We start from the raw sequence: 40,696 nt of genomic DNA, 5'->3' as shown, positions 1-40,696 counted from the left end.
CAAGCTAACACACCAGCCATACCGCATGAAAATTCTTTGCCATGAAATTTAAAATGCTTTGTCTTTTTTTTCGCCAGAATATTAATTTGATTCAGTTCATTGTTTGAGGCGGAAAATTCGGTTTTTGGTGATGTGCTCTTAGTAGTACCTTGCTCAGCAGAGAAGCTTACAACCTTATTATTGCTCTTATCAACAACCGTTTGAGTTAATATTGTAGTATTTTTGTCATTATTTTTGTAAATATTATAAACAACATCCGTTGATATAGAAGGATCTACTGAGGATGTTGCACGATAATTATATGGTGTGACTGCGTCTTGGTCATTGGTATAACCACGTTTTTTTATATTATTTAAATAGTTATTTATTTTCTCACTTTTATTTAAATTTTTATATTATTTAAATAGTTATTTATTTTCTCACTTTTATTTAAATTAGAAACATCTTGCTGTGCATTGCTTGAGCTCAAAGACGAAACCTTTGCACTCAAGTTTGAATATTTAAGCTCTGTATTTAAATTATGGTAATAAGATCCAACTCTAGTTTTAGCCGAACCATTAATTGGGAATAAGAACGAGCCAAGTAATACAGTAACTGAGCACATTAGTAGTCCGATAAATATTTTTTTAAAATGTTTTGCCTTACTCATAATCAACAACTCCTCTAATTTTTAAGGAACCCTTATTGTAAGAACTTGTCTACTACTGAAATTTTGGATTCTCCAACTAAACGTGTAACCTCATGGGTGCCATTGTATTTTATTAAAGTTGGTATAGCATTTACATGCAGTCCCTTTAATTTTTTATAGCTAGAATTAGGTTCGTTAGCTAAATCGACTTTAAAGATTTCCTTGTTAGGATGCTTAGCAATAGCTTGTCGGTAAATCTTTTTCATTTTTTGACAATGAATGCAGTATCTAGAAGCATAGAGGACATACGTTATCTTTCTTTTCTTTTGTTTGAGCAATTTTAATGCGGTGGTTAATTTTACATTCACCACTTTTCCTTCTGACTTTGCGAGCACTGTACTTGGAAGTAAAAACATGAGGCTGATTCCTATTACGAACAAGCAAAAACTGCTTAAAACTGTTATTTTTCGTTTTTTCATAAAAAGCCTCCTCAACACATAAAATCGATGTTAAAACAATCAATATATGCTACATGCTCATAATATCATAATTAATTTTGTTTGTGGCAAATTCTATAATTAATCCGAACAAAAATAAAAAAAGGCCCAAAGCAATCTCTTACAATGGTAGTAGTTAATTCCAACCAGCTATAAGGAGTGATTACTTTGGGTACTTCTACTTTATCACGTTTTCAACGTGGTGCGCTAGCTCAACTGGTCAGTGAAGGCCATCATACTTACCAAGATATGGCTGACGCCTTAGGCGTTGCCAAATCAACTATTAGCTATGAATTAGATCGGGTCAAACCCTATGATCCCGAATTAGCGCAACAAGACGCAGATCATAAAAGGCGGGCTTGTGGTCGCCATTCAATTCTAACGCCATCATTGACAATTTTAATTACCAACCACCTACGTTTAACTTGGTCACCAGAAGCGATTGCGACAGCTTTTAACCTGAGCACCGCTTCAATTTATAACTGGCTTAAGCTTGGCTGGTTACCTTTCAACTTGGCTGATCTACCTAATCGAAATGTCCGACAGCGCCGAGCTAATGAGCATCGTGGCACATTTACAAGTGGGACTTCCATTGAACAACGACCAAAATCTGTCAATCAGCGATTAGCTTTTGGTCATTGGGAAGTCGATACGGTACTTTCTAGCCGAGGTCAGTCACAAGCATGTTTGGTCACTTTTGTAGAACGTAAAACCCGGCTTCTATGGGCTATCAAAGCCCCTAATCGCACCGCCAAGGCCTTAAATGATACCTTTGGAAAGTTTATGGGGACCTTCGGTTCCCAAGTGAAATCTATAACTGTTGATCATGGTAAGGAGTTTGCCGATTATCGATCCATAGAACAAGACTATCAGATTAAAGTTTATTTTTGTCACCCGTATTCACCATGAGAACGGGGATCCAATGAATATTTCAATCGACGGTTACGTTGGTTTTTCCCGAAAAAGACTAACTTTGACCAGATAACGACTGATGAAATCCTGGCAGCACTTGAGCTTATTAATCAACGACCATTAAAAATCCATCATCAACAGACTGCCATTGAAAGTTTCCGGGCTTGTTCGGATTAAACTTGTAATTTGCCTTATATTAGTTATATTGTTGATAAGAGCGAGACATATCGCAAGCAAGAACATCACGAAATGTATTCTTAAATTTGCGTTATGAGAACCATAATAAATTTATTGGAACAGCTCTCTCGAATTTAAGGGGTTGATTAATATTAGTTTCCTATTTTTTAGTTATTTATCTATTCCAGCTTTATTCTATCCCGGCTATATTAAATTATGAAGCCTAAACGTCAAGCGGTTCGCGTATAATAAAATAGTGAGTAATTTAAAAGTGGGGGAAGGACTGTCTTTATGTTGGAACTGTCGTTTGAAAAAGAAGTTGTTAAAACCTTAACGACCGGAAGTAACCAATGGGTGGAACGAAAAGACCTATATGGTGCGACACCGGATCAATTGTGGGCTAATTTTCGCGATAAATTAAACAACAATAACTATGCCAAATTGCAGGGACGCCCTTTAACGGATACTGAATTTAATCAAGTCAAACGGGCGATTGAAGTCCGAACACCTTACGAAGCGGCTAAATTATTAGCCGCCGAAAATGGCATTGGCAAAGTTGAAGTTGAACGTGATGATGCTAAGCTGGGCACGGTGACGCTGGAGTTGTTTTGGAAAGCGGACGTCGCTGGCGGTAAATCTAGTTATGAAGTGGTGCGGCAAGCGGTCCGGCCACGGTTAGCTGGTACTCAAGACGTCGATCCTGATCGCCGCTTTGACGTAACCCTATTGATTAATGGGTTACCCTTAATTCAATTGGAACTAAAAAAAGCCACGGTCGAACTTAACCAGGCGTTTAATCAAATTGAAAAATACGCGCAAGAAGGTAAATATACGGGGATTTACTCGCTGCTGCAAATGTTTGTGATTATGACACCAGATAGTACGGCCTATTTTGCGAATGCCGAACCGGATCACTTCAATAAAGCCTTTTTGTTTAATTGGCGAACGCGGGATAATCACCCCGTGGAAAACGGCTTAGCGTTCACGCGCCAAGTCCTTAATATTCCCATGGCCCACAAAATGGTCAGTGAATATACGGTCATCGACCAAGAGCGGCAAAGCCTAATTCTTTTACGGCCCTACCAAATTTATGCCATTGAGGCTGTCATGCACCGGATTCATGACCATCAAGATGGCTTTGTTTGGCATACCACGGGTTCTGGTAAAACACTCACCTCATATAAAACCGCTAAATTAGCTGCGCAAGATCCTGGTGTCGATAAGGTCATCTTTTTAGTTGACCGGCGGGATTTAGACGAACAGACGACTAGCAACTTTAGTGCCTATGCCGCTAATGACGATATTGCCATTAACGAAGCGCAAAGTACCGGTGATTTAATGCGTAAGTTGCAACAAAATGACGGTAAAGTCTTGGTCACCTCGATTCAAAAACTCCATCGGGCGGTCAAAAAAACGCAAGCTCAGCTGGCAACCGGTAAGCAATCCCGCTTTAGTAAGACTTTAAAGCAACGGGTGATCTTCTTTGTTGACGAAGCCCACCGGTCGCAGTTTGGTAAGATGCAAAAGGAAATTCGCGCAGCGTTTACTAATAGTAACTGGTACGGTTACACCGGCACCCCCATCTTTAACGAAAATAAGAAACAGCTCAAGGGTGATCTAGCAGTTACGACTGAGGAGCTATTTGGTAAAGTCTGTCACGTTTATAACTTGCGAGACGCCTTGGAGGACCAAGCGGTGTTACCGTTTAACGTGGAACACGTAACGACGATTGGCAAAGACACGTTAATAACCCGTGCCCTTGAAAAAGAAACTAATCGTGTTAAAGCTCGTCGTGATAAACAAGGACGGCTGCTGAGTACAGCTGATGAAACAAAAATTCAAGCCAAGATTCAAGCGATGTCAGTCAAGGACTTGGAAGAAACATATTTAACTCCGGCTGACTTTGAGACCGATGAACATATTAACCAAGTTGTTCAATATATTTTACAAAAAGGCCCACGTAAAACGAGTTTGGGTCATGGAAACTATAATGCTATTTTGACCACCAGTTCCATTGAAATGGCGCAACGCTATTATCAAGCCTTTAAAGCCGCTAAAAAGACTACTCACAATCAGCTAGATCCTGATTGGCCCCGCATTGCGATTACTTATTCATTAAGTGAAAACGAAGATCAGAGTGCGCAAAAACATGACCAAATGGCCACCATTTTAAAAGATTATAATCAGCAGTATCACACTAATTTTGATTTAGCCGATTTGAATCTCTATAACGAAGATGTCGCAAAACGGGCTGCCCGGCGTGAGGCGGTCTTTGCTCATTTGAAACCGGATCAGGAAATTAATTTAGTGATTGTGGTGCGGCGGTTATTAACAGGCTTTGATGCCCCTCGGCTAAACACGCTCTTTGTCGACCGCACCTTAGCCTATCAAGAACTTATTCAAGCCTATTCACGCACCAACCGGCTCCAAAACCGGGAATTAAAACAAGAAGGTCAAATTGTGACCTTTCGGGTGCCGGCAATCATGGAAGCTAATGAACGTGAAGCTTACAAGTTATATAGTGGTGAAGGCTCCTTTAATGTCATCATTCGTCCCACTTATCAGCAGGCCGTCTTAAAATTTCAAAAGGCTGTGGTGGATTTAAAAGCCATTGCCCCGACGCCGACGGCTGCCGATGACCTTAAAGGAACCACTGCCAAGGTGCAATTTGTGAAAGCCTTTCGCCAAGTGAATCAACAATTGAACTCGCTATCGATGTACAACGATTTCACTTGGAAAAATAGTGAAAAAACTTTTGGGATCGCTCAGCCCGAAGTAGAATCCTATACGGGTAAATATCTGCGAATTAAGGCGGCGGTTACTAACAAAGAGCCTGAGAAAGTCCCGGAAGAATTAGCCGCCTTAGATTTTTCCTTAGCCGTTGGCTCAGTCGTCTTGGTGGACTATGATTATTTGACGCAATTAATTCAAGACTGGATTGATGAACAGCAACAGTACTCGACACCCGATCAGGCCCAAGCGCATATGACGGATTACCTGCAAAATAGTGCCAAAGTACAGGCTAGTTTGAATAAATTGGCGGAAACGCAACCGCAACAGGCCCAGTTAATTCGCGAAGCCATGCCCTATATTGAGCAACAACTGCAACAGTCTCAGCAACAGAGTGGTCAAAATCAAGCTCCAATAGCGTTGAATGCTAGGGAGTTGGTGGCTGATTACGCCCGGAGACAATTGGTCCAAAAAACGACGGCCTTTGCCCACACGTGGGGCTTAGATCAAGCAGCCCTATTGCGGGTGGCGCGTGAACATACCGTGGGGACTGATGAATGGCATCATGAACAAGAATTAACGCAGTCAGCGAATTTAGCAGCGGCCTTACAAGCTCAAACTGCCACTGGACCGAAGATTCCAGCTATTTTGCCACTATACCGGATTAAATCCCAAGCCGCTTGGCGGCAGTTTATTGAACACGATTTAGCAATCTATTTACAAAAATAAGTGAGGTTAAACAATGTCAGAAAAAAACACTCAAGCTAGTCAGCTTGAAAGTTCCCTATGGAGTGCGGCCGATGTCTTGCGCGGAAAAATGGACGCTTCCGAATATAAAAATTATTTATTGGGGTTAATTTTTTATCGGTTTCTATCCGAGAAAACCTTAACTACCTTTAGTGGATGGGCGGGTGAAACCGAAAATGTCACCCAGAAATATGCTCAATATATGGATCCTCAATTTAAGTTGGAAGGCGTCTCGGTGCAGCCCAGTTTAGTTGAGTATTTGCAAAACACACTCGGCTATTTAATTCAACCCCAGGCCTTGTACGCCACCCTGATTGGCAAAATTCAAGCCCATACTTTTGCGTTAGATGATTTATCCCAAGCACTTCATGATCTGGAACAGTCGACCCAAAATCTATCGTCAGCACAAGACTTTTCGGGCTTGTTTGCCGATGTGGATTTAAGTAGTAGTAAATTGGGCAGTTCTTTACAACAACGGAACCAAACCATTAGTGATACCATGCTAGCTTTGAATGCGATTGATCTCGTTCATCATCAAGGCGACGTCTTAGGTGACGCCTATGAATACTTAATCGCGCAATTCGCCAGTGATTCTGGTAAAAAAGCGGGTGAATTTTATACCCCGCGGCAAGTGTCCGACATTATTGCCCAGATTGTGACTTATCAGCATAATGCAGGTGATAACCAAGTTCGGACTGTCTATGATCCAGCGGTTGGGTCCGGTTCACTGCTGTTAAATGTGGGACAACATGTGCAAGACCCCAGTTTAGTGAGTTATCACGGCCAAGAATTGAACACCACGACCTATAACTTGGCCCGTATGAACCTAATGTTACATGGCGTCTCGTACGACGATATGCACTTACGTAATGGTGACACGTTAAGTAAAGATTGGCCGGTTGACGAACCTTACTTATTTGATGCGGTCGTCATGAACCCGCCCTACTCGGCACACTGGGATAATAGTGACAAACGTTTGTCTGATCCCCGCTTCCGCGACTATGGCGTCTTACCGCCTAAATCTAAAGCCGATTTTGCCTTTTTGCTACACGGCTTTTATCATTTGCAGGAACATGGGACTATGGGTATCGTCTTACCCCATGGCGTGTTATTTCGGGGAGCTAAGGAAGGCAAGATTCGCCAGAAGCTCCTGTTAGATAACCGGATTGATGCCATTATTGGACTACCCGCCAATATTTTTCATTCCACTGGTATTCCGACATTGATCATGGTCTTAAAGAAACACAAGACCACTGACGACGTCTTGTTTATTGATGCGTCCCGGGAATTTGAAAAGGATAAGAATCAAAATAGGCTAACGGCAGCGAATATTCAAAAAATTGTGACCACTTATCAAAACCGTCAAAATGTCGATAAATATGCCCACGTGGCCTCACCAGCGGAAATCAAGGAGAATGACTACAACTTAAATATTCCGCGCTACGTTGATACGTTTGAACCGGAACCCGAGATCGATCTGGACCAAGTTAAAGCTGATCTGAAGCAATTGGACGAGGAAATCATTCAGAATGAACAAGCCTTTAATGAATTAGCTAGCCAGTTAGTAGCCACTCACGTTAATGACCAGTCAAAATCGGAGGCCCACAATGAAGGATAACCAAGCTAAATATCCGCAATTAAGATTTAAAGGTTTCACTGACCCTTGGGAAAAACGTAGATTGGGTGAACGCTTTTCTGAAAGAGCAGACCGCTCAGGTGATGGCGAAATGTTATCCGTCACGATTGCTAACGGTGTTGTGTTAGCAAACAGCCTCGACCGTAAGGATAATTCCAGCTCAGATAAATCAAATTACAAGGTTGTAAAGAAAGACGATATTGCATATAACTCTATGCGTATGTGGCAGGCTGCCAGCGGCGTTTCCAAATATGATGGCATTGTGAGCCCTGCGTATACGGTCCTTGTTCCGGCAAATGGGGAGAGTTCAACATTCTTCGGTTATCAATTCAAGCAAACAGAGATGAAACAAATATTTCAACGAAATTCACAAGGGCTTACGTCTGATACGTGGAATTTGAAATATCCTTTACTGAGCAGAATCAAAACATCGGCACCAGAGAAAACAGAACAAATCAAGATTGGAGAGTTTTTAAATAAGCTCGATAACCTCATCGCAGTCAACCAGCGTAAGTTAGCTAAGCTTAAGGAACTTAAACAGGGCTATTTGCAGAAATTATTTCCCGAAAATGGTAGCAAGTTCCCGCAATTAAGATTTGCAGGGTTTGCTGACGCTTGGGAACAGCATAAGTTGGGAAGTATCCTTTCTTTACTTAAAGATGGCACACATGGAACTCATAAAGATTCACTTTCAGGCCCATACCTACTTAGTGCAAAAAATATTAAGGGCGGGCAAGTTGTAATTGATGATTCCGATAGAAAAATATCGCAGGCAGAATTCAATTCGATTCATAAGACCTTCAGTTTGCTGCGCGGAGATGTCTTGCTAACTATTGTTGGATCTATCGGAAAATCTGCGGTACTACAGGATCCGAGCAGTCTTACATTTCAACGAAGTGTTGCCTATATGCGACCGAAAACTATGGATTCTTTTTTTCTAAGAGATTTATTAACCACGTCTGCTTTCCAGAAAGACTTAGTTACTCATGAAGTGGTATCTGCACAACCGGGCATATATTTAGGAGATCTTGCCAAGCTTACTATTAGCTTTCCCCCAGAGATTACTGAACAAAGAAAAATTGCTGACTTTTTTGGTCACCTCGATCACCTCATCACCCTTCATCAGCGTAAGCTTGAAAAACTACAAGAACTAAAAAAAGGGTATCTACAAAAGATGTTTTGCTGATTCTTAATTTGATCAAATTAAGGATCCTAAGAAAACCCCTGACTTAATTTTTATTGTGCTTGGTCGATACTTAATTCACCTGTATAATGGATTACGCAAGAAGTTTTAAGGACGGTGGCTGTCTTTTCCCTTGCGAGGTGAGGCCCATGGGAACATGGAATAATCTTCAGGAAGGTTTCACAGTCAATGAGCGTCTTCCAGACACTCTCGTTGATGTTGCTGTTTGGCACGTTTTTAATCGCGCTACTCAGCTATATCGACAAGCACCACAAATAAAAAAGCCGCCCTGCGTAACTTTGGTAGGTTACAGGGTAGCTTAATGCTGTCTTATTAACTTCGCCACCGCCTTTGAAGCGGCTTGCATGGGAAGTCCTGTCTTCAGCAGGGCTTCCTTTTTCTATTACATTATAGCATGCCCTTTAAAAACTGGCTAACGTTTTAAACTTTGATCAAGTTCGGATTCGGGTTGTTTGATTTCCGGATTCTGTTCAGCAAATATTTTGAGTTGCTTTTGTGTTCGATCACTAATTTCTTGGCGCACATCGTTTAACTGGTTTTTAAATTGCGCTTTCTGTTGTGGACTAGTTGCCTGTTGAATTTGTTGTTGCAAGCCTTGATACGACTGATTAAGTTCCTGGGCTGATCGCTTTTTGAGGTCATGTTCAGGATCTTTTTGCGCTTCCTGTAAGCCTAATTGTTTGGTTAACCCGTCACTAAGCGCAATCACTTTGTTGCTCACTTGCTGGATCTCACTCAAAGCACTATGGATCACGGCTTTATCTTTAGCCCAGGTAGCCACATAACCAAGTGAGTAGTTACTGGTATCAACGCCAATATTTTGCATGGCAACATATGCGACCGCTTCGGCTTGGGTTTCCTGATAGGCTCGTGGGCGATCTTTAAAAGCTGCTTTTAACCCATGTAGCTGACTATGCGCATATTCGTGATACAACGTCTTTAATTTTAGGGCATTGTCAGGTTCATCACCACCAATGACGATTCTATTAGTGCAAGGTTGAAAGTACCCTTTAGCTCCATTTAGTTTCGCTAAGGGTGCCTCACTGACTTGCAGATCGGTTTGTTGGTTTAAATAATCTTTGAACGCGTTATACAAGCTCGTCACATTCTGATGATCGGCCAAGTTTTCTTTGACAAAATCTTTAGCACTTAGGACTGGGTCACCACTAGTTTGTGATATATCGAAGATGGGCAGATAACGATAACCGACAATGGCACGTTCGTCGGTGGTATCAAGTCGCTTTTGATCAGCGGGGGTTAATTTCTTAATAATCGGGGCAGCAATTCGAATGGCCTTAGCCCCCTTATTAACGGTGCGGTTAAAATCAGTCTGCCATTGTTTAAAGCCTGCGACTTGGGTCGCTTGCGGATTTTGAGCATAGATTAAATCAATGTTTCTAGCACTGTATTGGTGGAATTTCGCCAGGGTATTAAGATACTGTTTAAATCGGTCACTATCAGTTAATTTTAGAATTTGCTGTTCAGCTTGGGCAACTAGTTGCGCCTTCCAGGCTTTAACGTCGGCTTTACTTGGCATTGTCTACCCCTCCTCATCTTCAAAAATATCGTTCAGGGTTGGTACCGATCTTATTTGAATCGGGGTTGTGCCATAAAGAGCGACGTAGCCGTCGGCTAATTTTTGCCAAGCGACTTGATAATAAGCGCCATTACCAGTGATTTCTTTTAAATACTTGTAGGTTTCTTTAGTCTGCAAAACGGGTAATTCGCTACCAGTGACTGCTAATTCATTGTTCATTTGATAATCTCCTTTGCTTTGCTAATCTCACCCGTTGTTTAAGATTACTTTTGGTCTGTAAAAGTAATCCTAAATGACGGGTTCACCAACTGGAACGTCGTGGAAGGCGGTAGGTAAGGTCTAATCAAAGTCAAAACTTAATTTATGGCCGTCAAGCTTTAACTTGGCCGCAAATGACTTCCCTTTTTTGCTTTTGAACCCCTTTAATTTGCTGGTTTCCCCTTTAGTGACCAACGCTTTAATTGCGGTCTTACCGAGGGTCTTACTGCTCCATTTCTTGGGTAAGGTAAAGTCTTCCCCTTGTTTGGGCTTTACAATGTAAAACTTTTGTTTATTTAACACGGTGGCTTGTGGGGTTTCTAAGAAGACCTCGGCGGATTTTTGTGCCTGCTGCTGGTGGTTAATCTGTTGTTTGATCGCTGAATTTCCTGCTAATTGGGTCGGTACATCAGCAATTAATTTAGACACAAACTTCCTAATTTGACTTAAAAAGTTAGCTGGGGTGCGTTCTTCGGTACTGATTTGTTGTAACGCTTTTTCCCATTTAGCTGTCATTTCCGGACTAGTCAGCAATGGTTCGAGTTCAACCGCTTTGCATAAAGTAATTCCGGCTTCACTGACGTGCAGTTTATTTTTTTCAGTGACGAGATAGCCGCGTTTCTTCAACACTTCGAGCACATTCGCCCGGGTCGCACTTGTCCCAATGCCTTGTACATCTTTGAGAATTGCCTGGGCTTCTTCATCATCAAGCGTTTTACCGGCCGTCTTCATTGCCGTAATCAGGGTACCTTCGGTAAAGGGTACCGGTGGTGTTGTTTCTTTTTGCGGCGTTTGCAGGTTGGCTTGGACTTGATCGCCTTGATGAACCAGCGGTAAGGTGGCGGCGGCTTGCTGGTCGGCTTTGTTTTCATCAAATAAAGCCTGCCAACCTGGCTTAGTTGGCACCTTCCCGGTTGCTTTAAAATTAGCGTCGCCAACCTGGGTGATAATAGTGGTTTCCTCGTATTCGTAAGGATCAGCAAACATTGCTAACGTGGTTCGTAACACCAAATCATAGACTTGTTGCTGGATTTTGGGCAAGCTGGCTAATTTCTCTTTCGTCGGCACAACTTTAGTCATGATAATGGCATAATGTTCTTCGACCTTTTGAACGTTGACATAGCGCTTATTCGGCGTGGTATTAGTTAAAGAGACTTGCTTAGAGACTAAACCCAGATACTTCGTCAGATTAGCCACTAAATACGCAAATTCTTCATCAGTGATATAAGCACAATCGGTTCGTGGATAACTAAGCAGTTTGTCTTCGTACAAACTTTGAATGGCCGCTAAGGTTTGGCTGGCACTGGCGTGATACCGTTTATTCATGGCACTTTGCAGACTGGATAGCGAGAATAGTTGCGGACTAGCACGCTTTTTGCCTTGCTTTTGGACGTTCTTGATTAAACCGGCCTGTGAGCCTTTCTGAACGTGTTTAGCCTGCATAAATGTCATTAGCCCTGATTCGTCTTTAAACCGCTGATAAGGGTCTAATTTTGCCTCGAATTTTTGCCGATTAGCTAAAATTTCCGCATTCAGTTCAAAATAGGGTTCGGGCTTAAAGTTTTTGATGAGTTGATCTCTTTGATAGACCATATACAAAGTTGGCGTCTGTACGCGACCAATTGAGTACACCCCACGCACCCCATTTTGTCTCAATAATAAAGTATATAAAGGACTGCCATTCATACCGATCAACCAATCACTAATTTGACGGGTTTGGGCTTCTTTATAAGCCAAATAGTCTTTGTGCCAATCACCAAGATTTTTAAAGCCGGTAATAATGGCGTCTTTTTCCAAACTATTTAACCAAAGACGTTTAATCGTTTTCTTTGTAACATCAATATGGGCTTGGTTCATGATCGACCAGGCGATATTAGAACCCTCTCGGCCACTATCAGTAGCGACGATAATCGTATCGGCTTTCGTTAATAAGTCTTTAACAATCTTGAATTGGGCTTTTTTACTAGCTGCCACTTCAAACTTGTATTTATCGGGGAAAATCGGTAAATTAGATAAGGCCCATTGCTGATATTTCTGATCGTACTTATCCGGTGTGGCTAGTTCAACTAAATGTCCGAGACCATACGTGACAAGCGTATTTGCGGGCAAGACAGGGTCGCTAACCGTATAGTAACCCTGTTTTTTTGTGCTCTTTTGAAAGGCTTGAACGTATGAACGGGCCTGACTAGGTTTTTCAGCTAAGATAACAGTGGTCATATTCGTTCACTCCTTGCGATTAAGCTTCCGTTCTAATTCTGTTTTACCTTGTTCAGCCGCTTTCAACCAAGTTTCACGTCGCAATTCTTGTTGTTGCACTATCGATTGTTGCTTCAAATAATGTTGATACCGGTTGATGGCTTTGAGATCTGCATAGGCTGACCAACGGAATAATAAGCCACCCAGCAGTAAAACTAAGGCCATTAGCGCAGTTCCTAAAAAATCGGTATGGTTCGCCGTGAAAAGCTCTTGGTATAAATCCATTAACATGAGGTAAATTCCCATTATATAGAAGACCATGCTAACTAAGTTATCAAAATAGTAAGACAACTTAGTCCGCCGTGAAGGTGTTGCAAAAGGGTCGGTTCGCATATCTTTTTTGGCTTTTTCCAATAACCAGTGTGCGATTTTTTTCATAACTACGTATCCCTCCTAGTGATTACGGAAATAATTTTGAAACATTCTCATAGCGCCCATACCAGCACTTTTAGTCACACCGGTTGAAGCCCAAAAGTCTTTAACGGCGTCAGGTGTTTTGACCACCAGGAAACCGAATCCGATTGAAGCTATAAAGGCAATAAACCCATACTTTGCCATATTAGTGAAACACCAGACTGATAGTGACATACAAAGCACCTGGCTAATAATGGACGCATTGTAATAAATGTACTTCTTCCACCACGTGCCACTATAATCAAAGCTTTCAGTCGCCATGCTCATTGCCGCTAAAGGAATCGTCAGGTTATACCAAGCCATATCAGCCACAAACACACACATTTTGATAAAGAACACGACGGTTACGACAGTGAAGATTAGTAGAAATAAAATCTGTAAGGGTAGCGAAATGCCAACATCTTTTAGCCCAGGAACTTTATTCATGCCAGTAATCGATTTGGCCGTGAATTTCTGATCAGAACTAAACATATACTTTAGGAGCGGAAAGGTAATTGAACTTTGAATAAAGCCTTGTAAGAACACGAACACTGGGATCACAGCCGCTGATTTAATCCCGTCCATAATAATATTGGCCCAAGTAACATCGGTACTTTCGTCTGCTTCTTTTAGAATTGTCATCACAATGCGACCAAGTACAACCACAACAACTAACGATGTCGCAAATGACAAGAAGATGGCATACCACGTTTTAACAATCGGTAAACTTTGGTTGGCTTGGTCAATGATTGCCTTACAGATATTGAATAAGCCGTCCAATAGTCCAGACAAGAGCCATTCGAAAAAGTGTGAAATGGCTGATTGAATGATATTTGTCATTTTAAATCCCTCCTTTGTCTATTTGGAAATGAGTGATACCGTACCAGTATCGCTTTTAGCCAGTGTATTAATTGGTGTTAGTTTATATTTGTCTGACTGCTTTTTAATCTTAAACAAGCGTGTTTCTGTGCTGCCTGAAACACTATTTTTACCAACGAACTTAATCTGTTCATCACCGTTTCGCTTAGTCAGTTTGTAACTGTATACCTCGCTAAATCCCGCCTGGGACAGAGTTAGGTTTTCTTTAGAGAATTTTGCAGTAGTGGCCGTACCATTATCTTTACTGGAAGCAAACGTCCATTGATGACTTTGCAAGTCTTGCGCTGTAGACTTCCCACAAGCAGTTAGACCAATAGCAATCAACAATACTGTCATTACAGCGATTATATATTTCCTATATGATTTCATAAGTTACTCTCCTTCTATAATCCTTATCCCAGCATTTTCTTATGTCTAGTCTCTAATTCTTGATCGATGTTGTCCTGCAACTTGTCTTCTTCATCATCAGTTGTCTGATCGTCTTTTTTGGCTTGGTGCCGTGCTTTAACTGTCTGATTCCACTTATCTACCTTATTCTTAAAATTGGTTTCTTGGCTGGCTTCTGGTTGGCCTTGATACTCGTTCTGTGACAAGTTAACTAAATGATCAGCGCCAGGAAATAGTTTAAATTGGAACGCTTTTGTAGCTTTGACTGGCCGCGCATTACTAAAGATTAATAAGCTCTGATCTTCGGGCATACGCATGATTTCGTCGGGCGTCATCAGGGAACGGCTCGTATAGCTGTAACTATCGCTCTTACTATGGCTTTCTTCCTTACTATGACTGGTACTCTCACTTCCCGTTTCGACTTTCACGGTTGATTTTCCTAACAGATCACTAAAGTATTTAGCGGTCACGTCGTTAGCGGCATTCAAGCAGATTTTAACGGCATGATTCCCTAAGATACTTTCGGCTTTATCCTTGCCGTACAAGGCTTGTAGCTGGGTTAAGGTCTGACAAATGGTCGTCACACCAATACCGTACCCCCGGCAAGTTGCCAGGAACTCTTCATACTTCGGAAACTTCCCTAAATTGACAAATTCATCAAGGATAAAGTCAACTTGATGGGGCAATTTAGCGTGATGATCGGCGGCTAATTTGTATAATTCATCAAACAATTGTGAGAAAAACAGATTGATGAAGCTTTCGTAAGTGTTATCCATCACCGGGATAATCACGTACAGGACAACCTTAGCATTGCCAATCTCTTTTAAATCAAAATCTGAAAAGCTGGTAAAGTCGGCCACTTCTTGATCGACAAACTTCGAAATGGTTGCCAGTAAGCTCTCAATAATACTGGCTTTCATTTCCCCTTTCGCCTTTTTGAAACCTAACTCATAAGCGCGTCTCGCTGGATCAGTCATAGTTAGATCAAGAAACAAGGTATCTAGCGGACTATCTGCGCCCTTTTCTTCGGCCTCGACGTCATTTTCTTGTAAGACTTGCGTTACGCCCGCCAAATTTCGTTGCTCTGGTGACCGGTGGTTCATGACAAACAGGATTAGTGCCTTCAAAAGTTGCCGTTGGGTACTGAACCACACATCTTTTTTACCTTCGGCATTTTCACTCTGGACGATCTTAGTGGCGACGGTTTCGGCTTGAATATCCCGTTGAATATAGTCAAAGGGATTGTAACGGTCACTATGTGCCATATTGGCAAAGTTTACGACATGGACTTGATAACCTTGGGCTAACTTAACCCCGGCCGTTTTTTCGTATAATTCACCTTTCGGATCGGTGACGACAATACTGTTCTCCGTTTCATTAAACAGGTTGGTAATGACGACTGACTGGGTCTTATACGATCCTGGGCCCCCAACCACAAAGATATTCCGATTTGGTTTGGTTGAGTTGTTCTGATAAACAACCTGCTTATCCACGATTCCTAAAATTGTGCCATTCATGTTAATCTCCCCCTTTCGCTGACTTTTTTCGATCCACTAATGATTTGAGAATTTCGGCCTTGGTACTCTTGTTAAATGCTGTGGTGAGGTCTTTAGTATTGATACTAAAGTAATGGTCACTCAATTCTTTTAAATTCCCCCACGTTGCGCTCCCGTGAGTTTCAGTATCGGCTGTTTCCCAAGCCTTGTGCTTACTGTTTCGCTTCAAGGCAAAGTAGATGGTATACAGGATCACCGCCACACTGACAATAATTAATACCGGATTTTTTTGGCCTAAATACAAGTTGTAATAGTGCCAAGGGTGTAAGGCTAATTGTTTTAATACGGTTGGCATATGATCGGCAAAAGTTAGTTTATAGCGCGACAAGGCCATGACAGAGCCAGCTAAAATCTCCGCTAAATACAAGCCAATGATTAGCGTTAGTAGATACGGCCAACTAGCTTTAACGGCATTTAAGAGTTTACTTTTCATCTAATCACCTACAATCTGTTTAATCTTTTGTTGGTTGGTTCCGGAGTACCGTTGCTTGCAATGGATCAAGGTTGGCACCGACGTTAGTTGATACTTCTGAATGTAATGGCGATTCTGCGGCTGATTCATGTTGATAAAAATAACGTTATGACTAATTGCGTTGTGCCAATAGATTCGGTGAAAAATGGATTGACAATCCGGGCAATCATCGCGATAGAAGAACAACACTTTTTTAGGGTACTTAGCTAATGTCATGACCGGTCGCTGTTTTTCCACGTGGTTGACATATTGATGACCAGCAAACCCGCTAACGGCTAAAACCACCACGATTACCGCTAGGGCTTTACCAACCCGTTTAATTAAGGTCACTGGCTTTAAAGCTACTACCTAAATTTTGGACCGCGGTGATTCGATCCGTGGTGGTATCGAAAGTCACTTGATAAAGTACCGTCGCCTTTTGCCAGTCGTTGTCGCCACTCTTACTTTGGTAACTAACAACCGCCAAGCCTTTCATGTTTTGCCCCTGCTTACTTTGTGTATACAGATTCAGTTGGTTTAACTTGGCTGAAACACTATTGCTATCGCCATACGTCCCTTTATTGGCAAAGTATTGCTGATAGAGCTTGTCGGAAATCAAGTCTTTCACGCCATTTTTACGCTGACCGTAGGTCTTGGGCTTAAAGTTATTCATGACGTCAAAGAACTTGGTGACCACCGTATTAAAGCTAAGTTCAGCCGGACTTTTGTCTTTATTATTTTGGTAGGTCTTATAACTGTCAATTTGGGTGCTCAATAACTGCTTTTGTTGGTTGGTTTTAGTCAATTGCTGACTAACTTGTCGCTTCTGTTGTTGTAAGCGCGTGATCTGCTGTTGCGCCTGTTTAACTTGACTATGTTGATAGGCATTCGCCCCTAATGACAGAACTAAGATCAAGCTGCCAATCACCACACTTAAAATCATGCTCCGCTTCATTTGTTTCTCCCTCCTTACTTCTTGATTGGCCGGGCTAACGTCACATCACCACCACTTAGTAAGCTATAAAAGGCGGTGCCAAAGGTGCTTTCATTAACCTTGTCGCCTGTCCCACCTTGCTCAATAATCTTGGTGGCTTTGCCTTGCCATTTGCCTAACAGAATGGCCGTATGGCCGTTGTTTCCCGCGCCGGCGCCTTGATTGACAATCACAATATCGCCGGCTTTCGCGTCATTTTCACTGATCTGTTTCAAGTATTGATGGCTGCCCTTGGCGTCACTAGCCATCGTGCCGGTAAACCAGCCCATGTTGGCCGGTACCTTGTAACCAGCTTTATTAAGCGCTAACCAGACAAAGCCCGAACAATCCGTGCCACCAGTTTTGCTGGGATTCTTTAAATCACTGCCTAAATCGGGGCTGGGGTGCGTTTGCACATAGTAGAAGTCCCCCTTCATGCTTTCCGCGTTTTTGACGATACTACCGCCGGAATAACTCGGGTCACTATCACAACCTAGCTCGGTCAGATCTCCGGAACTCGCGTTGTCTAAGGTATTGCCCGCTACTGGATCACTGGCACCAAACACGGAATACCAGTGATCGGCATAACCGTATCTTTGGCTTAAATACCATTGCTCCGGGTTTTTGCTCATGCCCTCAAAATCCATCAACCAGTCTTTGGTCGCTTTGTGCACGTCCGTGTATTTGAATATCTTCTTATTTGACGCATAGTAACTACTGTTCAATTCTTGGTCGAGATAATCTAATTGCACTCCGAGATTTGTGGCTGGTTTGTTTTCTTTGTGAGCTAAGTCTTCCAGTTTATCTTTTCGGCCACCTAACCACTGGGCTAAGCCCGTGGCACCGGAACTTGAATTAACAGATTTTGGATCAAGCCGACTTTCTAGTTGTAACACCCCCAAAATACCGGCGGCCGCTTGCGGGGTGGCGCCATACTTCTGTTTCCAATGCACATAGATATTTTTAGCATTGGACGTCATGTCCTTGCTATCAAGCTGGGTCTGGGTTGCGGTAGTCGAATTATCACAACTGTTTTCTTGCAATTGACCTGTGACTGCCGCAATTAGCAAGACGATTAGCAGAATGGCGCCGCCCACAATATAAGCAATCAGCTTCCACTTCTTTTTCTTATATTCAAACGACAGTACCTGCATTTAATCACCCACTTTTTGCTTGGCTTGATCAACTTGTTTTTGCGCTGCTGATTGGTCGCTTTGCGCATTCTTTAAGTCCGACTTAGCCGAAGCCACCTTCTTGTCTTTGTCCTTATCTTTACTGCCATCAATTTTATTGGCGTCGTCTAATTTCTTTTGCGCGTCGCTAACTTCGTTCTTAGCGGAATTGAGGCTTAACAGTGCTTTTAAATACTTAGCTTTAGGGCTGTTCACGCCGGCTAACTTGGTTTGGACGGTCTGGGCGTCTTGCGTATCGTTATGGGCTAGGAAGGCTTGTCCCATTCTCAATAAAACATCAGCGTTCGTCGTAAAGGATAATTGGTTATTAAGCGTATTGGTATCATAATTAACAATCGCTTTTTCGAGTTTCAATTGATCTTTTTGCTTACTCGTCGCCTTAGTTGGTAACTGCCAATCAGCCACTTGACTGCTATCTTGGTTGGCATAAGCCGCATTAACAACCTTGTTCAACTGACTTGGATCAACCTTTAAGGCTTGCTGGTATTGTTTATGCTTTAGGAATGTTTGGGCTTGCTTACTTGAACTGTACCCGGCCTTTTGCATGGCTTTTTGGGCTTCTGACCACTTCTGATCATTTAAAGCAGTCTGAATTTTCCCGCTATATCTTAATCGCGTGACCTGGGCTTGGTTCTGATTAGCCAAACTCTGATACTTCCGTTCATCACTTTTATGAACTAAACCGACGGCCACCACTGCCACAATCGCAATCCCAGCCACACTTAACCAAAAACGTTGCTTGTTTTTCTGCTGGTTCTGTTCAACTGCTTGCCATTCGTGGTAACTGACAAAATCCTCAATGCCGTTAACCACTTCTTTTAATTCGGCTAACGACGTGGCTTTAGCCACTTGTTGTAAATACTCGTCAGGGTGTTTGGCTAGGGCTTCTTTAGGGTTGCTCAATAGCCGTTCATATGGCGTCCCCGTTAAACAAAATAGAATTAAAGCCTTGTACTTAGCTAAGTTGCTGTGCTTATCATCATAAGGCATGAGTTCATTGGCGCGATAAGCGTACCAAACGTGTCGCATTGGGTAATACCATAGATTGGCTGGGTTCAACGCAATATGGTACTGACTATCCGTGACCACGTCCTGTCTCATGATTTCCTTTGCAATCGCTGACCGGATCGCCTTATTTTCATGGGGTAATTCCTTTAGTGACTTGACCTTATCTGGCAAGGTATAAGTTAAAACGACCTTCTGGTCTTGTTCAACCAAGTTGACTAACTGCAAGAATTTGGGATCAGCTTGCTTTAATTCGTGTAGCTCACTTAATTGGTCGTATCGAAATTGATTGTGATTGAGTTCGAGGATTAACTTGTTTCCTTGTCGTTTGAACGTGCCAACCTCAATATTCAATAGCTGGTTTGCTTTACTCATTTAAAGTCCCTCCTTCCTCTTCGGTGGTGGTCAAGGCGTCAATTTCACTTGGTGTCAGGATCACGCGCTTTTGATAATCCGGTTGTGTGGCGGTCTCACGGTTGTATTTTTCTTGGTAAGCTTCTGGGTCGATTAACCGCAATTCTTCTTCGGTCAGCTCCACCCGCATAAAAGCGCGTTGGCTACCATAGATCATCAGGGCTTCACCTTGTCTACGGCGTTCTAATAACTTCTTTTCCTTATCCGAGAACGTCATGCGTAGTTTCATAATCACATCATCAACGCCTTTACCATCAAGGCCAAAGAATACCTTGGTATAGGAGTTCCCAATAATGGCTTCACCAATGTTCTGCCCAGTATCTGTCGTTCCTTCAATCACATCTTGAATTTGTTGCGTCCCGGCAATCGCCCCGGCATTGTACTTTCTAAAGCGCTTATAGGCTTGATGGAAAAAGGTAGCGGCCGCTTTGTGCAAGGTCAGAAAATGAAATTCGTCAACAAACAATTTCTTGCGGCTATGCCGATCTTTCGTGATTTCGTCCCACAAATATTGAAAAGTATTCAGATAGGCTGCTGATTGGACTTCCTGTTCACTTTGCAGCGGTTTTAAATCAAAGGAAATGACCTTGCCCTTTAAGTTGACGTTGGTGTGTCCATCAAATAGGCTGTTAGAACCATGGGTATAACTGCCTAAGATGTAGTAGAAGTCTTTAACCCGACTGAATTTGTCAGCGTCCTTATCAGCTAGTTTTGCCAACTCGTCATAGACATTGGATAAGGTCGGCCACTGATCGTCTTTAATCTCTTTTAAGCGGCTATATTTCAAAACGCCACTGTTGACATAAGCCTGTTTAACAACATCATCAAGGATTGCCAATTCAACTTGGGTAATCCCGGTTTTGAGGACTTCAAAGAATCCCTTTAGTCGTTGAATCTTATCTTTGACCAATAGATCAAGGTTTGTGACTGCTTCATCAGCGCTTAGGATTTCCTCGGAAAAGATTTGTAGTGGGTTAATTTTGTACTTCGCATTAGAAGTTAAGTGCAAGACTGCCCCACCCAGGGCATCGACAATCTTGGTATATTCGTTTTCCGGATCAATAATGTAGATTTGATAGTCTTGAATGGCGTAGCGTAGAATTTTCTGAATCATATAGGTGGTCTTGCCGACCCCGGAAGTTCCGATAATGACTTGATTTTGGTTCAGGGTCTTATTGCGATCCAACATATCCACGGCAATTAAACTGTTGGTGTCTTTGTTAACTCCTTCAATATCGCTCCTGGGCTTTAAGTCCAAAATCTCGGCGTCATCAAAGGGAAACATACTGCTGGCGACTTCGGTATTACTTTCTTTATAGGTGTAATCCCCCATAAGGTTCTCGTTAATTGGCATGGTTGACCAAAAAGCTTGGAAGGTGGCCTTAACAGGCACGAGGGGCTTCATTTGTAGCTTAATCAGCGTATTTTTAACGTTTTCGGTTAAGTCATCTAATTCCGCTAAACTGTTGGCCCGCAGATAAATGAGCATATGTTGATAGACAAATGTGGTAGAATTATCGAGGTATTTATCTAGTTGCATATTGGCCGAATCAATATAATTTTGCAGAATCTTCTTTTTATACGGGTCGAACGTATTGAGCTTCTGTGCTTCCTTATTTTGAATCGTCTTCTTGTAATAGGTAATCATTGAATTGTTACTGGCGCTGTCGATATATTGCACAATATCGATAACGCCTTTTTTGCGCTTCAATTCTGACAACCAGTTGCCGTACACTCGCTTGGGATAGTCAGCAATCGCTAATACTCGAATAAAGTTCTCACCCGACTGCACGTAGGTGGGGTACTGTTCCCAACTGAATGGGAACAGTGAATGCAAGCTATCACGATCAATTAGTTTGGTAAAATTCTCGCCCGCTGGTTTGGTTTTGCTACCTGTTGGCTCTCCGGTGCCTTGGCTATTCTCTTTCTTAGTTGGCATGAATAAATCAATGACTTTATCACCAAAACTCATGTTTCTCCCTCCTATCCATTGAAATTAATCAGGTTCTTTAAAATTTCTTGGACTTCTTGACTAGTCAGCACTTTGGCCGTCACATCAAAGTCCGTTAACGCATTTTCAATATCTCGTTTAACCTGTTCGATCTTTTCGTCTAAATGAGTGACGGCTAAGTTTAAGCTTTTAACGCTTTTGTCCTTAATCGGCACCTTAACGATTAGCAGATGTTGCTTCGTCGTCATGTTTTTGGATTCCTGGACTTTAGTAAAGTGGTCCAAATAACTGGCGATTAATTGAATTTTGAACTGTTGCTCGGGGTGATCTTTTTGTAGTGCGAGATACCGCCGTTTGAGACCATTGAGATAAGCCGTCATATTGACGGGAATCGTTGGCTCTAAGAACTGCAACGTGTCATCAACGCCTTCACCCAACGTACTCATCAGAAACGCGCCATAGTCCTCAAAGACGTCCTGTTGTTCGGTTTCATTAAGTAGATCAAGGTTGATCCCACTAACTCCCAAAATGCCAACGAGATTACCCGTTTTGGTAACTTCGTAATTACCATACATACCCACCACCAAGCTCATGTTATCAATGGTCTCTTTGCCACCATTGATTTTAGGCGGTTGGTAATCCCAATCGAGTTTCGCTGATTTATTGGCGGTTTTGCTCTTCTTCAAACGCATTTAGTTCACCTCGCTTCTTCGGTTTTAAATAAAACAGTTTTTGGCTATTGGCATAGCGGCGTTTCAACTTAAAGTTATCCCGCACTTTAATATTCTTCCGCGCCGCAACTGGCCTAATTGTTAAAATAGCCATGACAATCGTCATGGCTAAGACAACAATCACTATTTTTATCAGGACTAAAATCAGACCATAGGGTGGGATCGCAATAAAGATCAATCCCACTAGTCCTGCCAGTCCCGCTACGCCAAAATCCTTTAAGGTGTAGTCTTTCCAAATGCCGTAGTCTTTATCAACGTTTTCTGGGAAGATGAACTCTTTACCTTTCTTCATTTGGCAGGCCCCTTTTTAAATTAAGTGAATAGACTGTAAACCCAAGGTAATAGCCAGATAATTGCTGCCGCTAAGGCCACTAAACCAGCCACCCGACCAACCGCGTGATAAACCTCTGATTTCTCTCGCGGATCATCTGCGTCAGGCATTCTTTTGATAATAATAAATAGCGCCACACAAATCCCAACTAACACGACCAACCCGGTTAAAATACCTTGAATCGTCTTCCCAGCGCTGGTTAGCTTACTTTTAACTTCGCCACCGTCTGCGGCAAAGACAACCTGGGCGTTCATCAAGCCCAAGTAAATTGCGGTGGCACTACTGACTGTTAGCGCTTTCATTCTGTTGAATTTCATGTTATTCCTCCTTTCCATCGTCTTCTTGTGACCGTAACTGAACTGACTCTGCTTGCGTTTGCTCGGGTTCACGCTTGTAGAACTTATCCAATTGTTCCTCGGCAATTTGCTGGCTTGGTAATGGATCGGTTGCTAAGTTAACCCGCCCATTTTGGCTGGTAGCTAAGTAATATTCTTTTTCCGATTGGCCTAACTCTTGGGTTTCTAAGATGTGCAAGTTATGTTCGTATCGACCTAAAGCGTTATCGACTTCTAACCCATAGAAACCCAAAAAGCCTTCTAAAAAGCTTTCTCCAAAAAAAGCCATTTCATTTTTGATCTGCTTATATTGATGAGTGGGCTTTTCGCTCACCAGTTGCTCGACTTTTTTAGCATTGTGGCTATCTTGATGACGATTAAACCAACCGCTAAGTTTTATTGGCTCAATTTTAAATTGTCGTTTAACTGTCTTTTTAATCATGGCTTGCCGAGCTTCATCAATTGGTCGTCCATCACTTGCCAACCGCGCTTGCAATTGCTTCTGATCCGCTAATTCTTGGTCATCATCAACCACAATGGCTTTTTGATCATCATGAACTAACTTACCTTTAATGCCTTGCCAGCTTTCAACTTTCATTGCCTCACCTCCTTTATTGCATAATCAGGTCAAAGTCATAAAGGTGCTAGACTACCCCTAACCCGCCCTGTAAAATGGATTATTAGGAGGGTGACACCTAGAATTGCGACTTCTAGGTGCTGATCCCCGTTAGCACTGCTATTGCTGACGAGGACGCCCTCTTTTTTTATATGCTTCTTAATCCATACTATGCCTTCATCAGATATTAACTTGGTTTTCCCAGAACCAAGCATTAATTCTTCCGGAAATTCTTCTTTATGTCTGCCCAGCCAAGCACTAACATAATTGCGTCCATGTCCTAGTTCACGACTTGCTTGTGCTAAACTGTGCCATTTTTGTTTGTTTGTCACATGCGGATTCTCCTTTCTTTAATTTAGCCTTAGTTTAACACTTAAATGGGTGCATTGATACTATTTTATTTTACATTTTGATTACAAGTGCATTCCGCCATCTTCATGCCGGTTTCTCGTTTGATGTTGCCGCTGTTTCTTGGTCATTTCCCACTCGGTCTCTTTTAGCCCTCTCAACTGTTGTTTTCTTAGATAATCTGAGTTTTTGGCATATAAGATGGTTATTAAAGTTTCATCCAAAATGTTAGTTAGGTAATTTTTAGGGCTGGTCTGGTGGTAATTAATGGCTTGATAGTGTTTAACTTGCTCTTGCTTATATTGGTCAAACAGAGTTGCTTGCTGTTTCAAGCGGGTTTGCACGGCTTCAATTTGTTTGTGATTCAACTTAGGATCTTGCTCACATTCACCAAGAAATAGTTGGCGGGTACCATCGTGTTTTAAGACCCGTTGTAAGCGATGATCTTTGATGTCCTGCAATTCGATTTTACCTAATAAGTAATTTAACCCCGCCTGATGTTGCTGATTAGTAAAGACCACAGGTGGTTGGTGTTGTAATTGTCTAAGGTCATCTACACTCAATGGCTTTAATTCTGGATCATAATAAACCACGGCTGTATAGATTTGTTCCTTGTCAATCGTATCTAACTTATCTAAGTCACTGTCAGGAAAAGCCGTCATTAAAATACTGTTGTATTGGGTTTGAACCACATCTTTAACTTCCCTAATGACCCGTAAATCTTTAATCGCTTTAGAAATGAATTCAAGCTCATTAGGTTGATAATCGGCTAGCATGCCCCGATCAGTATGCTTCAAATCGTCCAATTGGTGTCCATGTTTGGCTAGTACCGCGGTTAATTGCTTCTCAATTGTCTGGGCTTGCTGATTGACTAGCTGCCAGCTCGTATATGGACGTTTGGTAAACGTTAATAATTGCTGGGTCAGTAAGTCGTTTCGAATATCCGCTAACCGTTCAGTCAATTCACTATCTTTAAAAATGGTTTGTTCGCTATTGGTTTCTTTGATTAATTCACGCCTTTGTGCCAGTGTGGTCTGCTCAAAATCAACTGTTGGATAGAGTTTTTTAGTTGCTCGATCAACCACTTTATTTAGCAATTGGTTAGCTTGTGCTAACGACATGCTCTGCTGATCAATCGTGAGTAATTTTTGAGCCACATCTTCGCCAATCACGTGTTTAATTAAGAGGCTATTTTTCCAATTGAATAGCATACGTTCTTTATCATCTAGGTGTTCCAAGTCCACATAGGTTTTCAGTTGCTGACTTAGATCACGAATTGTGTGTTTTTCGGAGAAAGAAAGCTCACCGGTCAAGGCGTCAAAATGTTCATGATTTCTAATCTTTTGATCAAGATTATGATACTTTGCTTGCGCCTTTCTTTGCTCTTCAACTTGCTGGTTAAATGCTTTTCGCTCGTGTCGTTTGCTATTGATTCCTTCGTGCTGGGTTGGTGTATCATCTATTCCCTGCTCAATAAATGATTTTTCACTGATCCGATCCGGAATATTTTTTTGCTCTAAAACTTGATTAACACTAGCCGCCCAATTGTGCCGCCATTCAGTTATTTTTTCTTTTTTATCCCAATCAACTAGCCAAATTTTCCTTTGTTTTGGAAACCCACTTTTGGTTAAAAGTTGTTTGCCATTTGCATCTTTAATGTACTTCGTTTTTGCTTTAAGTCCCCAAGAACCATCTGGGTTAAAGGGACGGTTCGTTAACATGACATGGGCGTGCGGATTATCTGGGTGATCGCGGTGAATTGCGACATCAGCCACCATACCTTGATCAACAAAGTTTTCTTGCACGTATTTAGTCAATAATGCTTTCTGTTCATCTTCGCTTAGTTCAACCGGTAAGGCGACGTTAAACTCTTTAGCGTAGCGTGAGTTTGATTTTCGATCTTTCTTTTCAACCCCGTTCCATAATTTCTGCCTGTCATTTGCCCATTTTGGCGCATTTTTTGGGATTAAGATAAAGCTTTCTGGTATAACTGAACGGGCATAAAAATAGCTTCGTCCTTCTTTATCATCAAATAGTTTTTCACCACTTCGATAGGCGGAACTGGCAATTGCGCTCCGGCCTTTACCAGCACTAATATTACTAAAACTCATATGAAAAATTGCCATGTCGATCACCATCTTTCTTTGGGTTTTGGGGTTTGATTTTGTTGTCGCCAACGGCGACTTCTAATACAGGTTTTAATGGGTTATCACAACATAGAATTAATTCTATGTGTAAGTGCGCATTGGCCTCGTTTCACTCGGTCTTCTGATTCTCTTAACTTTAACTTAGTGTATGCCTTCCGCTTCGCTATTTCAAATTTTATACTTTGACTTAACGTTTCTTATATGATATAGTCTCGGTGATTATTTCTAATATGATTGGAGGGATCGTTATGTCTCAAAGTAACTTAGAAAAACAAGAAGCTAAATTAAAAGCCCTTAATCAAAAAATTAAGGACGAAAAAAATAAGATTGAACAACGGCTAGGTAAACAAATCATCAGTCAAGCCAATTTAGATTATGCTAATTTGTCTAACGATCAGATTAAGCTTTTAGCCAAGCAATTTTCTGAATTTTTAAAGGTAAAGTCCGTAGATCATTAGCCATACGAGATGGGGAAATTCCATGTCTAATCAATATGAAAAACTAGTCGCGCAGCAAGCGCGTTTAAAACAAAAAATTGATCGGGAAGATTTTAAATTACGCCAATCTAAATACTATGAAAATCGGCAAGCCCGCAAAGCCCGTTCTCGCCGATTAATTCAAAAAGGGGCTTTATTAGAAAAGTACTTTCAAGCTAATAACCTCTCGGTCGAACAAACCGAAGAACTTTTAAAAACATTTGCTGACTATGTTAACGCCCATAAACCGGATAAATTAAAAAACGATCAACCTAATAACTAGGCCGATCGTTTTTATTTTCAGGATTGTTTTTTGGCTTAATTTCTGGATTGTGTTTAGCAAAGTCTTTTAACTGTTTTTAAATTCTTTGTGTAAGCTCTGCTTTACTTTCTTTGTTCTTCCTTTTACTTGATCGCTGTTGAATTATCTTTTGACCCTTACCTCTTCTTTTTGATTTTAGGTCAAGCGTAAAATCTGAAATTTTATTTTGATCTAGCTTACTTAAATGACCGATTTCTTTAAAGTTTAAACCGGCTTTGGGAAAGCGATAAATATTACCAAGATCGACCCAGGAAGGTTTCTTCAACCCAGCGGATTGCCAATCTTGAATCGGATAATATTGTTGCTTGATATAAGCCGACTTCTTTTCATACTGACTAGTAATTTTAAAAGCCTCGACCGTCTGTTCTAATACCCGACGAATTAAAACTGGCCGAGACTTGCCACCGTTAGTTTCTACAAAACTAACGTATAGGCTGACTAAGTCATTAGTCCTCATCTGGATCGTTAAGCCAATCAGCGACCTCTTTAGCGTCTTTGAACTCGGTGACTGGTGTCCCTTCGGTCGCCTTTAAAAAGCGTAAATTAGCTCTTTCTTCTTCGCTTAAAGACGCATTAAAAGGTAAAGCACCATTAGCAACAATCCGCTTGTAAAACATGTTAATGGCCGTGGTTGGATTTAAGCCCAATTCGCTTAAAACTGCTTCGGTATCATCGGCCAAATCTTTATCAATCTTGACTTGGACCCGTTTCTTTTCCTTAACTGCCATGATTGTCTCATCTCCTGTCTTTTGCTACTACCATTATACTACCTTTTGAGTACCTTATCAATAGATAAAGCCCTGGCCTCAAATCACTTGAGCTTGGCGTTGATCTAAAGGCTGAATTTTTGAGCTGGGTAGCTCTGGCACTCATTTAAAAGCCCCTATTCTTCTGTTTAAGCCATTTAAATCTAGCTTAAGCATAAAGATGTTAGTAAGTCTTAAAACCGCTTATAAAGGATTTTGCAGCCTTTTAGGACTAGTAGTACAACCCACTGTTATCGTTGTCGGCCGACTTTTCTTCTTCGGGGTGTTTGGCCGCATATTCTCTAGCCGCTTGTTTATTCCACCAAACACCAAATAGGTTTTGCATGGTGCCGTACAGGTAATTTTCCACGTTCTTGATGTGCTTCTCATTACTTCTTAGGACGTTAAAGTAGCGTCTCAAGGCTTTAGTCATTAGCGGTTTAAGTTCTTCATCATCAAGTGGGATTATGACGCCAATATCTTTGTGATCTTTCTCAACTCGGTACTTAGCATTTAAGATAATGCCAATGAAGCGCCGCATTTGTTGCGGGGTACGGCACCAAAAACTAAGCAGTCATGTTACAGCACCCAAGTAAAAGCTACGAAGATAAAAAACATTCATCCTCAAAATATGTAACCTAGAAAAAAGGCCTCCAGTGTTAAACCGGGAGCCTTTTTTAGTATACCAATTTCTACTTCACATAAGGCGGCTTATCCCAAGTAACCCCCAGCTATCCCGATACTTCCACATTCCGTTATTTTCCGTTTGTGAAACCACCTTAAAAAGAAGTGGTCTAGGTCTTAGATTGGCTTTAATTGGGGAAACTGTCTTTGTGAAATTCACTTAGTTTTTTCCTAGACCATTCCATCAAATCGAATAGTCTCATTCTTTGTATTAACTAGAAACTGACCCACATTTCCTTGGTACTTCACCAATACTCTGAATGAATACTTGTAATTTACACGGGTATATCGAATACCTACAATCTTTCCTTCATACCCTTGGCTATGCAAGACTCTCTTTACTTGATTCCTTTGCCGACTCGTAATCCTGACTGAACTTCGGTAGATTATTCTCTTATTAAGTTCATCAGGATTCAAGGGAACAATGTAATCCTTACATTTCAACAATTCCACCAACTTTCTTTGGAATTTGTCTTGACGGGTTACGGTTTTCCATTCAGTTTAGAGGGAGTGACGTTTTGAGCGCAGAATTGTTCCCTGGAAACAGCTATTTGAAATAACTGAACCAGAGTACAATTCTGCTAACTAAAAGTTTCCCCTTAGTTCGTCGGTCGTTAACGCCCGTCGCTTGTCTGTACAATTGCGGTATTGCTACCACCACTCATTATAAACCTACGTTTTCGGTTTAGCCTACTAAAAAACGCCCTAGTAGGCGTTGATGATACGTATTTATTTTTGTTCGATCACCAACTAATCAATGGCACCAAGCCGAAGCTTCATTTTACCACCCGCGCCGTTAATGGTCGCGCTCACCATTCACCACCCAGCCGTACAGATGACCTTGTTGTGGTATAGCCAGACTTATTGAAGTCGCACTGGCAAACGTGTCCCCTTGGATTTAGACCCCAGCTTGTCCCCTAGGGCTTTAAAAATCGCACCGGCCATGTTATAATAGTCGTTAAACAATATGACTTTTATGTGTGGCGCTCACCAATTCCAGTTGGTGGGTGTTTTTTTATGTTCTGTTTTAATTGCACAACTAATAATAGACGCTTTTATGCCAATTGTAAAGGCAAATCGTAAAAGTCTCCTTTTTCAAAATGTTTAAAAGGAGACTAGTACACTAGGATAAAAGGAGACAAGGAGACTAGTGTACTAGTGCCCCTTTTATACAAAAACAGGTCTATATTTAACAGCTTTATGCTTTTATCTCCTAATCTCTTAGTGTATAAGGAGACAAGGGGATTAGTACACTAGTACACTAGTCTCCTTAATTTGTTTTATTTAATGTAAAAGTGTACTATTGCATTAAATACATAAGTGAGGTGTCCAAATGGGATATGTTATTGTAAACGCTCAGCAAAAGGGCGGCGTTGGAAAAACAACCGATACTGTCATGGAAGCTGTTGTTGCCTCTTCATTTTACAACAAAAAAGTTTTAGTTATAGATACCGATTTGCAGGGAAATGCAACACAGTTCTTAGCTAAAACATTTCAAGTTTTGACATTTAATCAATCATTCATGAGCTGTATAGAAGATGGTTCCTTAGAAAAAGGGATTGTTTCTCTTTCTGATAACTTGGATTTAATTGGCTCCGATTACGACACAAGAAAATTTGGAGATTTCCTTGATAATAAATTTTCCAGTATAAGTGATCGAACTTTTTATCTTAGCAAGCTAGTAAACAAAATAAAAGATAGATATGACTACATATTTATCGACGTTCCTCCTTCGACAGATATTAAAGTTGACAACGCCATGGTATGTGCTGATTACATTATCGTTATTCAGGAAACACAACAATTTGCTTTCGATGGGTCTAAACGTCTTGTCTTAACATATCTTCAAACATTAGCAGACGATTTTGGGGATAAAGTTCATTTTCAAGTTGCCGGAATACTTCCAGTCTTGCTACAGGCTAAACGTCCGCTTCATCAAAGAATCGTAAAAGAAACAATTGAATATTTTGGAAAAGACAATGTATTCAATAATATTGTAAATAACCATGCGAGATTGGAGTGGTATGCAGCTCAGGGAATTCAGTTTGAAGATTACCATGACAAGCGCGTTTGGGGACTATTTGCTGATATATTCTCTGAACTGGAATTAAGAATCAAGTCCTTTGAAAATACAGGAGATATAGAAAATTTCACTTATGCTCATCAGTTTATAACTGGTAACAAGCTTACAAGCAAAGGAAAGGCGATGACTGTCAGTGGCTTTGATCAAGCGAAATAATAATCAGCAGGTTACCATTCAAAAAAAAGCTAACGTTTCAAGAGATTTAGACGCTTCTAAATATAAGAGCTATCAGCGGAAGACACTGAAGGTTGATCCTCCAGTTTACGAATTAGTAAAAACAATTTCTTACGTAACAGATGTGAAAATGTATGATCTCGTTCGTGAGATGGCAAATATTTATCTAGAGAAAAATGTAGATGTCCGTGACCGTGAAAATATAATTCGAATGATAAACCAAAAAGGAGAATAGGAGATTAGTCTCCTATTCTCTCAGACGACACGTTCACTTTTTAGACGTATACTTGTCCGTTTAAATGAAGCAGAATGTACACAAAAAAGGCCACCCACCTCGTAATGAGATGAGTGGTCATTTGGTTGTGTCAATCTTGAAGGATTAACTTAATCCTAGCACTATTTACTTTTGAGTTCACGTACATCGCCTTCAACATTGTCTAGGCGTTCGTTGATAACCTTATGCTCACTTCTACTAGCAATAAAGTCTTCACGTAGGGTAGTTTGCGAATCAAACAACCGTTCAATTCGCTGGCTGCTATCCTTCATACTTTGGGCAATGTCTTGCAGCCGATCCGTAAAAGGTTTCATGATAGATTGTAAACAGCAAGCTGTAAGTGATCTTTAAAATTTTTTATTTTGTAAACTCAAGTTCACCAAGAGCATGTTGGGCTGCTAAATTCAATAGGCTCCACTGTCGGTCAAAGCCTGGTTGGAAGAAAAAGTCAGCTTCGGCCAAATCTTCCAATTTTAATCCTTGTTGGATGGCTAATGAAATAACATTACCTTGGGCAGTGATATCATAAGTTGACAATACAGCACCACCTAATAGTTGATGCGTGTTTGGATTGTAATCTAGCTCTACGTAGACCTCTGTATTTCCCTTCTCCATAGGAACATAAGCTGGACGCAAAGTGTCTTTGTAAAAGGATGTGTGAATTTCAATATCGGCCTTTTGGGCTGTGGTCATATTCAGACCTGATGTGGCAAAGTGATAGTCGAAAACACTTAATGCTGATGAGCCAACTACTCCTGAAAATGGTATAGATGGTGTGTTCTCAAAGATGTGTTCCGCTACATAACGGGCTTCGCGCCGGGCAACCGTGGCTAAAGCTATCGGCATGTCCTTCTGGGCAGGAATTGAATAGGCCAATACCGCATCACCTATGGCGTAGACATCAGGCAGATTAGTTCTCAAATATTTGTCAGTTTTAATCCACCCGCGCTTATCTAGTTCAACCGTTCCCCTTAACCAATCAGTATTAGGCTTTACTCCAGCAGCTTGAATTATCAAGTCACTCGGATATTCTGCATCGCTTGTCTTAACAGCAGAAACTGCTTCAAGACCTTCATAGCTTTCGATCTTAGCACCAGTGACAACTTGAACTCCCTTGTTGGTCAATTCTTTTGATAAGATATCTGTTAATTCAGTATCTAGATAGTTACCCAAAGGCCGATTAATCATATCGATTAATGTAACATTTTTGCCAGCTTTGATGCTGGCCTCGGCAGCTTCAATCCCAATGTAACCCGCGCCAATAACAGTAATATTTTTGACATTTGGGTCAGATAATTTTGCTTTGATCTTCTCTGCCCAATCCTTGCCGCGCATTGAATAAACGTTTTTTAGTTCATGACCAGGAACTGGTAAATTGTTTGGAGTGACGCCTGAGCTTAAAATTAATTTATCATAGTCATAGCTCTGTATTTTACCGGATTTTAAGTCTTTTACGATAACTTGCTTATTCTCTGGATTTATTTTTGTCACTTCATGATTGGCGTATACTTCTGTCCCAAGTTTTTCGAGATCTGCAGGTTTAAAATTACGGACATCATTAACATTCGTTACGCTGTTTTCTAAATATAGTTCCATACCACAGGACATGAAAGAAATAAAATCTCCTGCTTCGAATAGTTTAATATCTAGGTCTGAGTATTTGTGAGTAAGTTCCAGAACTGACTGATGGCCGCCGTGCGATGCACCAACAACAATAACTTTTGTCTTCGACATAAAAAATATAGCCTCCTAATAGATTGGTGAAAAACAATGAGGTGAGTCTACTTACAAAAATGATCCAATTACAGTTTAGAATCATTCTAAAACAAAGTCAATGGATTTTAATTAAAAGGTAGATTGTAAAATTAATCCGAACGCTGTTCGGACAAAAAAGATCAGCTTCCTTTAAAATGGTGTTTACCACAAACCCATCTTTTAGGAGCTGATCTTTTGTCTAGTATAACCTATTCCGAACGAATTAAAATCGAAACCTTTTGTGAACTAGGGCTGTCCAATATCCAAATGGGCGTTCGGCTGAACCGATCACCGTCAACAATTTCTTATGAATTATCTCGATGTCAACCTTATCAGGCTGAATTAGCACAAACAGATGCCGAATACAAGCGATCACGATGTGGTCGGAAAACTAAGCTGAGCGATGAGTTAAAGCAAAAAATTCTCAACCATTTACGTCTAAGCTGGTCACCAGGAATGATTGCTCACGAATTTAAACTAGCGACTAAATCTATTTATAATTGGCTAAATCAGGGGAGAATTGGTTTCTCCTTGAATGATCTACCTGAACATGGCGTACGCCAACGATCCAAATATGATCAATCTTTGGGGCGATCAATTGAACAGCGTCCCATGCTGATTAATCAACGTAATCGCATCGGCGATTTTGAACTAAATACAGTCGTTGGTCCTCGTGGGCATAGTAAGGCAGTTTTATTAACTTTAATCGATCGCAAATCACGGTTCCTTTGGGCATACCGGTTAAAAGATCGGACGACAGCGACTGTTAATGAAGCACTAACTAAGTTCCTAACCACTTTTAATGAGAGCGTAAAATATCATCATAATTCAATGTCTAGTTCGAAATTTATAATTAGAAACCTTTTTGGGGCAAATTACATGGATACTATTTCTTAGTTAAAATATGAGTCTAGTGACTATCGGTTGAAACTAAAGCAACTTTTTTGACAACGCTTACCAACATGCTGTAATCTTATTTAATATATAACAAATAATCTATATACTCTTTTCCATATCTAAAATCATATGAATGGAGGTTATTGAAATGCCTTGGAATGAACAAAATTACCCACCATCAATGAAAAATTTGAAAAAAGTGGTTCGAAAAAAAGCTATTGAGATCGCAAATGCGCTTAAAGAAAAAAATTATGACGATAAGCGGGCCATTTCAATTGCTACGGAACAAGCGGAAAAATGGTATCAACATCGCTCTGATTTAAAAGACGACACTCCATTCAAGAAGAATTTAAGGAGGCATAGCTAATGATATCACTTTTGGAAAAACACCCAAACAAAATTACTCCTCATATACCAATAGAAAAGCCTAAAAAGCAATTACCACAAAGATTTCCAGTAAAGACTCCACCTGAAACTCCCCAAATAAATCCAGAAAAAATATACCCTGAAAAACAACCTGAAGAGCCGGTTAGGCGTGATTAATAAGCCGTTTATGTTAGATTACAAATTCCAATTTGAAGGGGGCCACATAAATCAGAGTGCATTCCTATGAGGCATACTAAATACAATATTGGAGACTACGTTTTAAATTGCAAATAATTCGGATTAAATTTGTAATCTACCTTAATCTATTTCGTTTAGTATCCTTTACTATATATAATAAGGAGGTCTCTAATGCTAGTTTTTCTGTCAACATCATTCATATCGAGAGCGTAAAATATCTTGTGTAAACGCATAAAAGATTTCTAAATTGTATAGAAATAGGGAATGCCTTCCCTTATGATATTTAGTAACCACAGAAAACATCACAGGAGGCATTCCCCATGAATGAACTTACCACAGAAATTATCGCTGCACTAGCCCAAAAACAAGATTTGGACGAAGTTTTTCGTCACCACCTTGAAATCGCCATCAACCAGCTGCTTCAAACTGAATTGGCAGAGTTTTTGGGTTACGAACGCTACTCATACGCTGGGATTAACACTGGTAATAACCGCAACGGCAGTTATGAGCGCTCGTTTAATACGAAGTACGGCCAACTTAACTTAACCATTCCTCGAGATCGCAATGGCCGGTTTGAAAATCATACCTTGCCAGCCTACGGTCGGCACAGTGATAATTTAGAAACAACGGTTATTCAGTTGTATACCAAGGGAATTACCACTGCTGAAATTGCCGAACTCATTGAGAAAATGTACGGTGCTCACTACTCCAAAGCCACGGTTTCCAACATGACTAAAGCCGTCAATGAACAGGTTCAAGCTTTCCAGCAACGTCGACTGGCTTCACAATATGCGGCTATCTTCTTAGATGCCACTTACTTGCCGTTAAAGCGGGATACCGTTCAAAAAGAAGCGGTTCATATTGCGATTGGCATTCGTCCAGATGGTACGAAAGAAGTGCTGAACTACCAAGTGGCGCCGACGGAATCAACTGGGATCTGGACTGAATTACTGGGAACCCTGATTAAGCAAGGGGTCAAAGATGTGCTGTTGTTTGTGGCCGATAGGTTAGTTGGTTTGGATGAAGGCTTAAATCGGCATTTTCCCAAAGCTAAACGACAACGTTGCCTGGTTCATGTTGGGCGTAATTTGATAAACAAAGTTCGGGTGAAAGACCGTAAGGCCGTGATCAATGACTTTAAACAAGTTCATTGGGCTGCCAATCGTGAAGCAGCCGAACTGAAACTGAATGAGTTCGCCAACAACTGGCATCGTACCTATCCCAAGTTAATCAAAGATCTGCTTAAAATGCCGAATCTGCTCACTTTCATGGACTTTCCACCAGCCATTCGGCAATCACTCTACTCCACTAACTTGATTGAGAACTTTAACAAGCATCTCAAGCGCACCACCCACCGCAAAGAACAATTTCCAACGGAAGATTCACTGGATCGATTCCTGGTTTCTCAGTTTAATGCTTATAACGAGAAGTCTCTGAAGCGGATCCACCGAGGCTTTAAAGGACTCCAGGACACCTTGGAAGCATCATTTATTTGAGTTAGATACATATTATATGTACGAAGGCATTTCATTTACACAAGATTCTTGACGCTACCGTTTAGAATGGTTTGCTTTAATTTGGCATTCAGTTTAGTTTTTCGGCCACAATGCGCCCGTTTATATTCAGCGTTGGCCTGTGCTAATTCAGCTTGATAAGGTTGACAACGAGATAATTCATAAGAAATCGTAGACGGCGATCGTTTTAACCGCTCAGCCATTTGGATATTGGTCAGTCCTAGCTCACAAAAGGTTTCAATTTTAATTCGTTCAGAATAGGTTATACTAGACAAAAGATCAGCTCCTAAAAAATGGGTTTGTGGTAAACACCATTTTAAAGGAAGCTGATCTTTTTTGTCCGAACAGTGTTCGGATTAATTTTACAATCTACCATATAGGTTGATGATGTTTTGTTTGAATTCTTTGTCGTAACGAGTTGGCATGTAAAAATTCTTTCCTTTTGAGAGACGATTTATTCATTATACGCTCTATTAAAAGTTGTCTCAGGAATCAGCTTACATCCAATTTTGGTAAAATCATTTCCGCAAACACCCTAACGATTTATCCTCCCCTACTAGGGTTTCTTTTACCCAAGTAATAAGCACCGATTACAAGTAGGATGACAACTATTACTCCTGCTATAATTAGCACCCACCAAGAGTTACTATTTTTATGATGACTATGGGTATTTGTAGCGTTGGCAACTTGCCTACTAACACTAAATACTTTGCTAAATTTCCAATGGCGCTTTCCAGAGTGCATAGACATTTGCAAAATGTAATTTCCATACTTAAGATTTTTATTTAATAGTATATGATAATTAAATTGGCTAAGCGGAGCCATTGACATGTTGCTTTGATTGGATGTAAGAACTACATTCTTACTTTTTAGATTAATGATTTGGGTATGTACTGATAATTGGCCAAATACTGTTGGAGTAACATTTGCTATTTTAGCCAATACAAGCGCATTACCATTGATAACACTAGAGCTAATTTTTTTTAAAACCAATTTTGTATGAATAATTTTATTGCTTTCATTTAAGACAATAGGGATAGCATATGCAATTTCATTCTTGTATCCCATAACGGCCCTTTTTTTAGATGTTTTGGTAGTAGTATTATTATTTAAAATCTGCTTAACATAAAATCCACCAACAATAACACCCTTAAACTTCTGATTAGGTATTTTGATTGTATAGCTTTTTTCGATTGTACTATTAGCAGGTAACGTAACCGTTCCAAGACCTGTCACTAACTTATTAAACCGAGTATTACTCAAGAACTTAGATTTTACGTTCGTATGGTTATACTGAATATTACCAGTATCACCCGTAAATGCTGTATTACATTCAACATTAACTATTTGTCTAGTACTACTTCTGTTAGTAAACAAAAGCTTTACGTGAAGACGTTGTTTAGGCGATACTGTTTTTTCGATGGAGGAGCTACCGTTTTGCCCTTTCACCTTAACTGAATAACTATAACTAGAGTTAGTTATAGCAAAGGCAACCTTGTTATCAAAAAATAGGAACCCTATCAAAACAATTAATAAGGCCCCTATTCTAACCAGCAACTTATATTTTGAAGTATTTAATATCATTTTAGTCCATTTATTAAGATGCTGCACTTGTGGTACCTGCATTTTCAGTCAACGTCCAAGTAATTGTTCCTGTATAGCTTTGCCCATAAACTTGTTTATCTTGGTTTAAATCAATTGATGTATTTGAAGAGGAAATCGGTGTTGAGGTAGTTCCCTCGTCAGTCCCTGTGGCCACAGTAGTTGCAGTTGTTCCATCTAAGGTAGTGATTGTTTTTCCACCAAGGGTTAGTGAGGCAACAGACAAATCATGAGACTTACTACTACTATCAGTATAAGAAAGTTTGGATGGAGTAGCAGTCAAAGTCCAATGAGTGTCTGTTCCATTGCCTAGATCATCAGTAGTTTTTAACTCATCAGAGGTTGTCGTATTGGCACTCGTTGACGTATTATTAGCGATATCATCTACTGTACTAGAAAAAGCCAAACTAGAAGGCACAGAATCAATCGATAGCGTCCCGTCTTTCACAGCTACACCTGTGCTAGTTTTATCCGTTCCTGTCGTTGTATTACTATCCGCATAAGCTGAAATAGACGACATCCCTAAAAACGTAACCGCAATTAATGCAGAAAGGATTTTTTTGTTGTTTTTCATTTGACTATCTCCTTAATTATAATTAAATCAGTCACTATTCGTTATTCATAATAATACACCTAATGGCAAATTACAAGTTAATCCGGATAAAGTTGTAAATTCAGAGTGTACCCTAAATGGACAATAAACGTTATACTAAGAATATAGGAAAAAACTGAGATTCTATCGGGCACGGTAAGCGATTCTTGAATCTGTTAAAAATGTCTAATTTGAGTGTCTAATCTGTTACCGATAATGTAGGGTCAAATTCCGAGAGGAGAAGTCGTGATGAAAATTGGGTATGCCCGAGTTAGTTCAACTGATCAGAATTTAGCACGTCAAATCAAAGCACTTAAAAAAGCTGAGTGTGAAAAAATATTCGAAGAAAAGCAATCGGGAAAATCAACTGAGAATCGACCAGAATTGCAGGCGGCCATTGCGTATGTTCGACAGGGCGATACGCTGGTCATTGCGTCCTTGGATCGTTTGAGTCGTAACTATGATGATGCCAGTGATATCATCAAGCAGATCAGGGACAAACAAGTTAAGATGGAAGTCTTAGATGCGCCATTTCTTTCTATGCGCACTGGCGATTCAGATATGGATAAATTTATGTTTGACCTGTTAACCGAACTGCTAGCTTATATGGCCCAAACGGAACGGAAGAAAATTCGTGAGCGCCAGCGTCAAGGAATTGAAATCGCCAAAGCTAATGGGAAATATCGAGGGACGCGGCCCGCTTACGCCGCAGACGCACCTAACCCACAAAAACGGTTTATCTACCGCCGTATCGTCGATCAATTAAGAAACAAAGCAACCGGTGCCCCAATTAGCTATCGTGCAATTGCAGCTGAAACCGGTGTATCGGTGCAGACAGTAATTAATATTAAAAATCGGTTGGTATAGCTGTTAAATAAGCGTCATCTGAGCACACGTTCGTTATTTTTAACGGACGATTATTTGAGTGAGGTCTGAGGGATTGTTTGATCTACGTAGGATTTTCATATCACGAGTAGGACTTCAGTTTAGAGATACTAATGCGATTAATATTTAGGTTACTTATTTTGCGTTCAATTAGCCTAAAAAATGAGTTAACGAAGCTTTTCGTTAATAGCTTACGGCTACTAATTTCGTTACTCACATTAATAAATGGCTTATAAGCATACATTATGATGTTTTGCCACTTTCAGCTATAGATTAAAAAAAAGCAGGCCACAATTATTAAGTTGTGTCGCTGCCATTCTCTATTATTCCTGTTACAGGGTCTAATTTGGAAACTCCTAATGAACATCTATAAATCTAGTTACATCACGAAATTAAAAACGGCCACTAGAGTATACCCTAATGGCCTTTTCTAAAAGCTGTTTCAGATCTTTGTCTTCCAGACTTCTTTTTGAGGGCCTGTGGGCTTTATAGCGATAGTAATGCGCTCTTGAAACCCCGATGACTCGCCACATCTTAGTTACCTGGTAATTTTGGCTTTCTTGTTGGATATAATCAAAGATATCGGTTATCTCTGCGCAAGGAAGCCGAGGGCTTTTTTTAGGATTTCGTTCTCCTCAGACAGGGAAGCCAGCCGCTTTTCCATCGCTTTAATTTCGTCTGGCGATTTACCGGATTGAGTTTTGGCTTGGCCCTGGATCCACTTATGAACGGTTGAATAGCCAATGCCATATTCTCTGGCCAGTTGGGCGGCTGATTCGCCTTGTTTATATAGGTTGATGATGTTTTGTTTGAATTCTTTGTCGTAACGAGTTGGCATGTAAAAATTCCTTCCTTTTGAGAGACGATTTATTCATTATACGCTCTCTTAAAAGTTGTCTCAGGAATCAGCTTACATCCAACTTGAAAAGAGTACCTTACAACGGACAATTACCATTATTGTTATGGTGATGGGGATTATCACGCTGCTGGCGACCTTGGGGCTATTAATGTGGGTTATTGTACCGATGGTGCTGCACGGATCCGGCCTTAAGTCGATTTGGGACACTTGGCACCCTGAATTAACGGGTTGGGGCGCCGTTAGATGTATTGGGGCGATACTTACTAGCTTTTTGGTGATTTGTATCGAGCTGTTAGTGATCGGATTGCCAACCGTGATTGCGATTAAAATAATGGAATTTGTTGATAAATCGGATAGATAGGAAAACGCATAGCAAGACATTCAAATATTGGGTATTTTTTCAAAGCACGCAGGTAAACTTTAAAAGTTAACATAGTTCCAATGTAGACTTTTATCTTGCGGACAATGTAAAAGTCTACATTGGAACTTTTTTATAAATCATCTTTAATTTCTTGAAGTGTAGCATTAGAACTTGTAATTTATCTTTAGATAGGTTTTATTTATCAATGAGAATTACCTTTCTTAATTCGATATACAAGGATCCAGAAAGGTAATGCAATTAGAACAGTGCCAATTAACGGAATAAATGAATATAAAACAGCTGCGCATGTATAGTTATTTTGATAAATAACAAAATATAATAGAGCACCTGCAGAAACAATTATTCCCGAAATGGGTAAACTTTTAGTCGTGTAAAAGAGTAAATTTTTCTCATATTTTTTCATAAAAATTGCCTCTTATTAATGATTCATTGCACATGCACCTTCTGATGCAGCGCCACACACGACAGCGCAAGCTAAACCTGCGATGCCATTTACGGCAGCCCAAACTGCACAATAGGAACCACAAGCTAACACACCAGCCATACCGCATGAAAATTCTTTGCCATGAAATTTAAAATGCTTTGTCTTTTTTTT

At 40.6% G+C, this 40,696-nt stretch carries 41 protein-coding genes and 6 pseudogenes; 15 read left to right on the top strand and 32 right to left on the bottom strand.

Annotated features, from left to right (window positions below; translation table 11 throughout):
* The 3 genes and pseudogenes from IWT5_RS12490 to IWT5_RS11115 all read right to left on the bottom strand — a co-directional run.
* Window positions 1-371, bottom strand: a pseudogene (locus IWT5_RS12490) (putative immunity/bacteriocin fusion bifunctional protein); the annotation flags it as partial.
* 11 nt (window positions 372-382) lie between these two features.
* The gene (locus tag IWT5_RS11120; RefSeq protein WP_089110010.1) at window positions 383-649 is read right to left on the bottom strand and encodes a hypothetical protein; all 267 of its coding nucleotides are present in this window, start codon (window positions 647-649) and stop codon (window positions 383-385) included.
* Between the two features lie 32 nt (window positions 650-681).
* Window positions 682-1,107, bottom strand: coding sequence for a thioredoxin family protein (locus IWT5_RS11115; RefSeq protein ID WP_034529862.1), 426 nt, complete (start codon window positions 1,105-1,107; stop codon window positions 682-684).
* Between the two features lie 186 nt (window positions 1,108-1,293).
* On the opposite strand from IWT5_RS11115, the pseudogene IWT5_RS11110 reads away from it, so the two are divergent.
* The 5 genes and pseudogenes from IWT5_RS11110 to IWT5_RS12440 all read left to right on the top strand — a co-directional run bounded on the left by IWT5_RS11110 (window position 1,294) and on the right by IWT5_RS12440 (window position 8,789).
* Window positions 1,294-2,214: pseudogene (locus IWT5_RS11110) on the top strand (IS30 family transposase).
* 291 nt (window positions 2,215-2,505) lie between these two features.
* Window positions 2,506-5,673: a type I restriction endonuclease subunit R gene (locus IWT5_RS11100; RefSeq protein ID WP_089110009.1), complete on the top strand. Its 3,168-nt coding sequence runs from the start codon at window positions 2,506-2,508 to the stop codon at window positions 5,671-5,673.
* Between the two features lie 13 nt (window positions 5,674-5,686).
* Window positions 5,687-7,309, top strand: coding sequence for a type I restriction-modification system subunit M (locus IWT5_RS11095; protein WP_089110008.1), 1,623 nt, complete (start codon window positions 5,687-5,689; stop codon window positions 7,307-7,309).
* Entirely contained in the window at window positions 7,299-8,513 is a 1,215-nt protein-coding gene (locus tag IWT5_RS11090) for a restriction endonuclease subunit S (RefSeq protein WP_225360280.1), read from the top strand. The genes IWT5_RS11095 and IWT5_RS11090 overlap by 11 nt, the downstream gene beginning before the upstream one ends.
* Window positions 8,514-8,699: 186 nt before the next feature.
* A complete protein-coding gene (locus IWT5_RS12440) occupies window positions 8,700-8,789 on the top strand; it encodes a putative holin-like toxin (protein WP_021353390.1) in 90 nt (29 codons plus the stop codon).
* A 154-nt stretch (window positions 8,790-8,943) separates the two neighbouring features.
* On the opposite strand, the gene IWT5_RS11075 is transcribed toward IWT5_RS12440, so the two are convergent.
* The 19 genes from IWT5_RS11075 to mobQ form a co-directional block, all read right to left on the bottom strand.
* Entirely contained in the window at window positions 8,944-10,068 is a 1,125-nt protein-coding gene (locus IWT5_RS11075; protein WP_089110006.1) for an ArdC-like ssDNA-binding domain-containing protein, read from the bottom strand.
* 3 nt (window positions 10,069-10,071) lie between these two features.
* On the bottom strand, window positions 10,072-10,287 hold the full coding sequence (locus tag IWT5_RS11070) for a hypothetical protein (protein ID WP_089110005.1): 216 nt from the start codon (window positions 10,285-10,287) through the stop codon (window positions 10,072-10,074).
* 120 nt (window positions 10,288-10,407) lie between these two features.
* Window positions 10,408-12,543, bottom strand: a complete 2,136-nt coding sequence (gene topB, locus IWT5_RS11065; RefSeq protein WP_089110004.1) for a DNA topoisomerase III — start codon at window positions 12,541-12,543, stop codon at window positions 10,408-10,410.
* A gap of 6 nt (window positions 12,544-12,549) precedes the next feature.
* Window positions 12,550-12,960 (bottom strand): hypothetical protein, encoded by a 411-nt coding sequence (locus IWT5_RS11060; RefSeq protein ID WP_089110003.1) that lies wholly within the window; start codon window positions 12,958-12,960, stop codon window positions 12,550-12,552.
* 15 nt (window positions 12,961-12,975) lie between these two features.
* Window positions 12,976-13,815: a conjugal transfer protein TrbL family protein gene (locus tag IWT5_RS11055; RefSeq protein ID WP_054757442.1), complete on the bottom strand. Its 840-nt coding sequence runs from the start codon at window positions 13,813-13,815 to the stop codon at window positions 12,976-12,978.
* Between the two features lie 18 nt (window positions 13,816-13,833).
* A complete protein-coding gene (locus IWT5_RS11050; RefSeq protein ID WP_089110002.1) occupies window positions 13,834-14,223 on the bottom strand; it encodes a hypothetical protein in 390 nt (129 codons plus the stop codon).
* A 23-nt stretch (window positions 14,224-14,246) separates the two neighbouring features.
* Window positions 14,247-15,758: a VirD4-like conjugal transfer protein, CD1115 family gene (locus IWT5_RS11045; RefSeq protein WP_089110001.1), complete on the bottom strand. Its 1,512-nt coding sequence runs from the start codon at window positions 15,756-15,758 to the stop codon at window positions 14,247-14,249.
* A 1-nt stretch (window position 15,759) separates the two neighbouring features.
* On the bottom strand, window positions 15,760-16,230 hold the full coding sequence (locus tag IWT5_RS11040; protein ID WP_089110000.1) for a conjugal transfer protein: 471 nt from the start codon (window positions 16,228-16,230) through the stop codon (window positions 15,760-15,762).
* Window positions 16,231-16,599 carry a thioredoxin family protein gene (locus IWT5_RS11035; protein ID WP_089109999.1) on the bottom strand — a complete coding sequence of 123 codons (369 nt, stop codon included), beginning with the start codon at window positions 16,597-16,599 and terminating at the stop codon, window positions 16,231-16,233.
* On the bottom strand, window positions 16,586-17,203 hold the full coding sequence (locus IWT5_RS11030; RefSeq protein ID WP_089109998.1) for a hypothetical protein: 618 nt from the start codon (window positions 17,201-17,203) through the stop codon (window positions 16,586-16,588). The genes IWT5_RS11035 and IWT5_RS11030 overlap by 14 nt, the downstream gene beginning before the upstream one ends.
* A 14-nt stretch (window positions 17,204-17,217) precedes the next feature.
* Window positions 17,218-18,375, bottom strand: a complete 1,158-nt coding sequence (locus IWT5_RS11025) for a phage tail tip lysozyme (protein ID WP_089109997.1) — start codon at window positions 18,373-18,375, stop codon at window positions 17,218-17,220.
* A complete protein-coding gene (locus IWT5_RS11020) occupies window positions 18,376-19,794 on the bottom strand; it encodes a conjugal transfer protein (RefSeq protein ID WP_089109996.1) in 1,419 nt (472 codons plus the stop codon).
* A complete protein-coding gene (locus tag IWT5_RS11015) occupies window positions 19,787-21,805 on the bottom strand; it encodes a VirB4 family type IV secretion system protein (RefSeq protein ID WP_089109995.1) in 2,019 nt (672 codons plus the stop codon). Before IWT5_RS11015 ends, IWT5_RS11020 begins: the two co-directional genes overlap by 8 nt.
* 11 nt (window positions 21,806-21,816) lie before the next feature.
* A complete protein-coding gene (trsD, locus tag IWT5_RS11010) occupies window positions 21,817-22,476 on the bottom strand; it encodes a TrsD/TraD family conjugative transfer protein (protein WP_089109994.1) in 660 nt (219 codons plus the stop codon).
* Window positions 22,445-22,807 (bottom strand): hypothetical protein, encoded by a 363-nt coding sequence (locus IWT5_RS11005; RefSeq protein ID WP_060599176.1) that lies wholly within the window; start codon window positions 22,805-22,807, stop codon window positions 22,445-22,447. Before IWT5_RS11005 ends, trsD begins: the two co-directional genes overlap by 32 nt.
* Window positions 22,808-22,827: 20 nt before the next feature.
* Window positions 22,828-23,163: a CagC family type IV secretion system protein gene (locus IWT5_RS11000; protein ID WP_089109993.1), complete on the bottom strand. Its 336-nt coding sequence runs from the start codon at window positions 23,161-23,163 to the stop codon at window positions 22,828-22,830.
* 1 nt (window position 23,164) lies between these two features.
* Window positions 23,165-23,779 (bottom strand): hypothetical protein, encoded by a 615-nt coding sequence (locus IWT5_RS10995; protein WP_072540917.1) that lies wholly within the window; start codon window positions 23,777-23,779, stop codon window positions 23,165-23,167.
* 35 nt (window positions 23,780-23,814) lie between these two features.
* Complete coding sequence (locus tag IWT5_RS10990) at window positions 23,815-24,129, bottom strand: hypothetical protein (protein ID WP_089109992.1); 315 nt, start codon at window positions 24,127-24,129, stop codon at window positions 23,815-23,817.
* A gap of 81 nt (window positions 24,130-24,210) precedes the next feature.
* Window positions 24,211-26,271 carry a MobQ family relaxase gene (gene mobQ, locus IWT5_RS10985; RefSeq protein ID WP_089109991.1) on the bottom strand — a complete coding sequence of 687 codons (2,061 nt, stop codon included), beginning with the start codon at window positions 26,269-26,271 and terminating at the stop codon, window positions 24,211-24,213.
* Window positions 26,272-26,522: 251 nt separating this feature from the next.
* Between mobQ and IWT5_RS10980 the strand changes: the two genes are divergently transcribed.
* Both IWT5_RS10980 and IWT5_RS10975 read left to right on the top strand, forming a co-directional pair.
* Window positions 26,523-26,750 carry a hypothetical protein gene (locus IWT5_RS10980; RefSeq protein ID WP_003555660.1) on the top strand — a complete coding sequence of 76 codons (228 nt, stop codon included), beginning with the start codon at window positions 26,523-26,525 and terminating at the stop codon, window positions 26,748-26,750.
* Between the two features lie 22 nt (window positions 26,751-26,772).
* Window positions 26,773-27,051 (top strand): hypothetical protein, encoded by a 279-nt coding sequence (locus tag IWT5_RS10975; RefSeq protein WP_089109990.1) that lies wholly within the window; start codon window positions 26,773-26,775, stop codon window positions 27,049-27,051.
* Here IWT5_RS10975 and IWT5_RS10970 read toward each other — a convergent pair.
* The 3 genes and pseudogenes from IWT5_RS10970 to IWT5_RS10960 all read right to left on the bottom strand — a co-directional run.
* Window positions 27,041-27,547, bottom strand: a pseudogene (locus tag IWT5_RS10970) (hypothetical protein). The gene IWT5_RS10975 and the pseudogene IWT5_RS10970 sit on opposite strands and share 11 nt — an antisense overlap.
* On the bottom strand, window positions 27,537-27,818 hold the full coding sequence (locus IWT5_RS10965) for a type II toxin-antitoxin system RelB/DinJ family antitoxin (protein WP_002819873.1): 282 nt from the start codon (window positions 27,816-27,818) through the stop codon (window positions 27,537-27,539). The pseudogene IWT5_RS10970 and the gene IWT5_RS10965 overlap by 11 nt, the downstream one beginning before the upstream one ends.
* Before the next feature lie 250 nt (window positions 27,819-28,068).
* Window positions 28,069-28,410: pseudogene (locus IWT5_RS10960) on the bottom strand (replication initiator protein A); the annotation flags it as partial.
* 1,443 nt (window positions 28,411-29,853) lie between these two features.
* Here IWT5_RS10960 and prgP point away from each other — a divergent pair.
* On the top strand, window positions 29,854-30,759 hold the full coding sequence (gene prgP, locus IWT5_RS10945) for a ParA superfamily DNA segregation protein PrgP (protein WP_060416927.1): 906 nt from the start codon (window positions 29,854-29,856) through the stop codon (window positions 30,757-30,759).
* On the top strand, window positions 30,737-31,012 hold the full coding sequence (gene prgO / locus IWT5_RS10940; RefSeq protein ID WP_060416928.1) for a DNA segregation protein PrgO: 276 nt from the start codon (window positions 30,737-30,739) through the stop codon (window positions 31,010-31,012). The genes prgP and prgO overlap by 23 nt, the downstream gene beginning before the upstream one ends.
* Window positions 31,013-31,173: 161 nt before the next feature.
* Here the strand turns inward: prgO and IWT5_RS10935 are convergent, their stop codons facing one another.
* Both IWT5_RS10935 and IWT5_RS10930 read right to left on the bottom strand, forming a co-directional pair.
* Complete coding sequence (locus IWT5_RS10935) at window positions 31,174-31,365, bottom strand: hypothetical protein (protein WP_087717425.1); 192 nt, start codon at window positions 31,363-31,365, stop codon at window positions 31,174-31,176.
* 43 nt (window positions 31,366-31,408) lie between these two features.
* A complete protein-coding gene (locus IWT5_RS10930) occupies window positions 31,409-32,785 on the bottom strand; it encodes an FAD-dependent oxidoreductase (protein WP_089109987.1) in 1,377 nt (458 codons plus the stop codon).
* Between the two features lie 216 nt (window positions 32,786-33,001).
* On the opposite strand from IWT5_RS10930, the pseudogene IWT5_RS10920 reads away from it, so the two are divergent.
* From IWT5_RS10920 to IWT5_RS10910, 4 genes and pseudogenes are all read left to right on the top strand, one after another.
* Window positions 33,002-33,619: pseudogene (locus IWT5_RS10920) on the top strand (IS30 family transposase); the annotation flags it as partial.
* Window positions 33,620-33,851: 232 nt separating this feature from the next.
* Complete coding sequence (locus IWT5_RS10915) at window positions 33,852-34,070, top strand: DUF2188 domain-containing protein (protein ID WP_010579558.1); 219 nt, start codon at window positions 33,852-33,854, stop codon at window positions 34,068-34,070.
* Window positions 34,070-34,246 (top strand): hypothetical protein, encoded by a 177-nt coding sequence (locus tag IWT5_RS12230; RefSeq protein ID WP_154590010.1) that lies wholly within the window; start codon window positions 34,070-34,072, stop codon window positions 34,244-34,246. The genes IWT5_RS10915 and IWT5_RS12230 overlap by 1 nt, the downstream gene beginning before the upstream one ends.
* 341 nt (window positions 34,247-34,587) lie before the next feature.
* Window positions 34,588-35,763, top strand: coding sequence for an IS256-like element IS1310 family transposase (locus IWT5_RS10910; RefSeq protein ID WP_089109986.1), 1,176 nt, complete (start codon window positions 34,588-34,590; stop codon window positions 35,761-35,763).
* A 59-nt stretch (window positions 35,764-35,822) separates the two neighbouring features.
* Here the strand turns inward: IWT5_RS10910 and IWT5_RS10905 are convergent.
* From IWT5_RS10905 to IWT5_RS10890, 3 genes and pseudogenes are all read right to left on the bottom strand, one after another.
* Window positions 35,823-36,056, bottom strand: a pseudogene (locus IWT5_RS10905) (helix-turn-helix domain-containing protein); the annotation flags it as partial.
* Between the two features lie 268 nt (window positions 36,057-36,324).
* On the bottom strand, window positions 36,325-37,407 hold the full coding sequence (locus tag IWT5_RS10895; RefSeq protein ID WP_089109985.1) for a DUF3324 domain-containing protein: 1,083 nt from the start codon (window positions 37,405-37,407) through the stop codon (window positions 36,325-36,327).
* Entirely contained in the window at window positions 37,379-37,957 is a 579-nt protein-coding gene (locus tag IWT5_RS10890; RefSeq protein ID WP_089109984.1) for a hypothetical protein, read from the bottom strand. Before IWT5_RS10890 ends, IWT5_RS10895 begins: the two co-directional genes overlap by 29 nt.
* 267 nt (window positions 37,958-38,224) lie before the next feature.
* Here IWT5_RS10890 and IWT5_RS10885 point away from each other — a divergent pair, with 267 nt between their 5' ends.
* Window positions 38,225-38,842, top strand: coding sequence for a recombinase family protein (locus tag IWT5_RS10885; protein WP_014216312.1), 618 nt, complete (start codon window positions 38,225-38,227; stop codon window positions 38,840-38,842).
* Between the two features lie 604 nt (window positions 38,843-39,446).
* Here IWT5_RS10885 and IWT5_RS12430 read toward each other — a convergent pair.
* A complete protein-coding gene (locus tag IWT5_RS12430) occupies window positions 39,447-39,698 on the bottom strand; it encodes a transposase (RefSeq protein WP_089109983.1) in 252 nt (83 codons plus the stop codon).
* A gap of 55 nt (window positions 39,699-39,753) precedes the next feature.
* On the opposite strand from IWT5_RS12430, the gene IWT5_RS10875 reads away from it, so the two are divergent.
* Window positions 39,754-40,080 (top strand): hypothetical protein, encoded by a 327-nt coding sequence (locus tag IWT5_RS10875; RefSeq protein ID WP_225360278.1) that lies wholly within the window; start codon window positions 39,754-39,756, stop codon window positions 40,078-40,080.
* A gap of 439 nt (window positions 40,081-40,519) precedes the next feature.
* On the opposite strand, the gene IWT5_RS12485 is transcribed toward IWT5_RS10875, so the two are convergent.
* On the bottom strand, window positions 40,520-40,696 hold a 177-nt coding region (locus IWT5_RS12485; protein ID WP_369688580.1), incomplete at its 5' end, for a putative immunity/bacteriocin fusion bifunctional protein.

The organism is Secundilactobacillus mixtipabuli, from assembly GCF_002217925.1.
Lineage (GTDB): Bacteria > Bacillota > Bacilli > Lactobacillales > Lactobacillaceae > Secundilactobacillus > Secundilactobacillus mixtipabuli.
The sequence above is the reverse complement of the archived record's forward strand: the minus strand, read 5'-3'. Positions and strand labels throughout refer to the sequence as shown.

Coding starts and splice junctions, on each gene's coding strand:
- trsD (WP_089109994.1), bottom strand. CDS start 22,476: ATGCGTTTGAAGAAGAGCAAAACCGCCAATAAATCAGCGAAACTCGAT.
- IWT5_RS12430 (WP_089109983.1), bottom strand. CDS start 39,698: ATGCCAACTCGTTACGACAAAGAATTCAAACAAAACATCATCAACCTA.
- IWT5_RS10895 (WP_089109985.1), bottom strand. CDS start 37,407: ATGCAGGTACCACAAGTGCAGCATCTTAATAAATGGACTAAAATGATA.
- IWT5_RS11120 (WP_089110010.1), bottom strand. CDS start 649: ATGAGTAAGGCAAAACATTTTAAAAAAATATTTATCGGACTACTAATG.
- IWT5_RS12440 (WP_021353390.1), top strand. CDS start 8,700: ATGAGCGTCTTCCAGACACTCTCGTTGATGTTGCTGTTTGGCACGTTT.
- mobQ (WP_089109991.1), bottom strand. CDS start 26,271: ATGGCAATTTTTCATATGAGTTTTAGTAATATTAGTGCTGGTAAAGGC.
- IWT5_RS11115 (WP_034529862.1), bottom strand. CDS start 1,107: ATGAAAAAACGAAAAATAACAGTTTTAAGCAGTTTTTGCTTGTTCGTA.
- IWT5_RS11040 (WP_089110000.1), bottom strand. CDS start 16,230: ATGAAAAGTAAACTCTTAAATGCCGTTAAAGCTAGTTGGCCGTATCTA.
- prgP (WP_060416927.1), top strand. CDS start 29,854: ATGGGATATGTTATTGTAAACGCTCAGCAAAAGGGCGGCGTTGGAAAA.
- IWT5_RS10890 (WP_089109984.1), bottom strand. CDS start 37,957: ATGAAAAACAACAAAAAAATCCTTTCTGCATTAATTGCGGTTACGTTT.
- IWT5_RS11015 (WP_089109995.1), bottom strand. CDS start 21,805: ATGAGTTTTGGTGATAAAGTCATTGATTTATTCATGCCAACTAAGAAA.
- IWT5_RS10915 (WP_010579558.1), top strand. CDS start 33,852: ATGCCTTGGAATGAACAAAATTACCCACCATCAATGAAAAATTTGAAA.
- IWT5_RS11095 (WP_089110008.1), top strand. CDS start 5,687: ATGTCAGAAAAAAACACTCAAGCTAGTCAGCTTGAAAGTTCCCTATGG.
- IWT5_RS12230 (WP_154590010.1), top strand. CDS start 34,070: ATGATATCACTTTTGGAAAAACACCCAAACAAAATTACTCCTCATATA.
- IWT5_RS11030 (WP_089109998.1), bottom strand. CDS start 17,203: ATGAAGCGGAGCATGATTTTAAGTGTGGTGATTGGCAGCTTGATCTTA.
- IWT5_RS11025 (WP_089109997.1), bottom strand. CDS start 18,375: ATGCAGGTACTGTCGTTTGAATATAAGAAAAAGAAGTGGAAGCTGATT.
- topB (WP_089110004.1), bottom strand. CDS start 12,543: ATGACCACTGTTATCTTAGCTGAAAAACCTAGTCAGGCCCGTTCATAC.
- IWT5_RS11100 (WP_089110009.1), top strand. CDS start 2,506: ATGTTGGAACTGTCGTTTGAAAAAGAAGTTGTTAAAACCTTAACGACC.
- IWT5_RS10930 (WP_089109987.1), bottom strand. CDS start 32,785: ATGTCGAAGACAAAAGTTATTGTTGTTGGTGCATCGCACGGCGGCCAT.
- IWT5_RS10965 (WP_002819873.1), bottom strand. CDS start 27,818: ATGGCAGTTAAGGAAAAGAAACGGGTCCAAGTCAAGATTGATAAAGAT.
- IWT5_RS11090 (WP_225360280.1), top strand. CDS start 7,299: ATGAAGGATAACCAAGCTAAATATCCGCAATTAAGATTTAAAGGTTTC.
- IWT5_RS11070 (WP_089110005.1), bottom strand. CDS start 10,287: ATGAACAATGAATTAGCAGTCACTGGTAGCGAATTACCCGTTTTGCAG.
- IWT5_RS11020 (WP_089109996.1), bottom strand. CDS start 19,794: ATGAGTAAAGCAAACCAGCTATTGAATATTGAGGTTGGCACGTTCAAA.
- IWT5_RS11055 (WP_054757442.1), bottom strand. CDS start 13,815: ATGACAAATATCATTCAATCAGCCATTTCACACTTTTTCGAATGGCTC.
- IWT5_RS11045 (WP_089110001.1), bottom strand. CDS start 15,758: ATGAATGGCACAATTTTAGGAATCGTGGATAAGCAGGTTGTTTATCAG.
- IWT5_RS11005 (WP_060599176.1), bottom strand. CDS start 22,807: ATGAAGAAAGGTAAAGAGTTCATCTTCCCAGAAAACGTTGATAAAGAC.
- IWT5_RS10935 (WP_087717425.1), bottom strand. CDS start 31,365: ATGAAACCTTTTACGGATCGGCTGCAAGACATTGCCCAAAGTATGAAG.
- IWT5_RS11050 (WP_089110002.1), bottom strand. CDS start 14,223: ATGAAATCATATAGGAAATATATAATCGCTGTAATGACAGTATTGTTG.
- IWT5_RS10995 (WP_072540917.1), bottom strand. CDS start 23,779: ATGAAAGTTGAAAGCTGGCAAGGCATTAAAGGTAAGTTAGTTCATGAT.
- IWT5_RS10910 (WP_089109986.1), top strand. CDS start 34,588: ATGAATGAACTTACCACAGAAATTATCGCTGCACTAGCCCAAAAACAA.
- IWT5_RS11060 (WP_089110003.1), bottom strand. CDS start 12,960: ATGAAAAAAATCGCACACTGGTTATTGGAAAAAGCCAAAAAAGATATG.
- IWT5_RS11000 (WP_089109993.1), bottom strand. CDS start 23,163: ATGAAATTCAACAGAATGAAAGCGCTAACAGTCAGTAGTGCCACCGCA.
- IWT5_RS11075 (WP_089110006.1), bottom strand. CDS start 10,068: ATGCCAAGTAAAGCCGACGTTAAAGCCTGGAAGGCGCAACTAGTTGCC.
- IWT5_RS10980 (WP_003555660.1), top strand. CDS start 26,523: ATGATTGGAGGGATCGTTATGTCTCAAAGTAACTTAGAAAAACAAGAA.
- IWT5_RS10975 (WP_089109990.1), top strand. CDS start 26,773: ATGTCTAATCAATATGAAAAACTAGTCGCGCAGCAAGCGCGTTTAAAA.
- IWT5_RS10885 (WP_014216312.1), top strand. CDS start 38,225: ATGAAAATTGGGTATGCCCGAGTTAGTTCAACTGATCAGAATTTAGCA.